Origin of the sequence: Bradyrhizobium sp. 62, from assembly GCF_023073035.1 — a bacterium.
Classification (GTDB): Bacteria; Pseudomonadota; Alphaproteobacteria; order Rhizobiales; family Xanthobacteraceae; genus Bradyrhizobium.
This window is the reverse complement of record NZ_JADPIT010000002.1, coordinates 120,213-176,746: the sequence shown is the minus strand read 5'-3', so window position 1 is coordinate 176,746 and position 56,534 is coordinate 120,213. Positions and strand designations below refer to the sequence as shown.

At 64.3% G+C, this 56,534-nt stretch carries 55 protein-coding genes and 1 tRNA gene (1 of these 56 only partly in view); 25 read left to right on the top strand and 31 right to left on the bottom strand.

All coding sequences use genetic code 11. The annotated features are described in order from the left end of the window. From IVB47_RS00895 to IVB47_RS00865, 7 genes are all read right to left on the bottom strand, one after another. Positions 1-1,323, bottom strand: the 5' portion of a protein-coding gene (locus tag IVB47_RS00895) for an amidase (RefSeq protein ID WP_247459374.1). 99 nt of this gene lie to the left of the window's left edge; the window shows 1,323 of its 1,422 coding nt (coding positions 1-1,323); it begins with the start codon at positions 1,321-1,323; its stop codon lies beyond the left edge, outside the window. Next, positions 1,316-2,488, bottom strand: coding sequence for a M20 aminoacylase family protein (locus IVB47_RS00890; protein WP_247459372.1), 1,173 nt, complete (start codon positions 2,486-2,488; stop codon positions 1,316-1,318). Before IVB47_RS00890 ends, IVB47_RS00895 begins: the two co-directional genes overlap by 8 nt. A 13-nt stretch (positions 2,489-2,501) precedes the next feature. Next, positions 2,502-4,007 (bottom strand): M81 family metallopeptidase, encoded by a 1,506-nt coding sequence (locus IVB47_RS00885; RefSeq protein ID WP_247459370.1) that lies wholly within the window; start codon positions 4,005-4,007, stop codon positions 2,502-2,504. Positions 4,008-4,275: 268 nt separating this feature from the next. Continuing rightward, positions 4,276-5,925, bottom strand: coding sequence for an ABC transporter ATP-binding protein (locus tag IVB47_RS00880; RefSeq protein ID WP_247459539.1), 1,650 nt, complete (start codon positions 5,923-5,925; stop codon positions 4,276-4,278). A 14-nt stretch (positions 5,926-5,939) separates the two neighbouring features. Continuing rightward, positions 5,940-6,827 carry an ABC transporter permease gene (locus IVB47_RS00875; protein ID WP_007611875.1) on the bottom strand — a complete coding sequence of 296 codons (888 nt, stop codon included), beginning with the start codon at positions 6,825-6,827 and terminating at the stop codon, positions 5,940-5,942. A gap of 20 nt (positions 6,828-6,847) precedes the next feature. Further along, on the bottom strand, positions 6,848-7,789 hold the full coding sequence (locus IVB47_RS00870) for an ABC transporter permease (RefSeq protein WP_247459369.1): 942 nt from the start codon (positions 7,787-7,789) through the stop codon (positions 6,848-6,850). A gap of 168 nt (positions 7,790-7,957) precedes the next feature. Beyond that, on the bottom strand, positions 7,958-9,088 hold the full coding sequence (locus tag IVB47_RS00865; RefSeq protein ID WP_247459367.1) for a M20/M25/M40 family metallo-hydrolase: 1,131 nt from the start codon (positions 9,086-9,088) through the stop codon (positions 7,958-7,960). A 279-nt stretch (positions 9,089-9,367) separates the two neighbouring features. Between IVB47_RS00865 and IVB47_RS00860 the strand changes: the two genes are divergently transcribed. Beyond that, entirely contained in the window at positions 9,368-10,975 is a 1,608-nt protein-coding gene (locus IVB47_RS00860; protein WP_247437644.1) for an ABC transporter substrate-binding protein, read from the top strand. Positions 10,976-11,218: 243 nt separating this feature from the next. Then, complete coding sequence (locus IVB47_RS00855; RefSeq protein WP_346730779.1) at positions 11,219-12,814, top strand: glycosyltransferase family 39 protein; 1,596 nt, start codon at positions 11,219-11,221, stop codon at positions 12,812-12,814. Positions 12,815-13,020: 206 nt separating this feature from the next. Here IVB47_RS00855 and IVB47_RS00850 read toward each other — a convergent pair whose 3' ends face one another. Continuing rightward, complete coding sequence (locus tag IVB47_RS00850; RefSeq protein WP_247459364.1) at positions 13,021-14,271, bottom strand: multidrug effflux MFS transporter; 1,251 nt, start codon at positions 14,269-14,271, stop codon at positions 13,021-13,023. 160 nt (positions 14,272-14,431) lie between these two features. Beyond that, positions 14,432-14,520 (bottom strand) — tRNA-Leu (locus IVB47_RS00845). Positions 14,521-14,709: 189 nt separating this feature from the next. Between IVB47_RS00845 and IVB47_RS00840 the strand changes: the two genes are divergently transcribed. Next, a complete protein-coding gene (locus tag IVB47_RS00840; protein ID WP_027567772.1) occupies positions 14,710-15,144 on the top strand; it encodes a hypothetical protein in 435 nt (144 codons plus the stop codon). A gap of 15 nt (positions 15,145-15,159) precedes the next feature. On the opposite strand, the gene IVB47_RS00835 is transcribed toward IVB47_RS00840, so the two are convergent. Further along, positions 15,160-16,362 carry an FAD-dependent monooxygenase gene (locus tag IVB47_RS00835; RefSeq protein ID WP_027567773.1) on the bottom strand — a complete coding sequence of 401 codons (1,203 nt, stop codon included), beginning with the start codon at positions 16,360-16,362 and terminating at the stop codon, positions 15,160-15,162. A gap of 19 nt (positions 16,363-16,381) precedes the next feature. Continuing rightward, positions 16,382-16,627 carry a zinc-finger domain-containing protein gene (locus IVB47_RS00830; protein ID WP_007602543.1) on the bottom strand — a complete coding sequence of 82 codons (246 nt, stop codon included), beginning with the start codon at positions 16,625-16,627 and terminating at the stop codon, positions 16,382-16,384. Between the two features lie 304 nt (positions 16,628-16,931). Here IVB47_RS00830 and IVB47_RS00825 point away from each other — a divergent pair, with 304 nt between their 5' ends. Both IVB47_RS00825 and IVB47_RS00820 read left to right on the top strand, forming a co-directional pair. After that, the gene (locus tag IVB47_RS00825; protein WP_247459363.1) at positions 16,932-18,068 is read left to right on the top strand and encodes a hypothetical protein; all 1,137 of its coding nucleotides are present in this window, start codon (positions 16,932-16,934) and stop codon (positions 18,066-18,068) included. Positions 18,069-18,102: 34 nt separating this feature from the next. Then, positions 18,103-18,858 (top strand): alpha/beta hydrolase, encoded by a 756-nt coding sequence (locus IVB47_RS00820; protein WP_247287163.1) that lies wholly within the window; start codon positions 18,103-18,105, stop codon positions 18,856-18,858. 131 nt (positions 18,859-18,989) lie between these two features. Here IVB47_RS00820 and IVB47_RS00815 read toward each other — a convergent pair whose 3' ends face one another. Next, complete coding sequence (locus IVB47_RS00815) at positions 18,990-19,478, bottom strand: hypothetical protein (protein WP_247459362.1); 489 nt, start codon at positions 19,476-19,478, stop codon at positions 18,990-18,992. A 270-nt stretch (positions 19,479-19,748) separates the two neighbouring features. Then, positions 19,749-21,107 (bottom strand): hypothetical protein, encoded by a 1,359-nt coding sequence (locus IVB47_RS00810; protein WP_247287161.1) that lies wholly within the window; start codon positions 21,105-21,107, stop codon positions 19,749-19,751. Between the two features lie 275 nt (positions 21,108-21,382). On the opposite strand from IVB47_RS00810, the gene cysE reads away from it, so the two are divergent. The 3 genes from cysE to IVB47_RS00795 all read left to right on the top strand — a co-directional run bounded on the left by cysE (position 21,383) and on the right by IVB47_RS00795 (position 23,865). Further along, a complete protein-coding gene (gene cysE, locus IVB47_RS00805) occupies positions 21,383-22,207 on the top strand; it encodes a serine O-acetyltransferase (RefSeq protein ID WP_007602549.1) in 825 nt (274 codons plus the stop codon). A 151-nt stretch (positions 22,208-22,358) separates the two neighbouring features. After that, positions 22,359-22,577 (top strand): DUF3126 family protein, encoded by a 219-nt coding sequence (locus IVB47_RS00800; RefSeq protein WP_027567779.1) that lies wholly within the window; start codon positions 22,359-22,361, stop codon positions 22,575-22,577. 94 nt (positions 22,578-22,671) lie between these two features. Beyond that, a complete protein-coding gene (locus IVB47_RS00795; protein ID WP_247459361.1) occupies positions 22,672-23,865 on the top strand; it encodes an FAD-binding domain in 1,194 nt (397 codons plus the stop codon). Positions 23,866-24,026: 161 nt separating this feature from the next. On the opposite strand, the gene IVB47_RS00790 is transcribed toward IVB47_RS00795, so the two are convergent. Further along, complete coding sequence (locus IVB47_RS00790) at positions 24,027-24,734, bottom strand: hypothetical protein (RefSeq protein ID WP_247459360.1); 708 nt, start codon at positions 24,732-24,734, stop codon at positions 24,027-24,029. Positions 24,735-24,955: 221 nt separating this feature from the next. Between IVB47_RS00790 and IVB47_RS00785 the strand changes: the two genes are divergently transcribed. The 4 genes from IVB47_RS00785 (at position 24,956) to IVB47_RS00770 (ending at position 26,981) form a co-directional block, all read left to right on the top strand. Beyond that, positions 24,956-25,285, top strand: coding sequence for a hypothetical protein (locus IVB47_RS00785; protein ID WP_007611845.1), 330 nt, complete (start codon positions 24,956-24,958; stop codon positions 25,283-25,285). 90 nt (positions 25,286-25,375) lie between these two features. After that, positions 25,376-25,906, top strand: coding sequence for a gamma carbonic anhydrase family protein (locus IVB47_RS00780; protein WP_247459359.1), 531 nt, complete (start codon positions 25,376-25,378; stop codon positions 25,904-25,906). 309 nt (positions 25,907-26,215) lie between these two features. Next, complete coding sequence (locus IVB47_RS00775; RefSeq protein ID WP_247459358.1) at positions 26,216-26,515, top strand: hypothetical protein; 300 nt, start codon at positions 26,216-26,218, stop codon at positions 26,513-26,515. A gap of 103 nt (positions 26,516-26,618) precedes the next feature. Beyond that, a complete protein-coding gene (locus IVB47_RS00770; protein WP_247362231.1) occupies positions 26,619-26,981 on the top strand; it encodes a hypothetical protein in 363 nt (120 codons plus the stop codon). 173 nt (positions 26,982-27,154) lie between these two features. Here IVB47_RS00770 and IVB47_RS00765 read toward each other — a convergent pair whose 3' ends face one another. From IVB47_RS00765 to IVB47_RS00740, 6 genes are all read right to left on the bottom strand, one after another. After that, positions 27,155-27,649, bottom strand: coding sequence for a hypothetical protein (locus IVB47_RS00765; protein ID WP_247437675.1), 495 nt, complete (start codon positions 27,647-27,649; stop codon positions 27,155-27,157). Between the two features lie 176 nt (positions 27,650-27,825). Next, positions 27,826-28,557: an aspartate/glutamate racemase family protein gene (locus IVB47_RS00760; RefSeq protein WP_247459357.1), complete on the bottom strand. Its 732-nt coding sequence runs from the start codon at positions 28,555-28,557 to the stop codon at positions 27,826-27,828. Positions 28,558-28,561: 4 nt separating this feature from the next. Then, positions 28,562-29,440 (bottom strand): ABC transporter permease, encoded by an 879-nt coding sequence (locus IVB47_RS00755; protein ID WP_247459356.1) that lies wholly within the window; start codon positions 29,438-29,440, stop codon positions 28,562-28,564. Between the two features lie 3 nt (positions 29,441-29,443). Further along, entirely contained in the window at positions 29,444-30,403 is a 960-nt protein-coding gene (locus tag IVB47_RS00750; RefSeq protein ID WP_247287152.1) for an ABC transporter permease, read from the bottom strand. Positions 30,404-30,407: 4 nt separating this feature from the next. After that, positions 30,408-31,697, bottom strand: coding sequence for a PotD/PotF family extracellular solute-binding protein (locus tag IVB47_RS00745; protein ID WP_247400286.1), 1,290 nt, complete (start codon positions 31,695-31,697; stop codon positions 30,408-30,410). A gap of 42 nt (positions 31,698-31,739) precedes the next feature. Next, positions 31,740-32,726 carry an ABC transporter ATP-binding protein gene (locus tag IVB47_RS00740; RefSeq protein WP_247459353.1) on the bottom strand — a complete coding sequence of 329 codons (987 nt, stop codon included), beginning with the start codon at positions 32,724-32,726 and terminating at the stop codon, positions 31,740-31,742. A gap of 265 nt (positions 32,727-32,991) precedes the next feature. On the opposite strand from IVB47_RS00740, the gene IVB47_RS00735 reads away from it, so the two are divergent. Further along, positions 32,992-33,699: a GntR family transcriptional regulator gene (locus IVB47_RS00735; RefSeq protein ID WP_247287148.1), complete on the top strand. Its 708-nt coding sequence runs from the start codon at positions 32,992-32,994 to the stop codon at positions 33,697-33,699. Positions 33,700-33,741: 42 nt separating this feature from the next. On the opposite strand, the gene IVB47_RS00730 is transcribed toward IVB47_RS00735, so the two are convergent. Continuing rightward, positions 33,742-34,719 (bottom strand): tripartite tricarboxylate transporter substrate binding protein, encoded by a 978-nt coding sequence (locus IVB47_RS00730; RefSeq protein ID WP_247459351.1) that lies wholly within the window; start codon positions 34,717-34,719, stop codon positions 33,742-33,744. Positions 34,720-34,835: 116 nt separating this feature from the next. Beyond that, a complete protein-coding gene (locus IVB47_RS00725) occupies positions 34,836-35,648 on the bottom strand; it encodes a helix-turn-helix domain-containing protein (protein ID WP_247459350.1) in 813 nt (270 codons plus the stop codon). Between the two features lie 330 nt (positions 35,649-35,978). Between IVB47_RS00725 and IVB47_RS00720 the strand changes: the two genes are divergently transcribed. Next, the gene (locus IVB47_RS00720) at positions 35,979-37,730 is read left to right on the top strand and encodes a CYTH and CHAD domain-containing protein (protein WP_247459347.1); all 1,752 of its coding nucleotides are present in this window, start codon (positions 35,979-35,981) and stop codon (positions 37,728-37,730) included. 123 nt (positions 37,731-37,853) lie between these two features. On the opposite strand, the gene IVB47_RS00715 is transcribed toward IVB47_RS00720, so the two are convergent. From IVB47_RS00715 to IVB47_RS00700, 4 genes are all read right to left on the bottom strand, one after another. Further along, positions 37,854-38,480 (bottom strand): transglutaminase-like cysteine peptidase, encoded by a 627-nt coding sequence (locus tag IVB47_RS00715; protein WP_247459345.1) that lies wholly within the window; start codon positions 38,478-38,480, stop codon positions 37,854-37,856. A gap of 331 nt (positions 38,481-38,811) precedes the next feature. Next, positions 38,812-39,423 (bottom strand): PilZ domain-containing protein, encoded by a 612-nt coding sequence (locus IVB47_RS00710; RefSeq protein ID WP_007602573.1) that lies wholly within the window; start codon positions 39,421-39,423, stop codon positions 38,812-38,814. Between the two features lie 68 nt (positions 39,424-39,491). Continuing rightward, positions 39,492-40,658 carry an MFS transporter gene (locus IVB47_RS00705; RefSeq protein ID WP_247459343.1) on the bottom strand — a complete coding sequence of 389 codons (1,167 nt, stop codon included), beginning with the start codon at positions 40,656-40,658 and terminating at the stop codon, positions 39,492-39,494. Between the two features lie 52 nt (positions 40,659-40,710). Further along, positions 40,711-41,934, bottom strand: coding sequence for an MFS transporter (locus IVB47_RS00700; protein WP_346730778.1), 1,224 nt, complete (start codon positions 41,932-41,934; stop codon positions 40,711-40,713). Positions 41,935-42,218: 284 nt separating this feature from the next. On the opposite strand from IVB47_RS00700, the gene IVB47_RS00695 reads away from it, so the two are divergent. From IVB47_RS00695 to IVB47_RS00680, 4 genes are all read left to right on the top strand, one after another. Then, the gene (locus IVB47_RS00695) at positions 42,219-43,370 is read left to right on the top strand and encodes a zinc-binding dehydrogenase (protein ID WP_247459340.1); all 1,152 of its coding nucleotides are present in this window, start codon (positions 42,219-42,221) and stop codon (positions 43,368-43,370) included. Positions 43,371-43,564: 194 nt separating this feature from the next. Then, on the top strand, positions 43,565-43,855 hold the full coding sequence (locus IVB47_RS00690) for a DUF5680 domain-containing protein (protein WP_247459338.1): 291 nt from the start codon (positions 43,565-43,567) through the stop codon (positions 43,853-43,855). Positions 43,856-43,964: 109 nt separating this feature from the next. Continuing rightward, positions 43,965-44,393 carry a VOC family protein gene (locus tag IVB47_RS00685; protein ID WP_247362208.1) on the top strand — a complete coding sequence of 143 codons (429 nt, stop codon included), beginning with the start codon at positions 43,965-43,967 and terminating at the stop codon, positions 44,391-44,393. Between the two features lie 114 nt (positions 44,394-44,507). Then, positions 44,508-45,020, top strand: a complete 513-nt coding sequence (locus IVB47_RS00680; protein ID WP_247459336.1) for a hypothetical protein — start codon at positions 44,508-44,510, stop codon at positions 45,018-45,020. A gap of 17 nt (positions 45,021-45,037) precedes the next feature. On the opposite strand, the gene IVB47_RS00675 is transcribed toward IVB47_RS00680, so the two are convergent. Continuing rightward, complete coding sequence (locus tag IVB47_RS00675) at positions 45,038-45,391, bottom strand: cupin domain-containing protein (protein ID WP_247459334.1); 354 nt, start codon at positions 45,389-45,391, stop codon at positions 45,038-45,040. 463 nt (positions 45,392-45,854) lie between these two features. On the opposite strand from IVB47_RS00675, the gene IVB47_RS00670 reads away from it, so the two are divergent. Continuing rightward, a complete protein-coding gene (locus IVB47_RS00670) occupies positions 45,855-47,840 on the top strand; it encodes a DEAD/DEAH box helicase (RefSeq protein ID WP_247362791.1) in 1,986 nt (661 codons plus the stop codon). 32 nt (positions 47,841-47,872) lie between these two features. On the opposite strand, the gene IVB47_RS00665 is transcribed toward IVB47_RS00670, so the two are convergent. Further along, positions 47,873-48,376, bottom strand: coding sequence for a GNAT family N-acetyltransferase (locus tag IVB47_RS00665; RefSeq protein ID WP_247459537.1), 504 nt, complete (start codon positions 48,374-48,376; stop codon positions 47,873-47,875). A gap of 146 nt (positions 48,377-48,522) precedes the next feature. Between IVB47_RS00665 and IVB47_RS00660 the strand changes: the two genes are divergently transcribed. Continuing rightward, positions 48,523-48,912: a hypothetical protein gene (locus tag IVB47_RS00660; RefSeq protein ID WP_027567806.1), complete on the top strand. Its 390-nt coding sequence runs from the start codon at positions 48,523-48,525 to the stop codon at positions 48,910-48,912. 13 nt (positions 48,913-48,925) lie between these two features. Here IVB47_RS00660 and IVB47_RS00655 read toward each other — a convergent pair whose 3' ends face one another. Next, positions 48,926-49,480 (bottom strand): PAS domain-containing protein, encoded by a 555-nt coding sequence (locus IVB47_RS00655; protein WP_247459332.1) that lies wholly within the window; start codon positions 49,478-49,480, stop codon positions 48,926-48,928. Between the two features lie 525 nt (positions 49,481-50,005). On the opposite strand from IVB47_RS00655, the gene IVB47_RS00650 reads away from it, so the two are divergent. After that, positions 50,006-50,782 (top strand): rhomboid family intramembrane serine protease, encoded by a 777-nt coding sequence (locus tag IVB47_RS00650; protein WP_247362199.1) that lies wholly within the window; start codon positions 50,006-50,008, stop codon positions 50,780-50,782. A gap of 189 nt (positions 50,783-50,971) precedes the next feature. After that, entirely contained in the window at positions 50,972-51,400 is a 429-nt protein-coding gene (locus IVB47_RS00645) for a CBS domain-containing protein (protein WP_007611784.1), read from the top strand. On the opposite strand, the gene IVB47_RS00640 is transcribed toward IVB47_RS00645, so the two are convergent. Next, the gene (locus tag IVB47_RS00640; RefSeq protein WP_247459330.1) at positions 51,401-52,441 is read right to left on the bottom strand and encodes a patatin-like phospholipase family protein; all 1,041 of its coding nucleotides are present in this window, start codon (positions 52,439-52,441) and stop codon (positions 51,401-51,403) included. Positions 52,442-52,683: 242 nt separating this feature from the next. On the opposite strand from IVB47_RS00640, the gene IVB47_RS00635 reads away from it, so the two are divergent. Further along, a complete protein-coding gene (locus IVB47_RS00635; RefSeq protein ID WP_247287127.1) occupies positions 52,684-53,757 on the top strand; it encodes a hypothetical protein in 1,074 nt (357 codons plus the stop codon). Positions 53,758-54,059: 302 nt separating this feature from the next. Next, positions 54,060-54,341, top strand: coding sequence for a hypothetical protein (locus tag IVB47_RS00630; protein WP_027567811.1), 282 nt, complete (start codon positions 54,060-54,062; stop codon positions 54,339-54,341). A gap of 79 nt (positions 54,342-54,420) precedes the next feature. Here the strand turns inward: IVB47_RS00630 and IVB47_RS00625 are convergent, their stop codons facing one another. Continuing rightward, positions 54,421-55,413: a zinc-dependent alcohol dehydrogenase family protein gene (locus IVB47_RS00625; protein ID WP_247459327.1), complete on the bottom strand. Its 993-nt coding sequence runs from the start codon at positions 55,411-55,413 to the stop codon at positions 54,421-54,423. Between the two features lie 104 nt (positions 55,414-55,517). Between IVB47_RS00625 and IVB47_RS00620 the strand changes: the two genes are divergently transcribed. Then, a complete protein-coding gene (locus IVB47_RS00620) occupies positions 55,518-56,369 on the top strand; it encodes a LysR family transcriptional regulator (RefSeq protein WP_027567813.1) in 852 nt (283 codons plus the stop codon). The last annotated feature ends 165 nt before the right edge of the window (positions 56,370-56,534 follow it).

Sequence of the window (56,534 nt, the reverse complement as noted above, 5' to 3'; positions counted from 1 at the left end):
GACGATCTGCACGCCGATGGGAAAACCCTTGGCGTCGAAGCCGCCGTTGATGGAGATCGCCGGATTCTCCGACATATTCCACGGGACGGTATAGGCGATGTGCTCGAACGGCTTCATGGGATCGTTGGCCGGCGAGGCCCACTCCGCCGGATAGTTCACGTTCGGCGCGGTCGGCGAGATCACATAGTCGAGCTCGCAGAACAGCTTTGATGCCGCCGCGCGGATTGCCATGGTCTGGTTGAAACCACGGATGACGTCGACGCCCGAGAGCTTCGCGCCGGACTCGCCCCACTTGAAAATGTAGGGCAGCACCTTTGCCTGTTCGGCGGGCGTCAGCTTCGACAGATCATCCCACATCCGTGCGCGCCAGAAGTTGTCGAGGCCGTCGAGCATCTCGCGCGTGAGGATGCCGTCGACTTCGGTGACGACGGCCCCTGCGGATTCGAACGCTTTCGCCGCCTTCACAGCGACCTCGCGCACCGGTTTCTCCAGCGCCAGGCCAACGCCGGGATCGAGCATCAATCCGATGCGGAGTTTGCGCGGGGATTTCTCCAGCCCCTTCCAGTTGAGGGGCTCCGCGGGCAGGCTCGTGCCGTCGCGCCGGTCGGGTTTCGCGATCGCGCTCATCATCAGCGCGCAATCGTCGACGGTGCGGGTCATGGGACCGGCGACGCGGCCGACATAGGCGGGATCGATCGGCACGCGTCCAAAGCTCGGCTTCAGTCCGACGAGGCCACACCAGCCCGCAGGCAGGCGGACCGAGCCGCCGATATCAGTCCCGAGATGCAGCGGGCCATAGCCGGCCGCGGCCGCGGCGCCCGCGCCGGCGCTGGAGCCGCCTGGATTTTTGGAGAGGTCCCAGGGATTACGCGCCAGCGCGTGGAAAGAGGACAGCCCCGAGGACAGCATGCCGTAGTCGGGCATGGTGGTCTTGGCGAAGATGATCGCACCGGCTTCGCGCAGGCGCGCCGCGGGTGGTGCGTCCTTCTCGGCCGGCACGAGCTTGACGCTGGCCGCGCCCAGCGGCACCGGCACGCCTTTGGTCGCGATGTTGTCCTTCACCGTCACCGGCACGCCGTCGAGCGCTCCGGAGGGCTCGCCCCCGGACCAGCGTGCGGTCGAGGCCTTCGCGGCCTCGCGCGCGCCGTCGGGATCGAATGCATAAAGCGCGTTGAGGTGCGGCTCCCACGCGGCGACGTGCGCGAGCACGTCTTCCAGCACCTCGCTTGGCGAGAACTGCTTGGCGCGATAGCCCGCGATCAGATCGACCGCGGAGAGATCGTGCAGCGAGGTGACTTCCTCTTCGACACCCTTTTTATGCATGGGCACCCACCGGCATCCGGGTCTCGATGATCCGGGCGAACATGCTGGCACCGATCGGCAGGATCTTGTCGTCGAGCACGAAGCCGGGATTGTGCACGGGCACCGAGCCGTCGTGGCCGACCCAGAAATAGGCGCCGGGAATGGTTTGCAGCATGTCGGCGAAATCCTCGCTGCCCATCTTCGGCTGGGCGCGGGTGATCACGTTGGCGGGGTCGACGATGGTGCGCGCGACGTCTTCGACCACCTTGGACTGCTCGACCTGGTTGACCAGCACATCGAACGTGTCGCGGATGTCGACGTCGATCACGCACTGATAGGCGCTCGCGATGCCGGCGCAGATCGTGCGAATGCGTTCGCTGATCAGAGTGCGGATTTCTTTCGAGAAAGTGCGGATGGTGCCGCAAAGATGCGCCTCGCCGGGGATGACGTTGTACGCCGAACCGGCGTGAATCTGCGTGATCGAGACGACTGCGGCCTGCAGCGGCTCGACGTTGCGGCTGACGATGGTCTGGATCGCCTGCGCCAGCGTGGTCGCGATGATCACAGCGTCCTTGGAGCGTTCGGGCATTGCGCCGTGCGCGCCGTAGCCGGTGATGCGGAGGTCGAAGAAGTCGGCGCTCGCCATCGCAGGGCCGGGCAGGATCGCGATCTCGCCATGGTTGAGGTCGGGCGCGTTGTGCAGTCCGTAGAGCTCGTCGCACGGAAATTTCTCGAACAGCCCGTCCTTGATCATCGCGCGGGCGCCGCCGAGGCCTTCCTCTGCCGGCTGGAAGATCAGGTGCACTGTGCCGTCGAAGTTCTTGGTTTCGGCGAGGTAGCGTGCGGTGCCGAGCAGCATGGTGGTGTGGCCGTCATGGCCACAGCCGTGGAAGCGGCCCGGAATTTTGGAGCTCCATTTCAGATTGGTGTTCTCCTCCATCGGCAGCGCGTCCATGTCGGCGCGAAGCCCGATGCGCTTGCCGCTCGAACCCTTGCCCTTAATGACTCCGATCACGCCGGTGCCGCCGAGACCGCGATGCACCTCGATGCCCCAGCTCTTCAGCTTGTCGGCGACGATGCCGGAGGTGCGCACTTCCTCGAAGCCGATTTCCGGATGGGCGTGAAGGTCGCGCCTGATAGCGGTGAGTTCGTCGGCATAGCCGTCGATGCGGGCGATCGTGGGCATGTGTTCTGTCCAGTTAGCGTGAGGAGGGAGTGAAAACCGGGCCGTTTGGCTTGATGCGGATGCCAGGCCGCAGGCGCGTCCATGGCAGCGTGGCCGTGTCAGCCGGCATCGCGCCGGGGGCAGCGCAGATCATCAGCTTTTCTGCGATCGGCTCGAAATCGGCGCGAAAGTGCACCGAACTCTTGTTGACCAAAATCTTCTCTTCGGTCGGCTCGATGCCGACATAGCGGTACATTGCCTGATCGGCGAGCTGCGCCTTGTGCGAGGAGACGACGATTCGGACGTCGCCGATGCGAAGGCAGGCCGACGGGCCCATCTCCATCTCGCGGCCGCCATAGTAGGGACCGGGCGCGATGAAGCGGCCGTCGGAAAGTTTTTCGACGACGAAGGTCTCACGATAGGGCTCGTCGCCGGGAATGCCCGACTTGCCGCCGAGCGACAGCGTCACGGTGGCGCCGACGCCGGCTTCATGCGCGGCTTTCGCCGATGCCGGATCGTAGATCGCGCCCGTCGCAGCACTCGCCTTGTTGCGTACCAGCGCGCGTAGCATGCCGGTGGTGTCGGAATCGCCGCCGGCGCCGGGATTGTCCTGGGTGTCGGCGATGATGATCGGCTTGCTCGCGCCCTTCGCGAGTTCCATCGCGTGGCGCACGCCGTCATCGGGCGACCAGATCTTGCCGTCGAAATCGTCCTCGTGGCTTTCGACCAGCTTGACGATCGCATCGGCCGCGCGGTCGGCATCGGCTTGTGTCTTGCCATAGGCGAACACGCTCGGCCCGCAATCGCGGAAATCGGCGGCGGGGAAGCCGGGCGCGAAGGACAGCGTCGGAACCGCGTCGCTCTCCAGCGCGGCAAGCTTTTCGTAGATGCCCTTGGTCGGCTGGTCGTCGGTGCACTGCCAGCTGATCGGAATCAGGAACGGCAATTGCCGGAAGGCCTTTGCGAAACGCTGCTTTGTCTTCAGAAGCAATGCGAGGTGTCGCGCGGAGGCACGGCCGGTCTCGGCCATGTCGACATGGGGATAGGTGCGGTAGGCGATCAGCGCGCCCGCATGCTCCATCATTTCGGGCGTGACGTTGGCGTGCAGGTCGAGGCTCGCGACCAGCGGAATGTCCTTGCCGACGACGCGGCGCACGCGGGCCAGAATCTCGCCTTCGCCGTCGTCGAGATGTTCCGTGACCATCGCGCCGTGCAGATCGAGATAGACGGCGTCGATCGGGCCGGCGGCTGCGATGCCGTCGACCATCGTCTTGACGATACGCTCGAAGGCGTCCCTGGTGACATGCGCCGAGGGGCTGGCGCCGCAAGCGATGGTCGGGATGAGTTCCCAGCCGAGAGCCTCGGCGCTGTCGACGAAACCGGCGAGGCCGACATTGATGCGGCGCATCACCTTCAGCACATCAGGTCCTTGCGTCATCGCCGGCCAGCCGCCGCCGTGCTGGAAGTCCGCGAACGTCGCCTTCGTCGGAGCGAAGGTGTTGGTCTCGTGCAGGAAGCCGCCGACGGCGATACGTGTCATCAACTCAAGTCCAGCAATTGAAAGTGCGCGACGTTAGCCCTGTGCTTGCGGCGAGAGCAAGCCGGGAAGCAATCGCGCCATGCATGGCGTCAAGCCGTTTTGGGAATGCTTGTCGCAACCGCCGTCATTGCGAACGCGGCGAAGCAATCCAGGTTGTCCTCGCGGAACGCAGCAATCCAGACTGTCTCGGTGCGGAAGTGCAATCCAGAATCCGTGCCGCGGAAATAGCTGGATTGCTTCGCTGCGCTCGCAATGACGGGGAGAGAGACTAGGCGCCTGCCGCCACACCCTCCGACACCGGCCGGAAGTTCGCAAAATCCCAGCCGCGGCCCGGCGCTGCCTCGAGCAGAGCTCTGGTGTACGCCTCCTTCGGATGCGTCAGCACTTCAGCGGCCGGGCCCTGCTCGACGACGCGGCCGTGCTGCATCACCACGACCTCGTCGCAGATCTGCGCTGCGACGCGCAGATCGTGAGTGATGAACAGGATGGCGATGCCGAGCCGCTGCTGGATCTCGTCGAACAGTTCCAGCACCTGCGCCTGCACGGAGACGTCGAGGGCGGAGACCGCCTCGTCCGCGACCAGCACGTCGGGATCGAGCGCGAGCGCGCGGGCGATCGCAATGCGCTGACGCTGGCCGCCGGAGAACTGGTGCGGATAGCGCGCGACCGCATCGGCGGGCAGGCCGACCAGCTCGAGCAATTCGCGGGCACGCTTCATTGCGTCGGTATGCGACACGCCGTAATTGACCGGGCCTTCCGCAATGCTTTCGCCGATGGTGACGCGCGGATTGAGCGAGCGGTAGGGGTCCTGGAATACGATCTGGATCTTCTTGCGATGCGGCTGCAACAGCCGCCGCGAGATGTCCGAGATCTCGCGGCCGGAGAGGCGGACGCCGCCGGAGGTCGGGTCGATCAGGCGGACGATGCAGCGCGCCACGGTAGATTTGCCTGAGCCGCTCTCGCCGACGATGCCGAGCGTGCGGCCCTTGCGCAGCGTCAGCGTGACCTTGTCGGCGGCGACGACTTCGCGGCCTTTACCGAAGAACGCGCGCTCGCGATAGACCTTGCCGAGCTCGTTGGCCTCCAGCACCACCGGTTCCTTGGTCTCGGGCCGCGCCGCGCGCGGCACCAGGCTCGGCACTGCCGAGAGCAGGTTGCGGGTGTACTCCATGGTCGGATTGCGCAGGATGGAATCCAGCGTTCCGGTCTCGACCAGTCGGCCCTGCCGCATCACCGCGACGCGGTCGGCGATTTCGGCGACCACGCCCATGTCGTGGGTAATGAAGAGCACGGCGGTGCCGTGATCGCGCTGGAGGTCGCGGATCAGTGTCAAAATCTGCTTCTGCGTCGTGACGTCGAGCGCGGTGGTCGGCTCGTCGGCGATGAGAAGCTTCGGTTCGAGCACGAGCGCCATCGCGATCATGATGCGCTGGCGTTGACCGCCGGAGAGTCGGTGAGGGTAGGAGGCAAAGATACGCTCGACCTGGGGCAGGCGCACCTGCTCCATCATGTCGAGGATGCGCTTCTTGCGCGCCTTCGCATCGAATTTGGTGTGCGCGCGGAGAACCTCGTCGATCTGGCGACCGACCGGCATCACCGGATTGAGTGCCGTCATCGGCTCCTGGAAGATCATCGCCATCCGCGTCGCGCGGAGCTGCCGCAGGCGGCGGTCGGTCGCGGTGAGAATCTCCTCGCCGACCAGCTTGACGCTGCCGCCGGTCGGAATCAGCGTGCCCTTCGGCAGCAGACCCATCGTGGTCAGCGAGGTCACGGACTTGCCCGAGCCGCTTTCGCCGACGAGGCACAGCGTCTCGCGCTCATGCACCTGGATCGAGATGCCCTCGATGATGTTTGCAGCATTCGGCTTCTTGCCGACGGAGACGACGAGGTTGTTGATGTCGAGGATCGGGCTGGTCATCACTTGATCGGCCATCATTTGCCTTCCCGCTGCTTCATGCGCGGATCGAGTGCGTCGCGGGCGGCGTCGCCGATCAAATTGATGCTGAGGATGGCGATCGAGAGCAGCAGGCCCGGCCAGAAGATCAGCGTCGGCTTGAGCTGGAAGTACTGACGGCCCTCGGCCATGATGTTGCCCCAGGTCGGCGTTTCCGGCGAGATGCCGGCGCCGAGGAAGGAGAGGATGGCCTCTGTGAGGATCGCGGAGGCGCAGACGTAACTGCCCTGCACGATCAGCGGTGCGATCGTGTTCGGCATCAAATGCCGCCACATGATCTTTGGCAGGGATGTGCCGACCGAGATCGCCGCTTCAACATAGGGTTCTTCGCGCGCCGATAGCACGACCGAGCGCACCAGGCGTGCCACGCGCGGAACTTCGGGGATTGTGATCGCGATCAGCACGGTCCAGAGGCTGGCGCCGGACAACGACACCACGGCGATTGCCAGCAGGATGCTCGGCATTGCCATCAGGCCGTCCATGATCCGCATCATGACGGAATCGACCAGCTTGAAGAAGCCGGAGACGAGGCCGATCGCCAACCCAATGACGATCGACATGATCGCCGAGCCGATGCCGATCAGAAGCGAAATGCGTCCGCCATACATGACGCGCGACAGCAGGTCGCGGCCATAGGCGTCGGTGCCGAGCAGGAATTGCGCCGAAGAGGGCTTCAGCCGCTGTGAGGGCGCAAGCTGGATCGGATCATACGGCGCGATCAACGGCGCCAGGATCGAGATCAGGACAACCAACGCGAGGCAGATGGTCGCTGCCGCGATGATCGGCGTCGAGGTCAGGAATCCGAAGCGCGGCCGCAGCGGCGACGTGATCGGGATGGAGGACTGGGGAAGGGTATCGACAGACATTCTTGTTGTTATCCTTAGCCCTAGTACCGGATCCGGGGATCGAGCACCGTGTAGGCGACGTCGATCAGGAGATTGACGACGACATAGATCAACGACGTCAGCAGGATCATCGCCTGGATCACCGGATAGTCGCGCGCCAGCACCGCATCCACCGTGAGGCGGCCGATGCCGGGGATGTTGAACACGCTTTCGGTGACGACGACCCCGGAGATCAAAAGCGCAAAGCCGGTCCCGATCACGGTGATCACGGGCACGGCGGCGTTGCGCAGCGCATGGCGCATCATCACGGCGACTTCGTTGATGCCTTTTGCGCGCGCGGTGCGGACGTAGTCCTCGCCGAGCACGTCGAGCATCGCCGCGCGCGTCATGCGCGCGATCAACGCGATGTAGATGAAGGACAGTGCGCAGGTGGGCAGGATGATGCGCTCGAAGAACGGCCCAAAACCGTTCGAGATGCTGCGGAAGCCCTGCACCGGCACCCAGCGCAGGTCGATCGCGAAGACCTCGATCAGGATGTAGCCGACCACGAACACCGGCACCGAGAAGCCGAGCACGGACAGGCCCATCACGAAGCGGTCGATCCAGGTGCCATGCTTCCAGGCCGCGATCACGCCCAGGGGAACAGCGACGATGACGGCAAGGATGATGGTCGACAGCGCAATCGAGATCGACGGCTCGACCCGCTGGCCGATCATCTTCATCACCGGAAGGTTGGAGATGAGTGAAGTTCCGAGATCGCCATGCAGCAGCTTGTTCAGCCAGGTGATGAACTGCACGATCAGCGGCTCGTTGAGGCCGAGCGAGGTCCGGATGCGCTCGAGCCGCTCCGGCGTGGCGTTGTCGCCGGCAAGAATCGCGGCGGGATCGCCCGGGGTGAGGCGGAGCAGGAGGAAGACGAACAGCGCCACCACGCCCATCACGGGCACGGCGGCGAGAATTCGGCGAAGGAGATATCCGAGCAAGTTGGATCCCGTCAGATTAGAGTCAAATCAGAGACAGCGGCTGGAGCCTGGGGTTCTGCCACCAGCCTAACATTTCAGCAATTCCCATGCCATCCGGGCCACCGTTTTTGCAGTGCGATCACCTTGTTTCGGTGATCTGGCCCGGTTTTGGCGATGTGGCTCGCGCCGTTACTCCAGAGTCGCGAGCAGCCCCGCCATCAGCCGGCCGCGTTCGACCAGACTTTCGACCTCGATATACTCTTCGAGCGTGTGGCCGTTGCCGCCACGCACGCCCAGGCCGTCGAGAGTCGGAATGCCCATTGCGCCGGTGAAATTGCCGTCGGAGCCGCCGCCGGCGCTCGCATGCGGCAGTTCTGCGCCGAGCGACTTGGCGATCCCGCGCGCCTTTTCATACAGGGCCATGGTGCCGGCATCGGGCTCCCAGACCGGACGTGTCACGCCGCGCGTCACATTGAAGGTGACGTCATTGGTTGTACCGGAGAGCGCCAGCATCCTCTCGACGCCGCGATCGAGGTCGGCCTGGCGCTTGGCCATCGAGAGCGCTTCGCCGGTGGCGGTCGTGGCAACGCAATTGACCCATTGACCCCCGTGCACGACTCCGACGGAGAACGTGCAGTCCTCGCCCGTCATCGCGTCGATGGCGAGGATTTGCCGCGCCATCTCGCGGATAGCAGAGCGGCCCGCCGACAAGGTCGCGCCGGCGTGGCTGGGCCGGCCGGTCGCCTCGAGATTGAAACGCGCGATGGCATAACGTCCGGTGGTGACGCCGTTGTCGGCGCGGCCGGGCTCGGGCACCAGCACATATTTGTTGCGCGCGGCTTCCGCCTCGATGATATCGCGCGTGGAGGGTGTGCCGACTTCCTCGTCGGGCGTGAACAGCACGGTGATCGGCAGCGGCGTCGTGAACGAGGCGCGGGCCAGTTGGCGGATCGCTTCCAGCGAAAGATAATTGCCGCCCTTCATGTCGTAGATGCCGGGTCCGTAGCACTTGCTGCCCTCGCGCCGCCATTTCAGCTTCTCGATGGTGCCAGTGGGGTGGACCGTATCCATATGTCCGGCAATCAGGATGCCCGGCTCGCCTTGCTTCGGATGCGGAAAGCGTGCGCGGATCACGCCGCCAAAACCCTGACGACCGGCGATGCGCTCGATCGTCGCACCCATGATCGCCATCTCCCGCGCTGCGATATCGAGCATGCGGTTCACGGCGCTCGCGTCCCAGGTCGGGCTTTCGCATTCCACCCAGCCGCGCAGGCCCTGGAGCATCGCTTCGGAATCGAAGGGAAGATTGGCTGGATTCATCTCAATGTCTCTCGAATGTCTCTTGGGCTTCGGAACATGGAACGCGCATTGCATCGGCGCGGGGCAGGACAGGCGGAGAGCGTTGTAGAGCCAAACCGATCGTTGTGGAGCCCGTGCGCGCGCCGCTTGGGCTTGCAGCGAAACCGGATTGACGCGCTCGGCACTGTCTGCAACTCTCGAAAAGATAAAGGCATTGCATGAGGTTAGTTCGCCTAAAGAACGAACCGGATGCTCAATCAATAACCTGCCTTTGAACAGTTTCACGTCAGGAGAACATTTATGTTTAAGTTGATGCGCCGGGGGCCTCGCGCGTTCGCCTCCAAACTTGCGCTGTCGGTCGTCGCGCTTTCAACCGCACTGGCCTCGCCGGTGCTTGCGGCCGGCAAAACCATCACGGCGGTGATGCATTCGGATCTGCGCATCATCGATCCGATCTTCACCACCGCCTACATCACGCGCGACCATGGCTACATGATCTACGACACGCTCGTGGCGCCCGATTCGAACTTCAAGATCCAGCCGCAGATGGCGGAGTGGAAGATCTCCGACGACAAGCTCACCTACACGTTCACGCTGCGCGACGGCCTGAAGTGGCATGACGGTGCGCCGGTGACGGCGGAGGACTGCGTTGCCTCGCTCAAGCGCTGGGCCGCAGTCGATGGCATGGGCCAGAAACTGCTCGACTTCACCGCGAGCATCGAGGCGACCGATGCCAAAACCATCACGCTGAAGCTGAAGGAGCCCTACGGCCTCGTGCTCGACTCGATCGGCAAGCCGTCCTCCCGCGTTGCCTTCATGATGCCGAAGCGCCTCGCCGAGACGCCGCCGGACAAGCAGATCCCCGAGCAGATCGGCTCGGGTCCTTTCAAGTTCGTGCAGTCGGAATTCCAGCCGGGCGTGAAGGCGGTCTACGTCAAGAACACCGACTACGTGCCGCGCAAGGAGCCGTCGAGCTGGACCTCCGGCGGCAAGGTGGTGAAGGTCGACCGAGTCGAGTGGATCACCATGCCGGACTCGCAGACCGCGGTGAACGCGTTGCAGTCGGGCGACATCGACTTCGTGGAAAATCTGCCATACGACATGCTGCCGCTGCTGGAGGCGAACAAGGAGATCACGATCGAGGTCTCGAACACATTCGGCTTCCAGACGCTCGGCCGGATGAACTTCCTTTATCCGCCGTTCGATAATGTCAAAGTGCGCCGTGCGGCCTTTCTGGCGATAAACCAGAAGGACGTTCTCGACGCGCTGGTCGGCAACGCCAAATATCAGAAGATCTGCGGCGCCTTCTTCGTGTGCGATACGCCATTCGCGACCGAGGTCGGTGGCGAGACCCTGGTGAAGGGCAACGGCATGGCAGAAGCCAAAAAGGCGCTCGCCGAGTCCGGCTATGACGGCACCCCGATCGTGATCATGGCCCCCGGCGATGTCACGACGCTGAAGGCGCAGCCGATCGTTGCGGCTCAGTTGCTGCGCGAGGCCGGCTTCAAGGTCGACCTGCAAGCGACCGATTGGCAGACGGTGGTGAGCCGCCGCGCCAGCCAGAAGCCTCCGAAGGAGGGCGGCTGGAACATGTTCTTCACCAACTGGGTCGCGGCCGACGTTTCCAACCCGATCGCCAATCTCTCGATCGGCGGCCAGGGCAAGAAGGGCTGGTTCGGCTGGGCCGAGAACGCCAAGATCGAAAAGCTCAAGGACGACTTCGTTCGCGCCGCCTCGCTCGACGATCAGAAGAAGATCGCCGCTGACATCCAGAAGGAAGCCTATGAGCAGGTGATTTACATCCCGCTGGGGCAGTATCTCCTGCCGAGCGGCTGGCGTAAATCGCTGACCGGCGTGCTCGACGGTCCCGCGACCCCGCTGTTCTGGAACGTCGACAAGTCGGAGTAGGGCGAAGGCTCTTTCTTTCGTCCGAATCATCATGCGGCGCCGCTGTCATCAGCGGCGCCGTTGTCGTTTGTCGATCTTAGTCGTTTGTCGACCTTGCGCCGGCTGAGAAGGCGGACGTTTTCAATCTTTTCCAGTTTCCAATCATTGCTATTTGTTTCCGTACTGAACTAGATGTGCCGTTCTTGCGCATCACCTTCCTTCCTCCAATTGATTCCAGTGCCGATCGATTTTGCATTCCAGGCGATGGCCGAACGGTCCGATCGCGCGCCGGCGCGATGGCGCCGGCCATTCCTGCGTTGGCTCGATGGCGTCGAGACGGGCTGGGCCGTGCCGCTTCTCATCGCCGGCTTCGTCGCGATCTGGACACTCTATCTGGCGGTCGCCTATGCCGGCGGCGGTCTGCACCCCGATACGCTGGAGGCCTGGACGCTGGGGCGGCATTTCGCGTGGGGCTACCCCAAGCATCCGCCATTGACCGGCTGGGTTGCCGCGAGCTGGAGCGCCATCTTTCCGCTCAGCGAGTGGTCGCTGCAATTGATGGCGATGACCAATGCCGGGCTTGCGCTGGCCTTTGTCGACCGGATCGCGCGGCAATTCGTGACGGGGCACAAGCGCGTCCTGGTGCTGTTGCTCCTGATGCTGACGCCGGCCTATCAATTCCATGCCCAGCGCTTCAATGCCAATGCGGTGCTGCTAGCCGTTTGGCCGCTGGCGACCTGGTGCTTCCTGCGCGCATTCGAGACCCGCTCGGCGTCGTGGGCGATCGCCGTGGGGGTCACGACGGCGCTGGCCATGGCCGGCAAATATTATTCGATCTTCCTTGTCGCGAGCTTCACGTTTGCCGCGCTGGCGCATCCGGCGCGACGCGCCTATTTCACGTCCGCCTCGCCCTGGATCTCGGTCGTCGTCGGGCTTGCGGCGCTGTCACCGCATGTTCATTGGCTCGCCACGACGGGGGCACCGACCTTCACCTACGCGCTGAACCATGCCAACGGCACTGCGGTGAGCTCGCTCGGTGAGGCCAGGAACTTCCTTCTGGGGCTGTTGGCGGCCATCAGTGTGTCAGCCGTCAGCTGGATGCTGATCGCTGGCACGCGGCTGAAGCAGTTTCCGGACGATTTCGCGGCGATGAATCCGGGCCTGCGGCTCCTCTTTTACGTTGCCGTCGGCACGATCGCGCTGCCGGTCCTGGTCTCGCTCGCGATAGGCACCGATCTGCCGTCGCTCTGGGCGTTGCAGGGATTGTTTCTGTTCGCCATTCTCGTGGTCTGCGGCACAAATTATCCGATCGAGCGCTTTTACACCGTCAACCTCACCTTGATCGTGGCCGGCGTTGCGCTCACGGCCGTCCTCGTGGCCGCGCCGATCCATGCCGTCTACCGCAACGATCACGGTTACGAGGAGGGGCGCAATTTCTATGCGGAGGCGGCCAGCGAATTGACACGCGAGTGGCGCGAACTGACAGGCGAGCCGCTCGCCGCCGTCAGCGGCGACGATGCGTTAGCCTTCGCGTTGGCCTTCTACAGCCCGGACCATCCGCACTACGTGCAGCCGTTCGAGGATCAATATCCCGGGGGCTTGCCGGGCAAGACGACGCTGGACCGCGGCTGGGCCGCGCTCTGCTTCCGCGATCAGGATGATTGCAGCCGGTGGATGGACGGGGTGGCCGGGCGTGCCGGGCACTTCGTCAAACGGGAATTTATGGTCCAGGCGCAGCTATGGGGCCGGCCCGGTCTCACGCGGGAAGTGGTTGTGCTGATGGTGCCGCCCCCTGGAAGCGGCGCGGCACCCGAGGGCGTCGCGGACGATTTCAGCGCCAGCAGGCGCGCAACGGAATAGACGTGTCTTGCTCAACAGTGGCTGTCGCGGACCCGCTCGAGCCCTTCACTCGCGAATGGCACGGTGAAGGCGGTCGTTTCGGCGTTCGACGGCGTGCGTTCCGTCTTCGCCCGCTCCGCGGCGTCGTGGTCTTTACGGTGTTTCGGTTCCATTGAAGCGCCTTTTCAAATTGTTGCAGTACAACATCGAGAGCGCCGCGAAGTTCCTCACCCGATGGCGCGATGATGCGGCTTGAACAGCCGTCCCCTCTCCACCACCAGCACGATCGCGAGCGCGGCGAGTGACGACACGAAGAAGCCGACCGAGAACGGCAGCAGCGTGCCGTCGAAGCTTTGTCCGATTGCCATGCCGACGGCGATGCCGATCAGCGTGGTGATCGAGCCGTAGAGCGAGGACGCCGTGCCGGCGATGTGGCCCTGCGGCTCCATGGCAAGTGCGGTGAAATTGGCGACCATCATGCCGAACGAGAACATCATCAGCGCCGAGAGCACCATGAACAGGGGAAGCGGCAATGTGCCGAGGCTTTCCGTCAGCAGCATCACACCCGCCACGGCGGTGTAGAGCGTCAGCGCGCCGTGCGAGATCACGCGCATGCCGAGGGTTCCGACGAATCTTGCGTTGAGGAAGCCGGCAATGGCGGTACCGGCCGCGATCGCGGCGAAGGCGAGCGGAAAATAATGGCCGAGGTGATAGATGCCGACAAACACTTGCTGGGCCGAAAATACGTAAGCGAACAGCGCACCCATGACGCTGCCGGCGGCGAGCGCGTAGCCGAGAGTTTGGCGATGGGTCACGGTCTGCCAGTAGGCCGTGAGCACGTCGACCGGCGCGAGCGACCTGCGTTCGCTCTCAGGCAGGGTCTCCGGAAGCCGCAGCACCGACCATGCGAGCGCGAGCAGGCCATAGAGCATCAGCACGACGAAGATGCCGCGCCATTGCGTCACCAGCAGCACCGCCTGTCCGAACGAGGGGGCGATTACGGGGACGGCGATGAAGATCATCATCGCAAGCGACATCACGCTCGCCATGCGGCGGCCGACGTAACAGTCGCGCACGATCGAGGTTGCGATCACGCGCGTCGCCGAGGTGCCGAAGCCCTGCAGTGCGCGCGCCAGCAGCAGTGTCTCGAACGACGGCGCGGCAATCGCCAGCACGCTCGCCATCGCATAGACCGCCATCCCGCCGAGCAGCACCGGGCGGCGGCCGAAGCGATCCGACAGCGGTCCCATGACGAACTGGCCCGCGCCAAAGCCGATCAGGAAGGTCGACAGCACCAGCTGAAGATGATTGGCGACGGGGATATTGAAGGCCGCCCCGATATTGGGCAGCGCCGGGAGCATCATGTCCATGGCAAGCGGATTCAGCGCCATGATCGACGCGATCACGATGACGAATTCGGGAAAACCCATGGGGCGGTGTCCCGAGGACACCCAATCGTCGGCATTGACGTCGGACAAGTAGCTCACCTCTGATTTGAGGCCCTTGTCTAACTCCGATGCTGCGATGCACAAGCGATGATTCGGGATGGCTGGCAGGCGGTGCAGGAGCAGACAGGAATTGATGAGGTATCAGCGCTCGCGGCAGCGGCGCTCGGTGGGATCATCCGCGCAGCTCTCGTGGTGCGGGCAGCCGGGGTCGAACCGGCACAGCGCTTGCGCGCCGAGGGATTTTAAGTCCCTTGCGTCTACCAATTCCGCCATGCCCGCTTGATCCAACGAGATCAATCACTTAAGTCCCTTGCCGGCGGTCTGGAATTGGCGTTTGCAGGCCGGAGGGGCGGTTCTTCCTTAGGCGAGCCGGCGGCACAAGGCAAAGCCTCAATCCGGACATCTGTTGTTGCTTTAGGCATTCTCAATCGACGGGGACTATTCATCCGACATGTCAGCTTTGATTCGATGTCTGCTTTGACCCAATATCGCCTGCGCACGTGCTGCGTGGCCGCCGCGCTGCTCGCGGCCGGCTTCGCGCAGTCCGGCTGCGCCGGCATGAGCGAGACGGTCGCTCCGGCGTTTGCCGATCCCGGCAAGTACGAATTGTACGATTGCAAGCAGCTCGAAGGCGAGCGCAAGTCGCTCGCTAGCCGCACCATGGAGTTGCAGAGGCTGATGGACAAGGCACAGACCGGCGCGGGCGGCGCCGTCGTGTCGGAGCTTGCCTATCGCAACGACTACGTCGCGGTCCGCGGGCGGGCGCAGATGGCCGAGGACGCTTGGCGCCGCAACAAGTGCCGGGAAACGCCGCCCGAAGAGAAGCCGGCCGCTGCGCCGGCGCCCGCGGCCAATCCTGGCCCGATCAAGCCTGGCCCGAAATCGACAAGAGCAGTGCGCTGAAACCAGCGCCTCGCATCAGGGTCGCCAGCCGTAAATCCAGTCCTGCCGTGCCAGCATGCGTTCCGGGCCGAGGGCGCGGACCGCAAGATCGCGCGCGTATGCGAGCGGCCCACCGAAATGGTAGATGCGGCCTTGCTGCCGCGCGGTCCGCTGCACCCGCCGCACGCGCGTCTGGCGCGTACGCCCGTATTGTCTCAGCGCAGCCGTGATGCCCGCGGTGCTCTCGGCGATCTCAAGGCTCAAATGCTGCGCGAGCACCGCGGCGTCCTCGATCGCCATGCCGGCGCCCTGCGCCGCAAACGGCAGCATCGCATGCACGGCGTCGCCGAGCAGCGCGACCGGGCCTTTGCTCCAGGGGCAGTCGTCGGGCACGTCGAACAGCGCCCATTTCCGCCAGCTATCGACCGTGGCGAGCATCATGCGCGCCGCGGGCGGCCAGCGTGGCGCGGCGAAGGCGTCCATCACCTCGAGGGGATCGCCGGGCGTGCTCCAGCCCGGTCTGTTCCAGGTGCCCGGCAGCACCGCGACCACGTTGATCTGGCGTCCGCCCGCGATCGGGTAGGCGACGAGATGGGCATTCGGGCCCATCCAGAGCTGGACCCGGCGCGCGGTGTAGTCCTTCGGCAGCTGCGTGGCATCGAGCGTGCCGCGCCAGGCAATCAGCCCGGAGAAGCGCGGCTGCACCTCGGGAAACAGATGCTGGCGCACCGTCGACCAGATGCCGTCCGCGCCGATCAGCGCACTGGCGAGATCGCTGCGCCGGATCGTGCCGCTGCGATGGACGACCGTCAGCCCCTTGGCGTGAGGCGCGACGTCTTCGAAGGTCGCGCCGAGTTTCAGATCGATATCGGGATGGTCGGAGACTGCGCCGGCGAGTGCGGATTGCAGGTCGGCGCGGTGCACCACCCAATAGGGGGCGCCGGCGCGCGCGGCGGCGGCTTCTCCCAGCGGCATGCGCAAGAGTTCGCCGCCGGCCCGCGCACTCATGATCGAGACCGCCTCCGGGATCACGGCACGCAGCCTGAGGCGCTCGGTGAGGCCGAGCTCGACCAGCACGCGGCTGGCATTGGGAGAGAGTTGCAGACCGGCGCCGACTTCCTCGAGCCGCTCGGCCTTTTCCAGTACGACGATGCGGAAGCCGCGGGCCGCGAGCGCAAGCGCAGCCGTCAGTCCACCTATGCCGGCACCGGCGATGACAATTGTTCGGGAGAGCGCCACCCCTGACCGATGGAAGCGATCAGGCGACCTTGTCCTTCAGGACGCATTCCGGCGGACGGGCTTCGCCCGCCTTCAGGTCGGCGGCGAAACGGTACAGCGTCGAGCAGTAGGGGCAGATGATCTCGTTGTCGTTGCCGAGGTCGAGGAAGACGTGCGGATGATCGAACGGAGGGTTGGCGCCCACGCACATGAACTCTTGCGAGCCGATTTCGATGACGGGGACACCGGCATCGTTGTGGAAGTGCGGGACGACATGGTCGGACATCGTACTCATCCTGGAGTGGCAATGGCGGCAGACACAATCACGACTGACGCGGCATTATTAAGGCGCCGCGGACCATACTGGTGGGTGTGGATGATTGCTAGCCCAGCGGAACCGAAAGCCCCGCAATGCCCCATGCTCATTTGCTCATGCAAATTCGACACAATCTTGCGGCCTGAGAGAAGCCCTTCTTTCGTCGGGGACGTTGTGTCGCAATTTTGGCATACTATGTCTGTGGACGAGCGTAATTGCGACGAAAGACGAACCGTCAGGCGTCAACGATCTCAGGACCGTCCAGGCTCTCCGCATGAAGTGGTTGCGAATCAGCACAGCGTTGACCGGTATCGTGGCGTGCGGCTTCATGCTCGCGCAGGTAGCACCCCATGCCCGCGAGGCCGGCGCGATTCTGGCCGCCCAGGACGATCCCGCCGCGCTCTCCGAGATCAAGCTCGACGCGCTGCTGCGGCACAACGACCGCCTGATTCAGGACAACATCGAGATCGCGCTCGTATCGGGCGATGCCGATCTTGCCGACAGTTTTGTCGCGTTGGCGCGCGACCGCAACATCGCGCTGCCTGACGACCTCCTGAGCCGTGTCGGCGATGCGGTCAAAGCCGAAAATTCCACCTCGCATTTCGCAAAACGGTTTGCCACCGGTCTCGTCACCGGCAACGCGGACGATGTTGCGAGCCTGTCGGGGACCGTGGCCGGCGATCTCTTTGTCATCGGCGACATCCGGGACGTCGTCCGGGAGGGCAAGCACCTCGCGATGGGCGAGGAGACCGATCGCCTGGTGCTGGGCCTCGCGGCCGCGGGTCTCGCGGTTACGGCCGTGACCTACGTCTCCGTCGGCGGTGCCGCGCCGGTTCGCGCGGGGCTGACGCTGGTGAAGGACGCGCGCAAGGTGGGCCGGCTCGGCGAGGGACTGGCGGCATGGGCCGGCCGGTCCGCGCGCGAGGTCGTCGATACGCCGATGCTCCAGAACGCGGTTGCCTCCGGCTCGGTGCTGCGGCCGGGCCAGACCTTGAGCGCGATCAAGGCCGCGTTCCGCGCGGAAAAGGCCGGCGCGCTGGTTCGGCTCGGCAAGGATGTCACGCGCGTCGTCGAGAAGACCGGCACGCGCGGCGCGATGGATAGCTTGCGCATCGCCGAAGGCCCCAAGGACGTCGCACGCGCGGCGCGGCTCGCGGAAGCGCAGGGCGGCAAGACGCGCGCGATCCTGAAGCTGCTCGGCCGCGGCGCGCTGCTGCTGATCGGCGGGGCGTTCAATCTCGCACTCTGGCTGTTCGGTGCGGCCTTGACGCTGTTCGGCCTGTTGTCCTCGATCAAGGCGACGACGGAGCGCCTGACCCAGGCCTGGTGCGATCGCAGACGGGCGCGGCGACTTCGCCAGGCCCGGATCGCCGCCGAAGCCGTTCTGGCAAGCGCTGCCGTCACGGCCTAAGATACCTCTTCCCCTCAAGATTGCGGAACTGATGATGCCGAGCTTTCACAACGGCGCCGTTGAAATTGCCTATCTCGACGAAGGCGAGGGCGATCCGATCATCCTGGTGCACGGCTTTGCCTCCAGCAAGAACGTGAACTGGGTCTATCCGACCTGGGTCTCGGAGCTGCGCAAGAACGGCCGCCGCGTCATTGCGCTGGACAATCGCGGCCATGGCGAAAGCGCCAAGCTCTACGAGCCCGCGCAATACTCGATCCCGACCATGGCCGGCGACGTGCTGGCACTGATGGATCATCTCGCCATCCCGCAGGCTGATCTGATGGGCTATTCGATGGGCGGCCGGATGACGGCCTGGCTCTCCCTCAATGAGCCGCAGCGCCTGCGTTCGGCAATCCTCGGCGGCATCGGCATAGGAGGCCTGATCGAGGGCACCGGCCCCGGCGAGAACGTCGCGAAGGCGCTGGAAGCGCCCTCGCTCGACGACGTCTCCGATCCCGTCGGCCGCACGTTTCGTGCTTTTGCAGACCAGACCCGTTCCGACCGCAAGGCGCTGGCCGCCTGCCTGCGCGGCACGCGCGATCTCATGACGAAGGACGAAGCCGCGCGCATCGACGTGCCCGTGCTGATTGCGGTCGGCTCGACCGACGACGTCGCGGGTTCGGCCAGCGCACTCGGCGCCATCATCCCGGGTTCGGAAGTGCTCGACATTCCCGGCCGCGATCACATGCGCGCGGTCGGCGACAAGGTCTACAAGACTGGCGTGCTCGATTTCCTCTCACGCCGCGGCTGAGGCAATGTTGAGGCGGGGGGGTGTTGCGAAATTACCCCAAATTCACAGCATAAAGAGGCTGTGCTCCCTTCAGGGTTCCGGCGGCTAAAGCCGGCGGTCCACCAAAGGCCAATAGATGACCCGCCGCCGCGTCACATATTTTTCAGTAAGCGCTGGTGGAGCGTTGCGGCATTGGGCTGCCTGGCGGCCCACTCCAGGTTACGTTCGCCATTGATCTTCACCCAGAACGTACGGGTAGGCGCATCGCTCCCATCTAGCGAGTTGAAGGTACATGAGGCCCTTTCTCGAATGATGGCGCCGATGGAGTCCTGAGCCTGGTAATTGATGAGTGCCACATACTGCACCGGCGGGTGGCGCGCAGCTTGCATCATGAAGCTTCTGGTTGACTCGGGTACGGCCCTCTCCGGCTCGGCGAAAAATTCGTCCCACGGGATCGTTCTTCTGGAGTCGTCCAGGTCAATTCGTTGATAGGTGGAGGGAACTGCTAACCGCTCTTGGATGGCCGTTTCGCAGGTCTGCACAAATTGAGAGGTGAAAGGCGGATAGCCATGGACGTAGGCATAACCAAGCACAGCGACACCGAGAACTGGGAATGTTGCGATGGCAAGTTTGATCTTCATCTATGACTCTTACACGTCTTCCAACTTGGCTTTGAGCGCTGGGCAACACGGTGCACTCTCAATCACGTATTTGCTGCCGCCGGCAACGGATGGACGGACCGTAACTCGAATGAGGCTAAGCGTGCATTAATCGGTCAGCACAACCGGCCAAATCAAATGTGCCACTTTGTCGCTGGCTGGGGCGGTGTCCATTCGGCTTTGGCTCCGGGCCGACCACACCAGGCCCGCCCAATGCAACCCCCACCGATGCAACGGACGAAGCGGCCAATCTCATCGCGCTTTCGTGTCATCGCCGAACGCCCGCGCCAGCGCCATCAGCACCACGAAGGTGACAACCCAGACCATCCGCGCGCCATAGCGGTCGTGGGGTCCGGAAATCACGCCGCAGATGAAGGCGTTGCCGAGCAGCGCCAGCACGACGGTTGCCGCCAGCAGCGTCAGATCGTCGAGCCGGCGATTTCTGAGCGACAGCGCGAGGAACACGACCAGCGCCAGCATCGAGGTCAGCGCGACGGGGACGTGAAGCCAGTTGACGCCGTCGAAATTGACAGCCCAGTGCTGCTGGCGCGCTGCGCGCATCGGCGTGACCTGCGCCGGGATGTAGCGCTCGATGATGCCGCGGGTGTGCGGGATCCAGCCATTGGTGCCTTCGCCGGTCGCGACATGCAGCAATTGCTGGCCCATCGCCCGCAACGCCGCGCCGGCCTGCCAGGCCGGATAGTCGGCGAGCGAACCCACGACGATGGTGCCCATCTCGTCGTTCATGCCTTCGAAGCGGCCGAGCGTGTTGAACATGCTCTTGCCCCACAGGAATTCGTCGGCGGTCGCCGGCAATTGGTCGCGATAGGGGCAGAGTTTGAGTTTTTCGCGAGGGCAATGGTCATTGAGATAACGCGCGACGATGCCGTCCTGCATCATGCGGCCGAAGGCGACGCCGGTGCCGCCGGGCGTCCATGTCCATTTGCCCGACAGCGCGTGGTTCGCCGACACCAGCATCAGGCCGCCGGCGACGATGGTGAGGCTCGCCTGAGCCAATCCCGCGATCGGAAGCCGCGGCCCCAGCAACGGCCGCGCCATCCAGCCCGCGACGCAGAGCCCGAGTAGCACGCCGAGCGTCGCGCTATGGGTCGCGGCGGCAAAGGCGGTGAAGACGAACAGCGAGATTTTTTCGAGCGCCGAGGTCCGCGGCCCACCGATGACCAGCAGGAATAGCGACAGCACCGACAGGCCTGCAAAAATATCGGTGAGCAACATGCTCGCAAGCCAGGGCAGCGCGGTCGACAGGATCAGGAGCAGGCTGATCGCGGCGAAGCGGAACGTTTGCATCATCGAGAGCACGCGCAAGGTGAGTTGCAACAGCCACAGCGTCGCCAGCGACTGGATCGCGAGGTTGATCCAGAAACCAGAACTCTCGCCATAGTGCAGATAGATGCCGAACACGGTGGAGCGGCTCGGGACGAGATAGCCCTCGTACCAGCGCGCCAGATAGCCTCCGGTATCCCATTGCAACAGCGGATAGCCGTTCCAGAACGCCGGCGCGATCATCAGCAGCGGCAGGGCGATCGCAGCCAGCCGCAGCCAGAGTGAGCCCGCGGCGCCCGCGCGCGCATGATCGGTGGTGATGGTCAAATCCGCTCCGTCCTCACTCGGACCATGCCCGCAATCACGGTTGAGGCGGAATTCACCAATAGTTTGACGCCGCCCGGCTTGAATTTGGCGAAACCCTGACCATTTTGAGCCGACCTTGCCGCCGGGGGCGTCGGAAGAAACTGTTGTGATTCAACGCGTTGGCATGGCCTCGCTGGGCAACGCACTGTTCACTCTCAGGCAAGCCCGTCAGGACTTTGTCGCCTAGACTGTGTTATAGAACCAGTGAAACGAGCCAATTCGAAAGAGCAGATCTCATGGCAGTGCATCAGGTCAATCCGGGAGGAAAGCTCGCAACGCTCGATCCGATCTGGGATCGGATCCGTGGCGAAGCGGAGGACATCGTCCATCGCGAGCCGGAGCTTGCGACCTTCATCTATTCGACGGTGCTGCATCACAGTCGCCTGGAAGATGCGGTGATCCATCGCGTCGCCGATCGGCTCGATCACTCCGCGCTGTCGGGCGATCTCGTGCGCCAGACCTATGACGAGGCGCTGCGCGACGATCCCGATCTCGGCAACGCGTTCCGCGCCGATCTCGTCGCCGTCTACGACCGTGACCCCGCGACCTCGCGCTTCATCGACCCGTTGCTCTATTTCAAGGGCTTCCACGCCATTCAGACCCACCGCCTCGCGCATTGGCTCTATCTGAAGGGCCGCAAGGATTTTGCGTATTATCTGCAGAGCCGGGCGTCTGCGGTATTCCAGACCGACATCAACCCCGCCGCGCGCATCGGCCGCGGCATCTTCCTCGATCACGCCACCGGTTTCGTCTGCGGTGAGACGGCACTTATCGAGGACGACGTCTCGATCCTGCATGGCGTCACGCTCGGCGGCACCGGCAAGGAGAACGAGGACCGCCATCCGAAGATCCGCCACGGCGTCCTGATCGGGGCCGGCGCGAAGATCCTCGGCAATATCGAGATCGGCCATTGCGCGCGCATCGCGGCGGGCTCGGTCGTGGTCAAACCCGTGCCGCACAACGTCACGGTCGCAGGCGTGCCCGCCAAGGTCGTCGGCGAAGCCGGCTGCGCCGAGCCGTCGCGCACCATGGATCAGATGATCAACGCCATGGGACTTTGAGATGGGACTTTGAGAGGGGACGTCGAGCTTGTCGGAAGGGGGCGGATTTTTCCGCCCCCTTCGCCCAAAATTCTTTGGCAATTCATGCTGGCGGTTGGTCGCGTCTCGTCCTAAAACCCGCGCCAACCCAGATTTCGATTGGAGACTTGCCGTGGACGTGAAGGAAGTTAGGAAGCTCGACGCGTACCTGAAGCGCGTATTCGGCAATTCCAAGATCCGCGTCGTGCCGCGGCCGAAGAAGGATGATTCCGCCGAGGTCTATATCGGCGAGGAATTCATCGGTGTGCTCTTCGTCGATGATGAGGACGACGATCGCTCGTTCCAGTTCCAGATGGCGATCCTCGAGGACGATCTCGTCGATCAGGAGTGATGCGACCCGATTGGTGAGACGGAACTTCTCGCCCTCACCATTTAGTGTCTGACGCGGCGGTGCGATCGGCCGACGCTTTTCCCACATTCCGTCCATGCGAACAGTGCTGATCTCCGGGGCGGGGATTGCCGGGCCTACGCTCGCGTATTGGCTGCGTGCCGGAGGCTACGAGCCGACGCTGGTTGAACGCGCGCCCGCGCTTCGTCATGGCGGCTACGTGATCGATTTCTGGGGACTGGGCTACGACATCGCCGAACGGATGGGGCTGTTGCCGGCGATCGAAAGCGCCGGCTACCGCGTCAGGGAAATGCGGATCGTCGACGGTCGCGGCCGGCGAGTCGCCGGATTTGGTACGAACGTCCTCGACGATCTCACAGGCGGGCGTTACGTCACTCTGGCACGAAGCGATCTGTCGCGCCTGCTGTACGGTACGGTCCGCGATGGTGTTGAAACGATCTTCGATGAGGAGATCGTTGGCCTGGAGCAGCAGCCTGAAGGGGTCGACGTCCAGTTGCGGCGGGGCGGGAGCCGACGTTTCGATCTCGTCGTCGGGGCTGACGGCCTGCATTCGCAGGTGCGCCGCCTTGCGTTCGGCTCGATCGGGACGTTCGAAAGAAATCTCGGCTATGGCGTCGCGGCATTCGAGACCCGCGGCTATCGCCATCGCGACGAGAATGTGTACCTGATGCACAACCGGCCGGGGCGTATGGTTGGCCGTTTCGCGCTGCGCGATGATCGCACCTTGTTCCTCTTCGTGTTTCGCGGTGATGCAGGCGAGCCTGCCGCACAGAAGGCACAGCTGCGTGATCTCTATCGCGACGCCCGCTGGGAATGCCCAGACATTCTGAACGAACTCGAGCGCACCGATGATTTGTATTGCGACCGGGTCAGCCAGATCAGGATGGACGGCTGGTCGCGGGGCCGGGTCGTGCTGATTGGAGACGCTGCGTTCTGCGTCTCGCTCGTCGCCGGGCAGGGCTCGGCTCTGGCCATGATCTCTGCCTATGTGCTTGCGGGAGAGCTCGTACGCGCCGACGGGCGCCACGAGGAAGCATTCAGCGCCTATGAGACCCGCCTTCGCAGCTATATCGGCGCCAAGCAGCGCGGAGCGGAGCGCTTCGCCGCGGCATTTGCGCCGCGGACGTCATGGGGATTGTGGTTTCGCAATCAGGTCGTGAAGGCGTTCTCGTTGCCGGGCGCGGCGAAATTCGCCATCGGCCGAGACCTTGCCGACAAGCTGGATCTGCCGACTTATCGCTGGAGCGATCGCAAGGTGATCGGCGTTTGAATGGGCCGGGGCTTTGAATTTTTTCGAAAAGACGAATTGTCGGAGGGGGCGAATTTTCGCAGGCTGGCTTCGAAAATACGAAGTCATGCCAGGCACTTGGCTACTGTGCATGGGGTTGTTTTCGCAGTTTTTGTTTGGGAGGCTTGGGGCCGCGCGGCCGCTTACCCCTTCGGTCCCCGCAGCTGCGCCGTCAGCTTTTCCATCGCTTCCGCCGCATCGCGCCACTGCGATAGCCAGCTGCGCGGAAAGCGGAAGGTGAGGTCGGCGCCGCCGACGCGGCGTTCGGCGAGGCACATGCCGGGCGTCGCCCCATCGCGCGTGCAGCGCGCGGTCAGCGCCGGACTTGCGGCAGAATAGAGATCCTCGCTGCCGTACGGCGTATCTGCGCGGAACATCCGCATCGTCAGTCCGTCCTGGGGCATTGCCGCGGCCTGGTCGAGATAGCGCGGATAGATCGTGGCGGTGCGCTGCTCGGGCGAGAGCGCATCGCGATGCGCGGCGATCGACAGGAAGATGCGTTCGATCGGCTGCATCGCCGCATCCACGCTGTCGGCGGTGACGTGCTTCGGCGCGCCCGGCGGCTCCAGCGAAGGGTACAGGAAGTCGAGATCGATCCGCTCCTGCGGCCCGGAGTGGCGCTGGATCTTCATGCGGATCGCGTTGGTCGGCAGGTTGAACAGCGTGCCGCCGACGCTCACTGGCAGCTTGTCCGGGGCGCTCGCGCCGCTCGAGCCCCAGGTCGGCCACAACAAATAGGCGACGAGCGCGACGGCGCACACCGCGGCAATGCCGCCGAGCACGATCGGGATCACGTGGCCCCGGGTGCGCGCCCGGGGAGACTGAGGGGAGGTTGCCGAAAACACCGTCATGAGCCGCGCGAATGAGCCGGAAGTCGGCGGATGGCCGACGAATCAGCGGCGAATATGCCACGTGGTGGCGATTTCGCGGAGCGTTCACCGGCTGCAGGGAAGGGAGAGAGGCCTGCGTGGGGCGGCTGGCGGCGTTAACCTTCCCTTAAGGATAATGTAGCGTTAACCGGCGCTCTTTGTCACAGGAAGGCTCTGGCGTTGCGTAAGGGCGGACCGTTCCGATGACACCTGAAGCTCTCAATACATTCTTCTCGATCGGCATCGGTTTCGCGCTCGCAGGCGCGCTCGTGAGCGGATACCAGACGGTCGCACAGCGGCCCGCCGGCTTCGGTCTGTTGCAGGACGGCGTGGCGCCGAAGACCTTCGCGGCGGTTCCGTTTCTGGTGTTCGCGGCGCCTTTCATCATCATGCGCAACACCCTGCGCGGCAGGCAGCTGGAGAGCCGTCGCGTCGAATTCGTGATGATGGCCACCGTCATCGCCGGCTTCTGGAGCATGATGAGCGGCACCTTCTTCCTGATGACGCTCCGCGCGGCCGGCGTTCTGGTCTGATGCGCGCGCTGTAGGGCTGCCTGCGCGGCAGCCCTTTGCGTCAAGGCTGCCGTTTCGCTATGGCTGGGGTTGACCTGACAGGAGACCCTCATGGCGATCTACGAGCTCGACGGGCAGGCGCCCGACCTTCCCGCCGACGGCAACTACTTCATCGCCGAGACCGCCACCGTGATCGGCCGCGTGCGCCTGAAGCCGGGCGCGAGTGTCTGGTTCGGCGCGGTGCTGCGCGGCGACAATGAGTGGATCGAGATTGGCGAGGGCGCCAACGTGCAGGACGGCTCGACCTGCCACACCGATCTCGGTTTTCCGCTTCACATCGGCAGGAACTGTACGGTCGGCCATAACGTCATCCTGCACGGCTGCACCATCGAGGAGGGCGCACTCGTCGGCATGGGCTCCATCGTGATGAACGGCGCCAAGATCGGCCGCAACAGCATCGTTGGCGCCGGCTCCGTCATCACCGAGGGTAAGGAATTCCCCGAACGGTCCCTGATCATCGGCTCGCCGGCGCGGGTCATCCGCACGCTCGACGACGCCCAGGTGCAAAAGATGGGCAGCGCGGCGAAGTTCTACGTCGCCAACGGCCCGCGCTTCACGAAGGGCCTCAAGCGGATCGGGTGAGCTCAGCTTCCTTCGGACTCGCGCGCTTCTAGTGCGCTTGCGACCTTCTCGTGCCCCGCGGACCATAGAGCATGCTCGTCGCTGCCGTCCTGGTACGGATTGGCTTCCGCCGGAATGTTTTGACGCGCCGCGCGTTCGCCTTCTGCAAAAGCATCGCGATCGTTCATCGTGACTGCGCCTTTCTGTTTCTGGAGCAGAAGATCGGCTTGAGCGTGATCGTGCCCGCCTTCCCGGTTCAAGCTGATGCGACGGCATTTGTTCCGGAACCGGTGTTGGCTGCGGCGGTTGACGGGCGAAGGAGAATTTTCGATGGCCAGCTTGCCTACAGCCCGTTCAATCAAGACCGTGATCGTGATCTTCGCCCTTGCCGCGATGCCGGCCGTAGCGTTCGCGCAAGCCACCGGCGGCTCCGCAGGATCGGCCGGAGGTGTCGCCAATTCTCCGGCACCCGCGCCTGGCACCAACAGTCTGGGTACGGCGCAGTCATCGGGAGCGAATGCCTCCTCCGGAACCACCACCGGGACCGGTGCAGGCGGATCCACCGACGCCGTCAACGCGGAGAACCGGCTGCTCGACAAGAAGCTCAAGAGCATTTGCCGCGGCTGCTGATGCTCGCGCGGAAGTGAGACAGTGAAGCTGTCAGGAACGCCTCAAGCCGATTAGCTTGGTCCTGCTTTGAAGCGTGGAGCGTCTCCACGCGGAGGATCGAGTGATGTTACGCAAGATGATGATGGCGGCGCTCGCCGTCGCGGCAGTCGCGCTGTCGGCCCCACAGGCGGCCCAGGCGCGGGGCGGTTTCGGCCACGGTGGCGGCGGTTGGGGCCATGGCGGAGGCTGGGGCCACGGAGGCGGCTGGCGCGGCGGCGGCTTCTGGCCGGGAGTCGCCATCGGGGCGGGTATCGCCGGCGCGGGTTATTACGGCAGCTATTACGGCTATGGCCAGCCGTATTACGGCGATCCCTATTACTATGGTACCGGCTACGACGATGGTGGCTATGGCAGCTGCTACGTCGTGCGCAAGCGCGTCATGACGCCGTCGGGCTGGCGCATCCGCCCCGTAGATGTCTGCGAATAGGCGGCGGTACCCGTTAAAAAACAAGGTCGCTGACGCAATATACCGTCAACGACCTTGCCAGCCCCGGACATTGAAATCGGCTCACGCCATCCGGTAACGGCGAGCATCGCTTGGAATCACACGGGCGAATGTGATCCAGTTCACAAGTCCAAAAATTTAGGCGGGCCGGCTGCTCAGCCGCGCGAGCGCTTGCGTGCATTGGCATGGACACGATGCCGTGCAGGTTTCCTGCGGGTAACCGAGGGAGTCTCCGCCTCGCTCGCCCGGGCGCTGGCAAAGGATTGCCGCAGGCCGTCGATGGACTCGTTGAGTGTCGTGACCTGCTCGGACAGACGCTTGGTGTCGGCCTGCTGGAATGCGAGCAAGCGCTTCACACTCTGAAGCTGGTCCTGCACGACCTGAAGCTGGTCAATCGATTCCTGCTGGGTTGCTTCCAGCCCCTTGGTCTTCTCGACCAGCTGCTCGGACGCCTGTGCGGTACGTGCCTGAAGCTGCCGCGATGCCACCACCCGGTCGGTCTCGGGGGCTGAGCCGGTATAGGCGCGCCAGATCGCGATCGAGGTCACACCGGCGATCAGCAGGAGGAGGGCGGCGGCGGTCAGCGCGATGGGCTGGGCGCCGAGGCGAAGAAGCGGGTTGGACGGTGCGTCCTCTGCGAGATCGATCATCGCTGACAAAACCCAAATTGAAACTTGGTGAGTGGCGAAGACCGGCAACCCTGAGGCCGCCGGGTGTCCCGAAAGCGTTACGTTTCGGCAAGGAATGGGACCAAAAAGAGGCTAAGAGCAAAAAAACCAACAATCATGAGGCCTTGAGGCCTCCGAACGCCCGTCAGGGGCAGAGATCAGGGCTGAAACGGCGAAAACGGACCTGAATAGGTCTTCGAGCGCGGCGCCGCATAGGGCCCGAGCCGGGAGGTCTTCAGTCCGAGTCGCACCAATGATTCCGCCAAGGTCACCGCGGCGGCGACGCCGTCGATCACGGGCAGGCCGTGCGTGGCGGCGAGTTCATTGGCGAGATCGGCCATGCCGGCGCAACCGAGCACGATGGCCTCCGCGCGGTCGTCGCGGATTGTGGCCGTGATTTCCGTGGAGATTTTTGCGAGCGCGTCGGTGTTGCGCTCCTCCAACGCGAGCACCGGCACCTCGGCGGCGCGGACGCGGGCGCAGCGCTCAGCCAGGCCGTATTTTCGCAAATTATGCTCGATCGGCACGACGGAGACACCGAGTGTCGTCACCACGGCGAAGCGCGCGGCGATCAGGCTCGCCATGTGGAAGCCGGCCTCGCCAATGCCGATCACGGGTGCCTTTGCCGCGGCGCGCGCGGCGTCGAGGCCGGTGTCGTCGAAGCATGCGATGATATGCGCGTCCGCGCCGTCGCGATCGGCCTCGCGGATGCAGCCGAGCATGCCGGGGACGGCGAAGGCCTCGTCGTAAAATCCTTCGATCGAAACCGGACCCATCGCGGGCTGGCGCGCGTCGATCAATGTGTCGGGCAGGGCGATGCTGCGCGCCGCGGCGGCAATCTTCGCCGTCATCGACGCCGTGGTGTTGGGGTTGACGACGTGGAGTCGCATCAGATCAGGCAAGCCCTTTGCCGGCGTCCGAGCCTTTGGCCGCCTGCCGCCTGTTCAACACGTGGATGGTGCCGAGTGCAAGGCTGATCACAGTGAACGAGACGGCGGAGATCACGGTGCCGAGCGCATAGATGTCGGGGTTGGTCACGGTGGTGGTGAGGCCCTGGAGATCGAGAGGCAGCGTGTTCACCGCACCGATCGCCTGGCTGGAGCGTGCGAGCTCGTCCCAGGAGAGGGTGAAGCCGAACAGGCCGATACCGATCACCGAAGGCAGGATGATCGGCAGCACGACATGACGGAAGGCCTGCCACGGCGTCGCACCGAGATCGCGCGCGGCTTCCTCGAGCCTGGGATCGAAGCGGTTGAAGATCGCGAACATGATGAGCAGGCCGAACGGCAGCGTCCAGGTCAAATGTGCACCGAGGCCCGAGGTGAGCAGGCCCATCGAGGTCTCGAAATTCTCGTTCCAGTGCGCCTTGATCAAATCGTCGATGATGCGGAATTCGAGCGAGATGCCGAGCGAGGTGATGATCGAGGGCACGATCAGGCTCGCGATCGCCGAATAAAACAAAATGCTCTGCGCCTTGAACTTGCGGCGAAACGCCATGCCCGCCGCGACAGACAGCACGACGGTGACGATCATCACGATAATGCCGAGCAGCAGCGAACGGCGAAAGGCCGCGCCGAGATCGACGATGCCGGTGCCCTGGAACAGTTTTGCGATCCAGAAAGTCGACACACCGTTCATCGGGAAGGTGAGGCCACCCTGCGGTCCCTGGAACGACAGCACGTAGATCGCGATCATCGGGCCGTAGAGAAACAGCGTGTAGGCTGCGAAGAAGATCGCAAGCACGTAGAAAGAGCGCGGGCGTCCTTCCTTCATGCTCTAGAGCTCCTTCTTGATGTCGACGATGCGCGACATCATGGTGATGATCAGGAACGTGATGACGAGCAGGATCACGGCGTTCGCGGCGGCGGCCGGGAATTGCAGCGCGTTCACCCGCGTCTCGATGATCTTGCCGGCGGCCGCGATCTGCTGGCCGCCCATCACGCCGATGGTGATGAAGTCGCCCATCACGATGGTGATGACGAAGATCGAGCCGATCACGATGCCGGGCTTGGCGAGCGGGATGATGACGTTGACGAGCGTCTGGAAGCCGGTCGCGCCGGCGTCATAGGCGGCCTCGATCAGCGATTTATCGATGCGCACCATCGAGTTGAAGATCGGCACCACCATGAAGAAGGTGAAGAGGTGAACCAGCGCCAGCACCACGGAGAACTCGGAGAACAGCAGCCATTCAACGGGATGGTTGATCAGCCCCGTCTTGACCAAGCCTGAGTTGACAAGGCCATTGCGCCCGAGCAGCGGAATCCAGGCGATCATGCGGATCACGTTGGAGGTCCAGAACGGGATCGTGCACAGCAGCGACAGTCCCATCTGCCAGGTTTTCGACTTGACGTGGAAGGCGAGGAAGTAGGCGACCCAGAAGCCGATGAAGAGGGTAATGACCCACACGAGGAAGCAGAGCTTCAGCGTCTTCAGATAAGTCTTGGCGATCGTGCAGAGATCGGGGAGCTGCGCGATGCAGCCCTCGAACGTGTCGGTGTAGCCGCGGCCCGAGAAAGCCGGCAGCAACTGATATTCGTTGTAGTCCCAGAACGAGACGATGACGACGAAGACGAGCGGGATCAGGAAGAAGGCGAGGAACACCAGCATCATCGGCCCGGCCTGAAGCCAGGAGATGAAGGAGGGCGACAGCCGCACCGCTTTGCTGCGGCGCGCCGTCTCCGATCCCCGGACCAGGTCCGGGGATGCCTGTTGCAAAATGTCCTCCGACGTGTCCATCAGATTACGCCGCGATGAACTCGTTCCACTTGCGGACCATGTAGTCGTTCTCGTCCATCACGGCGTTCCAGCAGGCGACGCCGCCCATGCGGTCCTCGTAGGAGCCGCCGTCGCGCACGGCGCCGGCCTTTTCGAGCAGCGAGCCGTCGGGCGCCTTGATGTCCTTCTCGGCCGCCTTGCCTTCCATCCAATAGGCCCACTCGTAGGGCTCCATATGAGCCTTCGCGGTGGAGAGCACGGCGGAGTAGTAGCCCTGGCGGTTGAGATAGGCGCCGGCGTAGCCGGACAGGAACCAGTTGACGAACTCATAGGCCCATTCGAGCTTCGCACCCGAGACGCCCTTGGAAACGCAGAAGCCCGAGGCCCAGGAGCGATAGCCTTCCTTGAGCGGCTGGAAGGTGCAGGCAATCCCCATCGAGCGGACCTTCGTAACCGCCGGCGACCACATCGACTGGATGACGGTCTCGCCCGAGGCCATCAGGTTGACGCTCTCGTTGAAGTCTTTCCAGAAGGCGCGGAACTGACCGGCCTTCTTGGCCTCGGTCATCACCTTCATGGTGAGATCGATCTCTTCCTTGGTCATGTTGCCCTTGTCGGCATATTTGTACTTGCCGGTGGCTTCCACGACCATCGCGGCATCCATGATGCCGATCGAGGGGATATTGAGGATCGAGGCCTTGCCCTTGAATTCGGGATTGAGCAGCTCGGCCCACGAGCTGATCGGACGCTTGATGATATCAGGACGGATGCCGAGCGTGTCGGCGTTGTAGACGGTCGGGATCAAGGTGACGAATTCGGTCGCGGACGTCGCGAACTTCTTGGAGTCTTTGCCTTCGAGATAGAGCACCTTCCAAGGCGCGGTACCCTGGCCGCCGATCTTCTTGCCGCCGGGCGTCTGGCCCTTGGTGAAGACGGGCGTGATGTTGTCGAATTCCTTGATCTTCCTGGCGTCGAGGGCAAGGATGTTGCCCGAGGGCACGATCTTCTTCAGCGCGAAATATTCGGTGTCCAGCACGTCGAAGGAATTCGGCTGGGTCATCACGCGCTTGGTGACGTCGTCGGTGGTCGCGGTGATGTATTCGATCTTGATGCCGGTGTCCTTCAGGCACTGCTTGGAGATCTCGTCGCCCTCGTTCACAGCGGTGCCGAGATAGCGCAGCACCTTCGGCTCGGCGGACATCACGTAGGGGAAGCCGGTGATCGCGCCGGAGCCGGCGGCAAGGCCGGCGAGCCCCGCGGTGCTCTTCAGTAGCGTGCGGCGGCTAAGGCCCTTGTTCCTGGTCGTTTCGGTCATATCACTCACTCCTCTGTTGCGCATTCCGGTGATTGATCGGCGCTATTGCAGACGTTGCGCCTTGGCGGGATCCCAGATGGCCACCACGCGATCGCCCGGCCGGAACTGGTGGACGTCGAAGGCGGCCTCGGGAAGGTGCGAGAACAGGGCGGTCCCGTCTTCCAGCGTGAGCGAGACGGCGATGTAAGAGCCCTGGTACTCGGTCTGGGTCAGCAGCGCCGGCGCGCCGAAGGCACCGTCAGTGAACGGCGCGATGCCGAGCTGATCGGCGCGCACGGCGATGAGTTTGCCTGCGTCGCTGAGAACGTTGTGGCCGCCGATGAAGCGCGCCACGAATTCGGTGCGGGGATGATGGAAGATGTCGCGGGCGCTTCCCTGCTGTTCGATCCTGCCCTGGTTCATCACCACGATGTGGTCGGCGAGCGCCATCGCCTCTTCCTGGCCGTGCGTGACCTGAACGAAGCTGATGCCAAGCTCGCGCTGCAGCCGCTTCAGTTCGCCCCGCATCTTCACCCGCAGGAACGGATCGAGCGCAGAGAGCGGCTCGTCGAGCAACAGGATCTGCGGCTCGGTGATCAGCGCGCGGGCGAGCGCGACGCGCTGCTGCTGGCCGCCGGAGAGCTGTGCGGGGAGGCGGGCCGCGTAGGGCGTCATCGCGACCAGTTCGAGCAACTCGCCGGCGCGCTTGTGCCGCGTCGCCCGATCGATGCCGCGCATTTTCAGGGCAAACGCCACGTTGTCGATCACGGTGAGGTGCGGAAACAGCGCGTAGGACTGGAACATCATCGCCGTGCCGCGCTTGGCGGGTTCGAGATCGGTGACGTTCTGCGGACCCAGGATGATGTCGCCTTCACTGACCGCCTCGTGACCGGCGATCATGCGCAAGGTCGAGGTTTTGCCGCAGCCGGAGGGGCCGAGCAGGCAGCAATAGGTGCCGGCCGGGATCTTCAAATTGACGGTGTCGACCGCCAGCGTCGTGTCGTAGCGCTTGCTGACGGCGACCAGTTCGAGGGCGGCAGGAGTGGCCATGGCGTGTCCGGGGCGAGGGCGATGCTGCGCCTCTCTCCGCAAGGTCCATGCCAATCGCCCTTGAATCGTTCTCGGCCGGCCGAATTCCAAAACAGTGCAGCGGAGTCAGATCGTTAGATCGAATCCCACGGGCGTGGGCGGCTCGCCGCTTTCGCAGTTGCGTGCACACAAAACAGGCGCAGATTGTATAAAGTTTCGCCTGTGATTGGATACAGCTGGTCGATTAGGATTCGACGCCATCTTCGACGATCGAGTCCTCACCCCCATGGCCGCCAAGTCCCGACCGAAATCCGACGCGCCAGATGCGAGCGATCGCGTCAGCCGCATCCGGGAAGGCGTGACTGCGGCGATCCTCGAGCATCGCCTGCTGCCCGGCACGAAACTCGGCGAGGACGAGATCGGCGAGATCTACGGCGCAAGCCGAACGTTGGTTCGCACCGCGCTTCAACAGCTCGCGCATGAGGGCATCGTCAACATCGAGAAGAACCGCGGCGCCTTCGTCGCGCGGCCGACGCCTGCGGACGCGCGCGAAGTGTTCGAGGCGCGCCGCCTGATCGAGCCGACGATCGTCGATCACGCCGTTGACGCGGTATCGCCGGCCTGGATCGGGCGTCTCCAGCGGCATCTTGCCGAAGAACGCGAGGCGGAGCTGCGTGGCGATGCTCGTGCTTCGGTCCGCCTCTCCGGTGACTTCCATCGACTCGTCGCCGAGATGAGTGGCCACAGCATCTATCTCGGTTTTCTCAAGGAGCTGATTGCGCGATCCTCGCTGATCATCCTGCTCTACCGCCGGCACGACACGCCGGCCTGCGGCACCGATCATCACGCCGGGATCGTCGCCGCGATCCGCAAATGCGACAGGGAGGCCGCGCGCGCGCAGATGTTGTCGCATCTGAACGAGATCGAGGCCGAGCTGTTCCTGAAGGATCCCGCCGCCGACGAGTTGCGGCTCGCGGACGTGCTCGGGCTCTGAGCTCAACGAGGCGCGTCCGCACCCGGGTGGGCACGGCGACGGCTATTGCGGCTCCAATCCGAGAGTCTTGATCGACTCAAGCCAGACCGGCCCTTCTTTTTCGTAGAGCGCAATCGAGGACGCGCGGTCCATGGCCGGCGAATCGACTCCGAAGGCATCGAGCAGCTTCTGCACGCGCTCGGTCTTGCCGCCTTCGGCCATCAACTTGGCGAGCATGTCGATCCGGTCTGCCGGCATCGCAGCGGGCGCCACCAGCGCGGTAAAGCTGATGAGCTGGAAGACATTGCCGGTGACCCCTTGCTCGGCAAATGTCTTGGTCTCGGGCAGCTTCTTCATGCGCACCGGTGTCGGCACGGCAATCGGGCGGCCGATGCCGGTATCGAGCACCGGAAGCGCAGCCTGATAGCTGCCGACCGCCGCCTGGATCACCCCGGCGGCCAGATCCTGCCACATCGGCGCTTCGCCGCGGTAATGCACGATGGAAATGTCGAGACCGAATTGGCGGTTGAGCTCGGCGATCGCAATATGCGCGAACGAGCCGATCCCGTACGAGCCGGCCGTGACCTTGTTGCCACGTGCGTACGCGACGAACTCTTCGATCGTCTTTGCATTGGTGGCGGAATGGACCACCAGCGGTAGATGCCCCGAAGGCGTCACCGCGACGATCGTGAAATCCTTGTCCGGATCATAGGCCAGCGATTTCAGCAGCAGCCGGTTACCGAGCAGGGTGGACGAGATCGTGTACATCAGCGTGTAACCGTCGGCCGGGGAATCCTTCACCGACTGTGCCGCCAGCGCGCCGCTGGCTCCGGTCTTGTTTTCGACAATGACCGGCTGGCCAAGCTTCTGCGAGATATAGTCGCCATAGGCGCGGGCGAAGGCATCGGTAATGCCGCCTGCCGGCGTGGAGACGACGATCTTGATTGCCCGGGTCGGCCACGCTTCGGCACAAGCCGTTTCAGAAGCGGCTATCGTCAGGCATGCAATCGCGGCAGCCCAAATTCTCGCGGATGTCCGCACTTCGGCCTCCCCCTTTTCCCTGTGTCATTGGGCAGCCGGCAGCCACCGCAACGAGGTGTCACACGGGCAAAGAGGAGGGTCAAGAAATCAAAATATCGTTTCACCGTGTGAAATGATCAACGCCGACCTGCATGAGAACCCGGCGCGGCAAGCTTGGCGCCGAGCGCCTCCGCAAGTGCGGAGGCGACTTTCTTCATCGAAGGTACGAAGCGGCGTATGCCTTCCTCCGGACTGACCGCTTCGCGGAGCATCATCACGTTCATGCTGCCGAACAGCCGGTTCTGAAGCGCGACGGGAACGCCAAGCGCCCAGACTGCGCCGCCGAAGATACTGCGGCTGTAACTGTCGTCCATCACCGCGAAACCGGCTTTGCGGATCGTGCGCAGCGCCTTCGTGAGCTTGTCGGGATTGCGCGCCAGATCGTTCCAGGGCTCGGGACCGAGGGCAAGTCGCGCGGCAATGCGCTCCTGCTCGGCGGGCTCGCAGAAGGCGAGATAGGCACGTCCCATCGAGGTGCCGAGGACGGGAAAGCGAAAACCCGGCGGGCGGCTGAACAGCAGCGAGCCATCCACGCGCGTCGTGTGGGCGATGACCATAGACTCCTGATCGAGCACCGCGATGTCTGACGGCCAGTGGATCTGCTTGCGGAATTTGTTCAGGATGGGTTCGGCGATGCCGCCAATCCAGGTCGGCTCGTCATAGCCTGCGCTGAGCAGCAGCGCGCGTCCCGTCGGTGCGTAGCTGGCTGGCCCAGTACGGCGCACCACATAGCCTTCGTGCTCCAGCGTCTCGAGCATGCGGACGATGGTCGCCTTGTTGAGCCCCGTTGCCTTGTGCAGCGAGCCGACGGTCGACTGCCGTTCCTGATTGATCACCCGCAGGACTTCGAGGCCCCTGGACAACGCGATGACCGGACGGAACGACGTCATGGCAGCTCCTTGTGATTGCCCGTGCCGCTAGCCGATGAAGCAACGGCCGGGGGACAGGGCAGCGCGCTCGACGCCATCGTCACCGATTGCGGGAAGGCCATGATGAGTCAAGTCCGCTGACGCGTTCATTTCGGTTTCGAGTAGAGCGGAATTCGCAGTCAATTCGATCGCTTGCTGCGCCCGGCGGCAATTTAGTTCCTGTGGTCAAGCTGGGTTGTGCGCTCGCAACGCGTGTGGACGGTCGGGCGCTGCGACGTCACGTGACTAGTCCTCACGAGGCGCACCGGCTATAGGATGACGCTCTGTCATCGAACTGTCATGTACCTGTAAATGCTGAAGTCAGATGCAACGCCGGTTCGCAAGCATCCGAGCGCCCGGGATGGGAATCCTGTTGCGAAGGACAACAAGAGAACGCAAGTCATCACCGGCTTCTTTAGGCAGCGTGAACCCGCCGAAGTAGTCGCTGAACCTGTGATCGATCAGACGCCATCGCAAGACGTGGAACCGGCAACGGAACCACTCCGGTCGAGCGCTGCCGCGCATGGTGCCGGTGAGATCGAGCTCAAGCTTCTCGTCGATGCCGATCGCATGGCGCATTTCAACGCTGCGCCCGTCATCGCGGCGAACGCGCGCAACAAGGGCACGCGCAAACATCTCAAGTCCGTCTATTACGACACGCCGGAGCGGACGTTGCGGCGCAACGGCTTGAGCTTGCGCGTTCGTCAGAGCGGCGCGCGCTTCGTCCAAACCGTGAAGACCGATGCGGCGGACGATCCGCTCCGCCGCGGCGAGTGGGAGGCGGGGGTACCATCGCTTGCGCCCGATCTGGCTCTCGCGATGCCCTTCATTCCGGAGAAGCTTCGTGGCCAAGTGGAAGCGCAGCCGCTCGAAGCGGTCGTCACCGCCGATGTCCGTCGTCATGCGCGGATGATCGACCTGCCGTCGGGCACGGTCGAGATCGCCTTCGACCGGGGCGAGTTGACGGCCGGCAATCGTTCACTGCCCGTGAGCGAGATCGAGCTGGAGCTCAAGAGCGGCAGCGCGAGCGCGATCTACGAGATCGCGCTGCGGCTCGCGGAGCACGGCGACGTAATGCCGTCGATCCGCACCAAATCGGCGCGTGGCTTCGATCTTGCCGCCGACAAGCCGCCCTCGGCGCGGCGTCCGCGAAAACTTCGTCTCGATCCGTCGGTGACATTGGACGAGGCGTTCGCGACAATCCTGCGCTCCTGCTTCCTCCATTTGCTTCAGTCGCTGCCGGCGGCCGAGGACGGCCGTAATCCGGAAGGCGTCCATCAGCTGCGCGTCTCGCTGCGCCGGCTTCGATCTGCGCTGGGTCTGATGCGGTCGGTCGGCGCGCTCAGCAATCTCGATGCGCTGCGGTCGGAAGCCAGATGGCTGGCGCAAGACCTCTCCGCCGCGCGCGACTGGGATGTGTTCCGGCTCGACACCTTGCCGACGATCGCAACAGCCTGTCCGTCGGTAGCGGGCTTCGATGCGCTGGGCCGGGCTGCGGCCGGGCGTCAGTCGGACGCCTATCGCAAGGCGCATGATGCGCTCGAAGATCGCGGCTGCGCCGTGTTCCTGCTCGGCCTCGGCGGCTGGATCGAGACGAGGGGCTGGCGCAACGACGTCGCCGCGCAGGATCTCGGCCAGCTTGCCGAGCCCGCCGTCACCTTCGCGCAGCGCATTCTGTCGGAGCAATATGCGAAGGTGCTCAGGCGCGGCCGCCGCTTCAAGTCGCTTCCCGCCGAAGGTCTGCACCGCCTGCGGCTCGCGACCAAGCGGCTGCGCTATCTCAGCGAGTTTCTGCTGCCGCTGTTCGCAGATCGCAAATCAGCGCGAAAATTCTCGCGCAGGCTGGCCGGCCTGCAGGAGCAGCTTGGCGCCTTCAACGATATGGCGGTCACGGCATCATTGCTCGACGGGCTTGATGCCGAGCCCGACTGCGCCATCGCCGCGGCGGCGATCGCCGGCTGGCAAGCGCGCGCGTCGGTCGGGGTGCAGCCCGCCCTGCAAAGCACATGGCGCGATTTCACCGCAGCGCGCGTGCCCTGGTCGCGCCAGACGCCGCAGGACTGAGCAAAGGACGTTCCCCCAAAAAAGTTGCGCCCAGCCATTGGGGGATGGCTGGGCGCGCGCGAACCGGTCTGGGACGGGGAGGGGTGGGGATGTGACCGGGTCGCGTATCTCTTTCGTTTGTCTCTACTGATCTCTCGCGCTGGCGGTGGAGACCGCCGGCTTGGTGTCGCCGAGCGAGACCCAGACGTTTGGATCGCTCTGCGACTGGCGCTTGACGAAGCGGTAGCCGGTCTCCGTCCAGGCAACGACGTTCTCGTTCTGATTGTCGAGAACGAACTCGCCCTTGTCGGTTTTCACCGTCAGCACCGCGTGTCCTTCGCCCTTCTTGTCGCGCACGACGGTGATGAGCAGGGCCTCGCGGGGCCATCCGGCATCGATCAGCATCTTGCGCTTCAACAGCACGTAGTCTTCACAGTCGCCGTAACCGTCCGACGGCAGCGACCATTTTTCGATCACGCCCCAGTGCTCCTGGTCCGTCAAAGGCTTGACGGTCTCGTTGACCCAGCGATTGACCTTGACGAGGTCGCGCCATGCAGCCTGCGACATCACGATGTCGCGCGGTTGCGTCGGTGCGCCCTGGCACTGGGCGGCATTATCCGCACAGAACTCGACCCAGCCGATCGGCGCACGCGTGGTGTCGCCGAGGCTTGCGTAGAGCAGACGGCCTTCGCCGGCCTGCGCTGCCGCGCTTATTCCGAAGAGCATGGCGGCCAGCGCCATTCCCTTCCCCTGTCCCCTGAAATCAAACATTGCGGCCCCCGTTTCTTGTTGGGACCACATTGCGCAGGCAGCTTTTGAGTTGCCGCTAAGTCAGTCAAGTCAAGTCGAGACGAATACAAGTAAAACACGAGGCGAATTCGATCTATACTTGAGTCAAACTTGAATAAAATTCGATATGACTGCAATTGATTCAAATTTTATCGATTAACGCGGAAACGCTGGCGGAACCGTTGTTTGCACGCACCCGCAGCCTCCGCGTTAACCCGCGCGAGGCCCGTCACGACCCATGAAAAAGGCGGCGTCCGCATCGCGGAGGCCGCCTTCAGTACTGGAAATGCAGGGGTTTTGGTGCCTTCGCGCTTTACCGCGCGGTAACGCTCTCTTCGAGAGTTTCAATTGGCTGCGAATGCATGAACTCGAGCGCGAAGCCGTCTTCGAGGTTTCGGACCACGCGGCCCTGCACCCGGCCGAGCAGAACCGTCGATTTCAGGGGCGGCCGGTTCTCGGCGGCGATGGCGGCGCCCGAGAGCGAAAGGTCGATGATGCGGCAGGTCATCTTGGTGCCGTCCTCGAGCGTCAGCACCGCGATCGGATTGCGCGGCACGATACGATCGTGGCGGCGGTCTTCCGGCAAATTGAGGATGTCGCGGTTGGCGAGCCAGGTCAGCTGTGCCGCGAGCTTGTCGCGCTTTCGCGGCGTCGCACCGACCGTCATTGCGAAGCCATTGTCGATGATGCGGGTGATCTTGCCCTCGACGCGGCCGATATGGTCGAGATAGGCGACCACGCGGTCGCCGACATTGCCGATGCCGGGGGCCAGCAGTGCCAGCCCGCCCGGCGACATGTTGATCACCTGGCAAGGGAATTCACGGCGGTCCGGCAGCATGTAGCGGCCGAGCAGGTGAACCTTCACCCGCTGGAAACGCCGACGTTCCTCGGCGGCCGGAAGAAATTTTTTGTGCGCCAACGCCATTTTCACAACCCGACCCCCCGCCTGGCGGAGTCCGGGACGACCCTAAGGTGCACAGGGTTAATGCCGCGTTAGGATCGGGCGCGGCGATGACGAACAGACACAATGCGTTCGAAAAGCCACATCAGGGGCGGGCAGGCCAGCACCGTCAGCGCGCCGAGGTCGAGTGCGACCGCGGCCGTGCCGGCCGATTTGGCGAGCCGGCCGGCAATGGCCGGTCCCAGCATCATCGCGGCATAGAACAGAGTGTAGAACACGCCCATCCCGATCGCCCGGGTTTCAAGGCCAAGCACGCGGGCGGCGAGGCTCATGATCGGGCCGGCCGGAAGGCCCCCAAACAGGCCGATCAGGACGAGGATCGTGATCACGGCGTCGGATCGGGTCAGCCAGGCCAGCAGCCCGGCCACCACCAGGCTGGCCGCGATCGCCAGCACGAACGGTCGCTTGAAGCGATCGGCGAGATAGCCGCCTGCCGGCACCGAGATCACCGATAGCCACATCACGAGGCTGATCGCCGATCCCGCCGCGGCAATGCTCCAGCCGCGCTCGGCGAGCAGCGAGGGGCCGAACGAGAAGATCATGGCGAAGCCGACATTATAGAGGCCCCAGATCGCGCCCGCGACGATCACCGCTAGAAGCGCGAGCGGATCAAGCCGCCCTGAGCCGGTCGCGCTGGCGGTTGCTCCCGGCGGCGATTGGTAGAACGTGATCAGCACAATGCCGATCGCGGTCAGCGCGCCGGCCACGAGAAACACGGCGCCCGCGCCGTAAGCCGTGCCGATCGCCGGCAGTACCAGCAGCGAGATTGCAACGCCGGCCGGCCAGGAGTTGACGAAGATCGCCATCGCGGTGGCGATCTCCTTCCCCGCAAACCAGTCGGTGCCCATCTTGGTGAGCTGCACGGTCAGCAGCACGCCGCCGGCGCCCGAGGCGAGCCGGCCCGCCATCTGCCAGCCCCAGACGTCGGTGGTGGCCATGACGAGACTGCCCGCCATCATCAGCAGCAGCGCTACGATCGTGGTGGGCTTGTCGCCAAGGGTGCGGCCGATCGCGCCGCCCGGCAGCGCCAGCACGATGCCCGGTGTGAAATAGAGTCCGATTAGGATGCCGATATCGGCGAGTCCGACGCCGAAGCTCTGCTGCAGCAGCGGCGCGACCGCGGCCACGCTCTGGAATTGGAACGCGATGGTGAGGCGAACGACGAACAGGATCGCAAGTATGCCCCAGCGATAGCGCAACGCTTCATCTCCCCAAACCCTACATCGAGCGTGCGGTGGGGAGACGCCGGAGTCAACCGGCCGTCTTCCTCGTCGCGCGCCCATAGAGGAGACATAGCAGCGCCAGCAGCACCGCGGCCGAGAGCCCGAGCGACCAGTGAATGCCGATCGCCGCGCCGAACAGTCCGACCGTGATGCCGCTGAAGGCTCGCATCCCGAGCCCCGCCATGTTGTAGAGGCCGACGACGCGGCCGCGAATGTCGGACGGCGCGTTCAACTGCACCAGCGCCTGCGCCATGGTGTTGAACGACAGCTCGAAGAAGCCTGTAAAGAACAACAGCACGATCGCGACCGGATAGATCCGCACCGAGGCGAAGCCGAGCAGCGCCACGCTCCACAGCATGGCGAGCATGATCGCGGTGCGCGGCGTGCCCTTGAGCCGCCCCCAGGATTCCAGCGCGATGCCGGCGAGCAGCGCGCCAGCCGCATCGGCCGCGAGCAGCACGCTGTAGGAGATTCCGGGATCGCCATGGCCGAGATCGCCGGCAAAGCCCGGCATCTGGGCGTGATAGGCATTGCCGATCATGAAGGAGGTGAGGCCGGCAAGCCATGTCATCGCCGTCAGCACCGGCTGCGTGCCGATGGCGCGGATGGTCAGCATGATGTCGGCAAGGCCGCGCACGGCGAAGCGCCGCACGGCCACGCTGTTGTCGCGCACCGGCGCCCAGAACAGCCACAGCAGCATCGGCAGATAGAACAGCGTGTTGAAGATGATGCCATGCGAGGTGCCGAGCGTGAGCATGATGATTCCGCCGACGGCGGGCCCGACCAGAATGCCGAGGTAGCGCGCCATCGCGTTCAGCCGCACCGCGCTCGGAAGATCGGCGGGGCCGACGAGATCATAGAGCAGCAGCTGGTTGGGCGTCTGCCACAACACGCCGGCGCAGCCATGGATCACCAGCAGCAGCATGGCGTGCCACATCTCGATGGCGTCGGTGATGAAGAAGAAACCCCATCCAGCCGAGGCAACAATGAACAGCAGCATGCCGCATTGAATGATGCTGCGCGGATCGACCCGGTCGGCCAGCCCTCCAACCGCGACCGAGAACAGCAGGAACGGCAGCCAGTGCGAGAGCACCGCAAAGCCTGCTAGCGCCGGCGAATGGAATTTCTGGAACACCACCCAATAGCTGATCACATGCTCGATATTGTCGGCCATCATCGCCAGCACGTAAGCGATGAACTGGAGCCGGTAGGGCACCGACTTCATCGCCGCGAACGAGCCGGACGCGACCACGGGATTTTGGGGAGGGGGTTCAAGAGGGCACCTGGGTGGGACTTTTCGCGCCGTGCCTACACGTTCGCCGTCGAGCGCTCAAGACACCTGGGTGTGTGAGAACAGCGGTCCCGTAGCTGGATGGAGCGAAGCGTAATCGGGATTCTCGCCTGTGGCTCCCCGCATCCCGCTACGCTCCATACGGGCTACGCCCCCACGGCTTGGCACGGCCGCGCACCTCACATACGCTGCTCGTCAGCCCACACCAATCAGCCATAATAAAAACGGGCAGCGAGGAAACAGCCATGGACCAGATCCGCGTCTGCACCCACGCAGGGCCGGGCAGCGAGCCCGTCATCCGCAGCGTGCCGTGGCCGAAGGTCGGCAAAAAGGCCGCCCTGATCAAGGTCGGCGCGTGCGGCGTCTGCGGCACGGACCTGCACATCCTGAAAGGACATTGGCCGAGGCCGCTGCCATGGCCGTTCACGCTCGGCCATGAGCTCGGCGGAATCATCGTCGAATGCGGCGACGAATTCACCGAGGACTTCATGAGCAAGCCGCTCAAGGTCGGATCAAAAGTGATGATCCCGCCGCTGATGCCCTGCGGCCGCTGTTATTACTGCATCCATTATCCCCTGACCGCCAACAAGTGCCTGACGCCGGTCTATTACGGCCGCTATCTCGGGTTCGACAAGGCGCCTCACATGTGGGGCGGCTGGGCCGAATATGTCTATGTCGATCTCGACATGCTGCCGGGCACCAAGATCTACAAATTGCCGGACGACATGTCGCTGCGTCTGGGTGCGCTGTCGGAGCCGCTGACCTCCTGCATCCGTGCCTTCAATCGCGCGAGCCGCGCCGGCGGTTTTTCCTGGGGCGACACGGTGGTGATCCAGGGCTCGGGCCCGATCGGCATTCTCGCGGTCGCTGCTGCCCAGGAGATGGGGGCAGGGCGCGTGATCTGTGTCGGCGCACCGGAGGAGCCCCGGCTCAAGCTCGCGCGCGAGTTCGGCGCCGAGGCGACGGTGAACATCGACGAGCTGACATCGCCGCAAGACCGCATCGCGCGCGTGCGTGAGATCGTCGGCGGTTTCGGCGCCGATCTGGTGATGGATTGCTCGGGCCACCCCTCAGCCGGCCCCGAAGGCATCGAGATGCTGCGCGACGGCGGCACCTATGTCGAGATGGGCCAGTTCACCGACGCCGGCTCGATCGAGACCTCGTGGCACCGCATCTGCACCAAGGATCTCAATGTGTTGGGCTCCTGGGGTTTTACCGGCAACGATCTGCCGCTCGGCGTCGACATGCTCTACCGCACCCGTGACAAATATCCCTGGCTGAAGATGCAGACGATCTATCCGTTCACGGAAGACGGCGTCGCGCAGGCGGTGAGGGACGCGATGGCGATGAAGACGGTGAAATCGACGATCGTGCCGTGGCCGGAACTGGTGGAGTAGGCGATGGTATCGATTCCGCACGAGCTCGCGGCGTTTCTGGTCGAAGCCAAGCGGCGGACCTATGCGGGCCTCGACGACGACGCCACCGTGGCCGCTCCGCTGCTCAGACGCTCAAAGCAGCTCGAGCATCGCGCGGCACCCTATGCCTATCGCGATATCTATTTCGGAATAGGGTTCTTTGTCGGCAGGAGACCGTGTCTCGGGATGAGCGCGTCATTTGGTCGATTAGCTACAGCGGTGGCGTCTGCGCGGAGATCACGGATCGAGACACCTTCCTCGCGGTCTACAAATTCCTGCGCCAGGCGTTGCTGGACGTCAGCGTCGAGTATCCGTTTCGGGGCCCGCATCTGTTCGAGCAGGCAGGCATGATTTATCGGAACGAGGTCGAGGGCGCGCTCGATCGTTTCCACGGTGTCGAGACGATCGCGCGGCAGGATGGCGTGCCGCTCTATGCGGTCCGTTACAGTGGCGGTTTGTTGCGATAAAGTCTCGCGAGCCCTGTAGCCCGGATGGAGCGCAGCGTAATCCGGGATTCTCGCCTGTGGCTCCTCCTATTCTGCTACGCTCTATCCGGGCTACGAGCCGGCGTTTGGAATGAAGGACGAGATGACAACCGAACCGATCCAACGCACCCGCTCGCCCTTCCGCGCCATCCGTGCGATCGACTACACCGTCGTCTTCGTGCGCGACATGGCGGCGATGCGCCGCTTCTATGAAGACGTCCTGGCGTTTCCGCTGCTGCGGGAGCTGTCGGCGAACTGGATCGAGTACGGGTTGGGCCCCAACACGCTGGCTCTCGCTACACCGGGCCGGACCGCGACTGACACACCGACGCCGGCGGGCAGTGCCTCGCTGCAACTGGCTTTTAAGGTCTGCGCGGCCGAAGTCGATGCGTGTGCCGACGAACTTGCACGCCACGGCGTGGCGCTGCTGTCGCCGCCGACGAACCAGTCGTTCGGGCATCGGACGCTGTTCTTCCGTGATCCCGACGGCAATCTTTTGGAGGTCTATGCGGAGATCTGAACCGCAGGAGCGGGCGGCCGTGCACGAAAAGTTCCATCGAAAATCCCCGAGTTATTCACGCCGGGGTGAAACTTAGGCCCGGGTTTCGGCTTTCAGTTCACGGGAGAGTTCATCGTGAAGCGAATCCTGAAACCCGTCAGTTACATCCTGGCCGCCATCTACTTCCTGGTGGATGCGGTCTTTATGGCTGTGGCGAGGCCAATCTCGCGCTGGATCGGGCGGCACCTCCAGTTGAAGCGATTGCGCGGCTGGATCAGATCGCTGTCCCCTTACTGCTCGCTCGCCCTGTTTTCCGTGCCCGTCATTATCCTGGAGCCGGTCAAGCCCGTGGCGGCCTATCTCGCGGCGACCGGCCAGGTCGTGAGTGGGGCGGTGACGTTCATCATCGGCGAGCTGCTCAAGCTGGTGCTGGTCGAGCGCCTGTTCCATCTCACCCGTGACAAGCTGATGAGGATTCCAGCCTTCGCCTGGGCCTATGGGAAGGTCACCGAGGTAAGGGCATGGCTGCAGGCGACCGAAGCCTGGCGCGCGGTCCGCGCCTTGGGCCGCGCGGCGAGGGACACTGTTGCGCAGGCCAGAGCCAGGCTGGCCGGCGGATTCGGCAGGCTGGTGACCTCCAAGGATTAGGGCCCGCGCGTCGCTCTCTATGCGAGCTTGCGGGCCGCGGCGGTGGCCTTGTCGCCCGTGTTCGGCGTGCCGGTTGGCTCGATCAGCAGGAGATGAACTTCCTCGCGCGCGACCGGGCGATGCTCAACACCTTTGGGCACGACATAGAGTTCGACCGGACCGAGCGTCACCGTGCGATCCCGCAATTCGATGTTCAGGCTGCCTTTCACGACGAGAAAGAAATCGTCGGTGTCGTCGTGCTTGTGCCAGGTGAACTCTCCCTTCACCTTCACCACCATCACGTCGCAGTCGTTGAAGGTCGTGATCGTGCGCGGAGACCAGAAATCCCCAAAAGTCGCGAGTTTGTCGGCAAGCGATATGCCGTCGGCCATGTGTCACCCTTCTTTGCTTCCTCGTTAGGCACGATTTGGGGGCGACGCGCTTGGGCGACAAGACTTGCGTCTCGACGGCTGTGGTCTCGTCGCAAGGCGTGCAGTCGCCACACAAGCCGTTCGACCGAGAGAGGTCATGTGCACATCTCGGCACGCCCAATGGTGTGAAATTGAGCCGGGTGGCCGCGAAACCCTCTGCTTCGGCGCAAAGTCCCGCTATATGCAGCAAAACGGCCCGGAAACGCTGGATGTAGTGGGTCGAGCTGGCCAGTAAGCTTATTCTCGGCATCACCAAGGCCATGCGTCATAGGCATGGTGATTTGCCCGCACTTGGCGTAAAGAGCGTCCAAATCAAATCACCACGCGTGCGGCTGGACCATTTGCCGCCTACGCAGCTTCAGGTCGCGCGGCTCGACGTTCCGCGCCTGGACCAACCAAGGTTTATCCCGTGTCTTTTCCGACCATGAGTGCGCCGCTCGCCCGAGCTTTGGCCGAGCGCAACTACGACCGTCCGACCCCCGTTCAGCTCGCCGTGCTCACGGACGAGGCCGCAGACCGCGACCTCTTGGTTTCGGCCCAGACCGGCTCCGGCAAGACCCTGGCCTATGGGCTGGCGATGGCCAAGGACCTGCTGGGCGACGCCGAGCGGTTCGAGCGGGCGGGTGCACCGCTCGCCCTGATCGTGGCGCCGACCCGCGAGCTTGCCCTGCAGGTCCATCGCGAGCTGGCGTGGCTGTACGAGCATGCGAGTGGGCGCGTCGTCTCCTGCGTCGGCGGCATGGATCCCAGGCGCGAACAGCGCGAGCTTGCGGCCGGCGCTCATATCGTCGTCGGCACGCCCGGCCGGTTGTGCGATCATTTGCGCCGCGGCCGTCTCGACATCTCGGAATTGAAGGTGGTCGTGCTCGACGAGGCCGACGAGATGCTCAATCTCGGCTTTCGCGAGGACATGGAGTTCATCCTCAAGACCACGCCGGACACGCGCCGCACCCTGATGTTCTCAGCGACATTCCCGCGCGGCATCGTCGCGCTGGCCAAGCAGTATCAGCAGCGGGCGTTCCGGATCGAGGTCGCTGGCGACGAAGGCGGTCACGCCGATATCGAGTACCGCGCGATCCGGATCGCGCCCGGCGATGCCGAGCACGCGGTCGTCAACGTGTTGCGCTTCTACGAGGCGCCGAGCGCGCTGGTGTTCTGCAGCACGCGCGATGGTGTCCGGCATTTGCAGGCGGCGCTGCTGGAGCGCGGCTTCTCCGTGGTCGCTCTGTCCGGTGAATTGACGCAGAACGAGCGGACCACGGCGCTGCAGTCGCTGCGGGACGGACGTTCGCGCGTCTGCGTGGCGACCGACGTCGCCGCCCGCGGCATCGACCTGCCCAGCCTCGATCTCGTCATTCATGCGGACCTGCCCAACGATGCCGAGGTCATGCAGCATCGCTCCGGCCGCACCGGCCGCGCGGGCCGCAAGGGGACGAGTATCCTGCTGGTGCCGCCCGTGCGGCGGCGGCGTGCGGAAATGCTGCTCAACGTCTCGGGCATCGACGCGGTCTGGGGGACGGCGCCGCAGCCGGATGAGATCCGCAAACTCGATCACGAGCGCATGAAGGACGTGCTGTTCACGGAAGAGACCACCGCCGACGATCTGGCGCTGGCGCAGGCCCTATTGGCCGAGCGGTCCGCTGAGGATATCGCCGCTTCACTCGCACGGCTCTATCGCGCGCGGCTGCCGTCGCCCGAAGACATTATGGATCCCGGCGAGCGGAGCAGCCGGCCGCGCGAGGATCGCGGCCGCAATGATACGCGCGCACCGCGCGACGATGTCCGCGCTTCGCGTGGCGACGATCGGCCCGAAAGGGCTCGACCCAAAGCGGGAAAATCGTCGTCGAAGCATGGCATGGCGGATGGCAGCGTCTGGTTCCGGGCCAACATCGGACGAAAAAAGAATGCGGAAGCGCGCTGGCTGTTGCCGATGATCTGCCGTCGTGGCGGCATCGACAAGAACGATATCGGCGCAATCAAGATCATGGACACCACGACCGAGTTCGAAATTTCCGAGCGGGTCGCGGAATCCTTCGCCGTGAAGATCAAGCGTCCGGACAAGGAAGACAATATCCGCCTCGAGCCGATGGCGGATGCGCCGCAGCGGCAAACGGCTTCGGAAGAGCGGTCCCACGCGCCGCGGCGCGACAGCGGCGACAGCGATCATCGCGACCGCGCGCGCGAGCCGAGCGGGTTCAAGCCGCAAGGCAAACCTCAAGGCAAGCCACATGGCAAGCCGCACGAAAAGCCGTACGGCGAGCGCACACCGAAATTCGACGATGCTCCTTCCTTCGCAAAGAAGAAAAAGCACAAGAACAAGCCGGGCCACGCCGAGCCCTCGGTCACGTCGTGGTCTGAGAAGGGCGCCGCCGGAAAGAAGCCGAAGACGAAAAAGAAGCATCGCACCTGACGGCCGCCTTCCGGCGTCGCCGGGGAGGGGCGTTACGCAGCGAGGTCGCGCAGCATGTAGGTTGCGCTGTCGCCGTAGGTCGCAAGCTTTGCCCGCAGCTCCGCATCCGCCTTGACGGGCCGAAAGCCGAGACGCTCCCACAGCGGCCGCGTGGCGTAGACCGACACCAATGCGAGCGTCGCGAGCCCTGACGCGCGCGCGAGCTGTTCGATCGCCAACACATAATCGCGCGCAACGCCGCCGCGAAAGTCGGGCAGCACCGCGACGTCGTGCAAATAGAGGCAGTCCGCATCGCCGGGCAATTGCTCGAGCAAGCCGTCGAGCGGCGGAATCCGGTGCTGCATCCAGGGATGCGCGAGACCGTAGCCGACGATCCCGTCGTCCGTGGCAAGCACGCGGCAGCCATCGGGATAGAGCCGCATCTTTTCCGCGAACACCTCGGGACGTTCAGGCAGATCAGGATGGATCCGCGCTGCGATCGTGCTGATCGCCGGCAGATCGGAGGCGTGCGCGGGACGCCAATGCGGCTTGCTCATGTCGACCCGTGGTTCCGTCTCCATCATTCCAGTTTATTCCGATGTGACGATGCGTGCAGCGAAAAAAATCCTTGCCGCCATCTCAGGAATACGGCGGCTCGCGCGGCGTCCTACCCATGCAAGCCCATTGCATGACAGGAGAGACCATGACGACATCCTCGATCCGCCTCGCGCTCACGCTCGCAATATCGCTGGCGATGATTCCCGCCGCTTTCGCGGCACCGCCGACCAAGACCGGCAAGACCGACAAAGGCAACGTGCTCACCGACGCCAAGGGCATGTCGCTCTATACTTTCGACAAGGATGCTGACGGCAAGTCGGCCTGCAATGGTCCGTGCGCGACCAATTGGCCGGTGCTGAAGGCCGAGGCGAGCGATGCCGCCGCCGACGGCTACACCGTCATCACGCGCGACGACGGCTCCAAGCAATGGGCCTACAAGGGCAAGCCGCTCTACACCTTCGCCAAGGACACCAAGCCCGGCGACGTCACTGGCGACGGCTTTCTGAACGGCGCCTGGCATCTGGCGATGCCGTGAGTAGGGTGCACTGCTAGCGCAGTCCCTCATACACCATCAGCCCGCGTGCGATCTGCAGCTTGCGGATCGCGCGCGGCAGCAGTTTTTCCGGCTGGTGCAGATAGCGCCAGGAGGTGAGGGCGAACGGGCCCAGCGCGCCGCATTCGTCGTCGAACGGCGCGAGCACGCCTGTCACGCTCACCGGTGTATGCGGGCGGGCGTTGAACGGCAGCAGCAGCAGCTCGAGATAGGCCTTGCTGCCGTCCTCGCGTGTGGCGGTGACGCCGGCGATTGCGCCGAGGCTCTCGTCGGCGACGATGGTCGTGATCTCTTCGATCTCGCGGCGGCTGGCTTTGTTGAACAGCGCCGCGAAGCTCGAATCCTTGAGGTCGCACCCGGCGAGCGCGCAGACGCGCGTGCCCGCGACGCGGAACGGGAAGCCGAGATTGGGCTCGCAGGACAGCACGAAGATGTCACCGAGCAGGCCGCGCACGGCGGCCGGATCGATATCAGCCCGGTCTGGCGCCCGCGCAGTGCCGCGCTTCTCGTTCCAATATGCGAAGAACTCGCGGCTCGACGGATGTTTCATGACTGAACGCTTACCCCGGGGCGCAACCTTGCGGGACAAACCTGTCCCGCTTCAGTGCAGCCGCGATCCCTGTGTTGTTGTGCAGGAGGGGCTTTGCAGCGTCCATGCCGCAGCGGCGTTTTCGGCGTCCCCGGCGCTGCCTTTGCGTCGTTAACGTTAAATTAACTATGCCCTTTCCGTGCGCCGCCCCGCTGCTATGGTGATCGCGGTCGCAAGCTTCGCCGCTTTTCTCCAGGTTCTCGGCGAGGCCTGTACACAGGCGTCAAACAGTTTGGTCACCGGCCGCGGGGAGGGGTGGGGATACTCCCGTCTCTCTGGGTACCGGAAGTCCGACACGGATAGGCAGGGCTTTCCCAGGGCCCTGCCTTTTCCTTTTGTGCACTTGCGCAGGGCGGGCAAAGGCGACTATCTCCAAGGCCTGTCGTTACGCCTGTCGCTCCGATCGCGCCTGAAAGCGAAGCCGCCTTGGATTCCCCGCCAAATTCTCCGCCGCAAGATCCTCCGTCGCGAGATGCTTCGCTGGAGGTGCCGGCCGTCGTTGAGGAGGCTCCGCGCGAGCCGATCCTGACGCTGCCGTTCGCGCTGACCGCCTATATCCTCCTGCTCGCGGTGATCCATCTGCGGGTGCTGCTGCCGCCGGAGCTCGAGAACTGGACAATCGACGTCTTCGGCTTCATCCCGAAGCGCTACGATTCCTCGCTACTCAATCTGGAGATTCCCGGTGGGGCCGGCGCCAAGGTCTGGACCTTCGTCACTTATTCGCTGCTGCACGCCAATCTCACCCATCTCGGCTTCAACGTGCTGTGGCTGTTGCCGTTCGGCAGCGCGCTGGCGCGGCGCTTTGGCGCCATCAGGTTCTTCCTGTTCCTGGCGGTGACGGCGGCGGCCGGCGCGCTCGCCCATCTCGTCACCCATGAGCACGCGGTGGCGCCGATGATCGGCGCCTCGGCCTCGGTGTCCGGCGCGATGGCGGCGGCGATCCGCTTCGCCTTCGTTCGCGGCAGCTTCCTGTCTTTCAGCCGATCGGATGCCGATACCGCCGCAAGAGTTCCGGCGCTGCCGCTGTCGCGCGCGCTGCGCGACGGGCGGGTGCTCGGTTTCCTCGCGGTGTGGTTCGGCGTCAACATCGTTTTCGGCGTCGGCGCGATCGGCGTCGATAGCGAGACCACGAGCGTTGCCTGGCAGGCGCATATCGGCGGCTTCCTTGCCGGCCTGTTGCTGTTCACGCTGTTCGATCCCGTGCCGCGCGCGCGAAGCGATGCTGCGGATGCGTCATCACAGGACATTTCAGACCGTATTTGAAGCGGCGCTTGCGGCGCCGCCCGAATTCATCCATCATTCCCAAGAAGAATGTTCCGAAGCGACAGGCCGCTAGCGGCGATGCTTCGCAAAGCGCCTGAGCGTGAAACCGGCGCTGAAACTGTTAGTTGAAGACTCGAAGAACAAGTCCGGACCGCGAACAGCGGACGGTTTCGATTCAGGGAGGCGACAATGACGGTACGTTCGATTCTCAACACCAAGGGCCACCAGATCATGAGCGTCGAGCCGGACGCCAAGCTGGCGGTCGCGGTCAAATTGCTCGGTGAGAAGAAGATCGGCGCGGTGCTGGTGATGAACCAGAGCCGGCTGGAAGGCATCCTGTCGGAGCGCGACATCGTGCGGGTGATCGGCGAACGCGGCGCCGGCGCACTGGAGGAGCCGGTCTCGCAGGTCATGACCCGCAAGGTCGTCACCTGCAAGGAGACCGACACGGTCGCCGAGCTCATGGAGATGATGACCACCGGCAAGTTCCGCCATCTGCCCGTGGTCGACAACGGCAAGGTGGTCGGCCTGATCTCGATCGGCGACATCGTCAAGCGTCGGGTGCAGGAATACGAGTCCGAGCAGGAAGCCCTGCGCGACTACATCAAGACCGCCTGATCAGGCCTGCTGGTCGGCTTTGGGCGCGGCGCCCTCCGGCGCGGGCGCCAGCTCGTGGATTGCCTCCTGGATGGACTCCAGCGCGCGCTCGGCCGCGCGCGTGCCCAGGGCGATGAGGTCCTCGGAGCGGTGGAAATCGAACCAGCCGAATTGACCGATCCGCGGTGTGATCAGCATATCGGGCGGATCGCCGGCGAGGCGGGCCCGGGTGATGCGGTCCTGCATGATGTTGAAGGCGTCGACCATCACCGAAGAGAGGCCGGGCCGGGAGCTGCCGCCGCCGAAGAACTCGCGCTTCACCGTCTTCTCAGGCGAGAAGAATCTCGGGAAGCGCCGCTTTGACGCCGGCTCTTCGGCCGCGGGGATCACCGGTTCAGGTATCGCGCCGTGCGAATAGACCGTCGTCGAATAGGTGAAGATGTCGCTGGAAAGGTTTGCGGCGATGACGATTTCCGCGCCGAGCGCGCGCGCGGCCGAGACCGGCACTGGGTTCACCAATGCGCCGTCGACCAGCCAGCGATCGCCGATCAGGACCGGAGAGAAGATGCCGGGCAGCGCATAGGAGGCGCGCATCGCGTCGACCACGCGGCCGCGCGTCAGCCAGATCTCGTGGCCGGTGCGGACCTCGGTCGCGACGGCGGCGAACTTGACCGGGAGGTCCTCGATCTGGCTCTGGCCGCAGGCAGCCTCGAGCCGGGTCGCCAGCTTCTCGCCGCCGATCAGGCCGGAGCCGTTGAGGCGGATGTCGAGGTAGCCGAGAATGTTGCGCATCCCTTGCAGGCTGCGGCCCCATTCTTCCAGCGTATCGAGCCGGCCGGCCGCATAGAGGCCGCCGACCACCGCGCCGATCGAGGTGCCGACCACGACGTCAGGCACGATTCCGTTGGCGAGCAGGGTCCGGATAATGCCGATATGGGCGAAGCCGCGCGCCGCGCCGCCGCCAAGCGCAAGGCCGATGACCGGCCGGCGGATGCTGCCCAGGCCGACTTTCTCGGCGACCTTGTCGCTGTTCGAACCCCGACCCTTCAATATGTCCAGCACCGAAACTCTCCTACGCCGGGACCCGCCATCAGACTAGGCACCGCAGTCGCGCTCCGCCAGAACCGGGCCGAAGCATGGTTTATGCCGGTTTGGGAAGGGCACGGGGCAGGAGTATGGCGAGGCGCGGTTGCCCCTGGGGTAATCACGCAGGCGTCAACCGGGTTCCAAAAGCCGTGTCGGGCCGTATTTCTCGGGGTTTCGGAGGCTTGAATTTGCCGCGTTTTCGGTGAAAAGCAGGTGGCATGACTCTCGGGGGTGACGGCATCATCGGATGGCGGCGCAGCGCATCGCTGCTGCCGGCGCTGATCCTTGCTGCCTGCCTCTATGCCCTTGGCCAAAATGCTGCGCAGGCGCAGCTTTTCTCCGATCGTCCACCGCCGGTGCCGCCCGCATCGGTGCCCGATCCCGGCGGCGCGGTCAGTCTGGCGCCGCCCTCCGGCCCGGGTGCCGGACCGCCGAGCCTGCCGCCGACCCTGTTGCAGCCGACCACGCCCAGCATGCCGCCGCCCGCGGTCACGACCGTGCCGTCCGCCGCGCCGCTCAACGCGGCCGTGCCCGGGCAGGGCGTGCTGTCACTGACGGCGAAATACGGCAAGGACACCCCCCCGATCACCAGCGGCCTGGTCTGGCGCGTGTTTGCCGATCGTCCCGACGAGAACGGCACCTTCAAGCTGATCCGCGAGGACCGCAATGCCACGCCGAACATCGTGCTGCCGCCCGGCAATTACGTCGTGCATGTCGCCTTTGGCCTCGTCAGCGCGGTGCGCACCGTCAGCCTGAAGGCCGAGACCGACCGCGAGTCCTTCGTGCTGCCCGCCGGCGGCTTGCGCATCGAGGGCCGCGTCGGCACCAGCCGCATTCCGCAGAACCAGATCTCGTTCGCGATTTACAAGGGCAGCCAGTTCGAATCCGGCGAGCGCGCCTCCCTGGTGCCGAACGTCGCCGCCGGTGACGTCGTGCTGCTGCCGGAGGGCACCTACTACATCATCTCGAATTACGGCGATGCCAATTCGGTGGTGCGCTCGGACATCCGCGTTCAGGCCAGCAAGCTCACCGACGTCACCATCACCCACCGCGCCGCCGTCATCACGCTCAAGCTGGTCAGCGACAGGGGCGGCGAGGCGCTCGCCAACACCGCCTGGTCGGTGCTGACCCCGGGCGGCGACGTCATCAAGGAATCGATCGGCGCCTTCCCGCGCGTCGTGCTCTCGGAAGGCGAATACCGCGCCATCGCCAAGAACGAGGGCAAGGTCTACGAGCGCGGGTTCAACGTCGTCAACGGCGTCGACGGCGAAGTGGAAGTCGTCGCGCGGTAGTGCTTGAGCGGTGATACCGCATGCGGCCTGACGCTGGTCTTCGTGTCTGGCGAACACGTCTCATTCAGCGCACGGATCTCCCATATCTTATTACCGCCAGTCCTCGTCACGTGGGAAAGCGGATGCTCTCCGCTGCTCCGTTTGGTGTTGCGATTTGAATAGCTTTGTCAGCGCTACCAGGCAGGACCGACAAACACCGGCACCCCCGGCTTATTCCAGCGGCGCCGCGACTTCCTCACAGCCGGTGCAAGATACCTATTTCCGATAATCAATTTTATTCGCTTTCCATCCTGCTGCGTTATATGTCGGGCATCCCTCCAACGGAGGAGGCCGGAGCAGGCTCGTGCGTCTGCGAGACCGGCAAGGAGCAGGGGACCAAGCTCGTCGGCATGTTCGAAGTGATCCTCACCAGGCGTAAGCGGTTCGGCTGGCGGTGGCAGGTGTGCGACCAATCCGGCAAGAAATTCGCCGATGGCTTCGAGCGCACCCGGCCGTCCGCCAAATATCATGGCGAGCGCGCATTGTTCTTTCTGTTGTCGCAGGCCCATCTGCGCAACCGCTTGGCGACGTCCAGCGAGGACTAGTCGCCTCAGCGCGTGCGGGTCTCCGCAGCCCGGCTTGCGCTTCGCTTCATCCGGCGACTAGACTTCTCTGCGAGCGCCGTCAGATGTCCACAACGAGCTTGCCCTGCGTCGCGTGATCGCGGATCAGCGCATAGGCATCGCCGACGTTCTCCAGTGTGAAGTGCCGGGCATCGAGCGTCGGCAAGAGCTTGCCGGCCTCAACCAGGCGCGTGGCTTCCGCCATGATCACTCCGTGATGCGCGCGGCCTTCCCCTGAGAGCAGCGGCAGCAGCGTGAACACGCCGGAATAGGTGGCTGCGCGGAACGAGAGCGGCGCAAGCGCGTGCGAGCCCCATCCGAGCGCGCTCACGACATGGCCGAAGCGGCGCACGGCTTCGAAGGAAGCGTCGAGTACCTGACCGCCGACGGTGTCGTAGACGACGTCGAAGCCGCGGCCGCCCGTATGCTCTGCAACATAAGTCGCGATGGCGGTATCGCGATCGATGAAGGTCGCGCCAAAGCCTTCGATGGTGGCGCGCTGCGATGCCGAGCCGGTCGCGAACATTTCTGCCCCGAACGCGCGCGCGATCTGGATTGCCATGTGCCCAACGCCGCCTGCGCCGCCATGGATCAACACCTTTTGTCCGGCCTTCAGCGCCGCGCGGTCGATCAGTCCTTCCCAGGCCGTGATGAAGATGAGGGGCAGGGCGGCTGCCTCCCGCATGCTGAGATTGGCAGGCTTCAACGCCAGCAGGTCGGCGTCGACAGCGGCGAATTCGGCGAGCGATCCCTGCACACCGCCGACGCCTCCCGTCATGCCATAGACCTCGTCGCCCCGGTTGAACCGCGAGACGTCACGACCGGTCTGTTCGATCACGCCGGCGAGATCCAGCCCGAGGATTGCAGGCAGCGGATGGCGCGCATGCGCCGCCGCGCCCGCATGGATCTTGGTGTCGAGCGGATTGATCCCGCTCGCGCGGAGTCGCACCAGCACCTCGCGCGGACCGATCTCGGGCGTGGGGACGGTTGAGGGGCGCAGCGGCGCGTTGTGGGTCTCCAGGACGGCCGCGCGCATCGTCGATTGTCTCGTCATGATCGTCTTGCTCCGTTGTCGGCCTCCAATATGCCCATGATTTTTTGCATGGGAAGGAATGAGAATGTACGATTGTCGTGCGTTTTTGTATGAGGAGGCTTCCGGTGGACTGGAGCGATCTGCGCATCTTCCTGGCGGTTGCGCGCGAAGGCACTCTCGGCGCGGCCGCACGGAAGATCGGCCAGACCCAGCCGACGATGGGACGGAGACTTCGTGCGCTCGAAAAGTCGCTCGGACAAACGCTGTTCCAGCGCACGGCGGATGGCTTCGTGCTGACCGACGAGGGCACAGCTGTGCTGCGCCATGCCGAGCGGATTGAAGAGGAGGCGCTCGCCTTGGAGCGGCGTGCATCCGGCGCGGAGACGCAGCTCGATGGCTTGCTGCGTCTGTCGTCGTCGGACTGGTTCGGGACGGTGATACTCTCGCCGCTGATTGCCGCGTTCGGCAAGCGCCATCCCAAGGTGACCGTCGAGCTTCTGACCGATGCGCGCCTCTACAGTCTGCCGCGCCGCGAGGCTGATCTCGTCTTCCGCATCAAACCGTTCGACGAGCCTGAAGTGATCTCCCGGAAGCTGCTCCATATTCCCTACGCTCTCTACGGCAAGAAAGGCAGCAAGCCGCCACGCGCCGGCGACGGAAGCGGTATCCGTGTTGTGACCATGAACGCCGAATTCGCCGACATGCCCGATGCCCTCTGGTTGAAGCGCACGCTGCCGAATATGCAAATCGCCTCGCGCAGCAATAATAGGCAGGCGCAGGCGGAGCTTTGCGCGAGCGGCGGCGGGCTGGCAGTGCTGCCGCGTCCCCTCGGCGACCGCGACCGCCGGCTGGTCGCGCTCGACATCGGCGCGACGCCACCCGGCCGCGACACCTATGTCGGCTATCACCGCGATCTCAGGCGCCTCGCTCGCCTGCGCGCGCTGCTCGATCTCGTGATCGATCGATTGGCAGGGTGATTGCTTTTGATACCCTGCTGTGACCAGGGCGTTCGCAGCAATACCCCGGGACAGGTGCGGCGCGAGCCGGATTGTGCTGGGATCATCCGGCTTACAAAACCTTGCGGCGCCCGTCAGGCAAAACACCCAAGCTGTCGGTCAATTCCTAACTTCAAAAATATTCCG

Excerpts from the sequence above, each read along its gene's own strand:
- IVB47_RS00890 (WP_247459372.1), bottom strand. The coding sequence starts at position 2,488 with ATGCCCACGATCGCCCGCATCGACGGCTATGCCGACGAACTCACCGCT.
- IVB47_RS00885 (WP_247459370.1), bottom strand. The coding sequence starts at position 4,007 with ATGACACGTATCGCCGTCGGCGGCTTCCTGCACGAGACCAACACCTTC.
- IVB47_RS00880 (WP_247459539.1), bottom strand. The coding sequence starts at position 5,925 with ATGACCAGCCCGATCCTCGACATCAACAACCTCGTCGTCTCCGTCGGC.
- IVB47_RS00875 (WP_007611875.1), bottom strand. The coding sequence starts at position 6,827 with ATGTCTGTCGATACCCTTCCCCAGTCCTCCATCCCGATCACGTCGCCG.
- IVB47_RS00865 (WP_247459367.1), bottom strand. The coding sequence starts at position 9,088 with ATGAATCCAGCCAATCTTCCCTTCGATTCCGAAGCGATGCTCCAGGGC.
- IVB47_RS00860 (WP_247437644.1), top strand. The coding sequence starts at position 9,368 with ATGTTTAAGTTGATGCGCCGGGGGCCTCGCGCGTTCGCCTCCAAACTT.
- IVB47_RS00855 (WP_346730779.1), top strand. The coding sequence starts at position 11,219 with ATGGCCGAACGGTCCGATCGCGCGCCGGCGCGATGGCGCCGGCCATTC.
- IVB47_RS00840 (WP_027567772.1), top strand. The coding sequence starts at position 14,710 with ATGTCTGCTTTGACCCAATATCGCCTGCGCACGTGCTGCGTGGCCGCC.
- IVB47_RS00830 (WP_007602543.1), bottom strand. The coding sequence starts at position 16,627 with ATGTCCGACCATGTCGTCCCGCACTTCCACAACGATGCCGGTGTCCCC.
- IVB47_RS00825 (WP_247459363.1), top strand. The coding sequence starts at position 16,932 with ATGAAGTGGTTGCGAATCAGCACAGCGTTGACCGGTATCGTGGCGTGC.
- IVB47_RS00820 (WP_247287163.1), top strand. The coding sequence starts at position 18,103 with ATGCCGAGCTTTCACAACGGCGCCGTTGAAATTGCCTATCTCGACGAA.
- IVB47_RS00815 (WP_247459362.1), bottom strand. The coding sequence starts at position 19,478 with ATGAAGATCAAACTTGCCATCGCAACATTCCCAGTTCTCGGTGTCGCT.
- cysE (WP_007602549.1), top strand. The coding sequence starts at position 21,383 with ATGGCAGTGCATCAGGTCAATCCGGGAGGAAAGCTCGCAACGCTCGAT.
- IVB47_RS00795 (WP_247459361.1), top strand. The coding sequence starts at position 22,672 with ATGCGAACAGTGCTGATCTCCGGGGCGGGGATTGCCGGGCCTACGCTC.
- IVB47_RS00790 (WP_247459360.1), bottom strand. The coding sequence starts at position 24,734 with ATGACGGTGTTTTCGGCAACCTCCCCTCAGTCTCCCCGGGCGCGCACC.
- IVB47_RS00785 (WP_007611845.1), top strand. The coding sequence starts at position 24,956 with ATGACACCTGAAGCTCTCAATACATTCTTCTCGATCGGCATCGGTTTC.
- IVB47_RS00780 (WP_247459359.1), top strand. The coding sequence starts at position 25,376 with ATGGCGATCTACGAGCTCGACGGGCAGGCGCCCGACCTTCCCGCCGAC.
- IVB47_RS00775 (WP_247459358.1), top strand. The coding sequence starts at position 26,216 with ATGGCCAGCTTGCCTACAGCCCGTTCAATCAAGACCGTGATCGTGATC.
- IVB47_RS00770 (WP_247362231.1), top strand. The coding sequence starts at position 26,619 with ATGTTACGCAAGATGATGATGGCGGCGCTCGCCGTCGCGGCAGTCGCG.
- IVB47_RS00765 (WP_247437675.1), bottom strand. The coding sequence starts at position 27,649 with ATGATCGATCTCGCAGAGGACGCACCGTCCAACCCGCTTCTTCGCCTC.
- IVB47_RS00760 (WP_247459357.1), bottom strand. The coding sequence starts at position 28,557 with ATGCGACTCCACGTCGTCAACCCCAACACCACGGCGTCGATGACGGCG.
- IVB47_RS00755 (WP_247459356.1), bottom strand. The coding sequence starts at position 29,440 with ATGAAGGAAGGACGCCCGCGCTCTTTCTACGTGCTTGCGATCTTCTTC.
- IVB47_RS00750 (WP_247287152.1), bottom strand. The coding sequence starts at position 30,403 with ATGGACACGTCGGAGGACATTTTGCAACAGGCATCCCCGGACCTGGTC.
- IVB47_RS00745 (WP_247400286.1), bottom strand. The coding sequence starts at position 31,697 with ATGACCGAAACGACCAGGAACAAGGGCCTTAGCCGCCGCACGCTACTG.
- IVB47_RS00740 (WP_247459353.1), bottom strand. The coding sequence starts at position 32,726 with ATGGCCACTCCTGCCGCCCTCGAACTGGTCGCCGTCAGCAAGCGCTAC.
- IVB47_RS00735 (WP_247287148.1), top strand. The coding sequence starts at position 32,992 with ATGGCCGCCAAGTCCCGACCGAAATCCGACGCGCCAGATGCGAGCGAT.
- IVB47_RS00725 (WP_247459350.1), bottom strand. The coding sequence starts at position 35,648 with ATGACGTCGTTCCGTCCGGTCATCGCGTTGTCCAGGGGCCTCGAAGTC.
- IVB47_RS00720 (WP_247459347.1), top strand. The coding sequence starts at position 35,979 with ATGCTGAAGTCAGATGCAACGCCGGTTCGCAAGCATCCGAGCGCCCGG.
- IVB47_RS00715 (WP_247459345.1), bottom strand. The coding sequence starts at position 38,480 with ATGTTTGATTTCAGGGGACAGGGGAAGGGAATGGCGCTGGCCGCCATG.
- IVB47_RS00710 (WP_007602573.1), bottom strand. The coding sequence starts at position 39,423 with ATGGCGTTGGCGCACAAAAAATTTCTTCCGGCCGCCGAGGAACGTCGG.
- IVB47_RS00695 (WP_247459340.1), top strand. The coding sequence starts at position 42,219 with ATGGACCAGATCCGCGTCTGCACCCACGCAGGGCCGGGCAGCGAGCCC.
- IVB47_RS00685 (WP_247362208.1), top strand. The coding sequence starts at position 43,965 with ATGAAGGACGAGATGACAACCGAACCGATCCAACGCACCCGCTCGCCC.
- IVB47_RS00675 (WP_247459334.1), bottom strand. The coding sequence starts at position 45,391 with ATGGCCGACGGCATATCGCTTGCCGACAAACTCGCGACTTTTGGGGAT.
- IVB47_RS00670 (WP_247362791.1), top strand. The coding sequence starts at position 45,855 with ATGAGTGCGCCGCTCGCCCGAGCTTTGGCCGAGCGCAACTACGACCGT.
- IVB47_RS00665 (WP_247459537.1), bottom strand. The coding sequence starts at position 48,376 with ATGAGCAAGCCGCATTGGCGTCCCGCGCACGCCTCCGATCTGCCGGCG.
- IVB47_RS00660 (WP_027567806.1), top strand. The coding sequence starts at position 48,523 with ATGACGACATCCTCGATCCGCCTCGCGCTCACGCTCGCAATATCGCTG.
- IVB47_RS00655 (WP_247459332.1), bottom strand. The coding sequence starts at position 49,480 with ATGAAACATCCGTCGAGCCGCGAGTTCTTCGCATATTGGAACGAGAAG.
- IVB47_RS00645 (WP_007611784.1), top strand. The coding sequence starts at position 50,972 with ATGACGGTACGTTCGATTCTCAACACCAAGGGCCACCAGATCATGAGC.
- IVB47_RS00635 (WP_247287127.1), top strand. The coding sequence starts at position 52,684 with ATGACTCTCGGGGGTGACGGCATCATCGGATGGCGGCGCAGCGCATCG.
- IVB47_RS00630 (WP_027567811.1), top strand. The coding sequence starts at position 54,060 with ATGTCGGGCATCCCTCCAACGGAGGAGGCCGGAGCAGGCTCGTGCGTC.
- IVB47_RS00625 (WP_247459327.1), bottom strand. The coding sequence starts at position 55,413 with ATGACGAGACAATCGACGATGCGCGCGGCCGTCCTGGAGACCCACAAC.